Here is a 57,671-nt window from a genome sequence, read left to right on the forward strand (position 1 = left end):
TTATAAGACGATTCATAATAAACGTTAGACAAAGTTAGATTAGTTGCAAACAACACATTGTTTTTAAAGCCTTTATGTTTTGTTCCGATATTGATATCGCCCGCGAAACAAAAAACTTCTCACAACCGGTAAAACTAGGAAAAATTGAATGAAATCACTATTGAAAGCGTCTTTGGCGGCATTGACGCTAGCCATGAGCATTTCCAGTCACGCAGCAGAAAAACCACTCATCGTTGCGACCGATACCGCCTTCGTGCCCTTCGAATTTAAACAAGGCGATAAGTACGTCGGTTTTGATATTGACCTTTGGGATGCCATCGCCAAACAACTCAATGTGAGCTATACCCTGAAGCCGATGGATTTCGGCGGCATCATTCCCGCACTGCAAACCCGCAATGTGGACGTCGCGTTGGCGGGGATCACCATCACCGAAGAGCGCAAAAAAGCAATCGATTTCTCTGACGGTTATTACAACAGCGGTCTGCTGGTTATGGTGAAAGCCGATAATAACGACATCAAGAGCGATAAAGATTTGGACGGGAAAGTCGTCGCAGTGAAAAGCGGCACCGGCTCCGTTGATTACGCGAAAGCCAACATTAAAACCAAAGACCTGCGTCAGTTCCCTAACATTGATAATGCTTACATGGAGTTAGGCACCAACCGCGCCGACGCCGTACTGCACGATACGCCGAATATCCTTTATTTCATTAAAACCGCCGGCAACGGTCAGTTCAAAGCGGTGGGCGAGTCTATCAAGGCGCAGCAATACGGCATCGCTTTCCCGAAAGGCAGCGACCTGCGCGATAAAGTGAATGGCGCGCTGAAAACACTGCAAGAAAACGGCACCTATGCTGAGATCTACAAAAAGTGGTTTGGCGTAGAACCTAAGTAATTGCCGATTTTATCTGGAGATATTCCATGCAGTTTGATTGGAGCGCCATCTGGCCTTCTCTGCCCCTGTTGTTAGAAGGGGCGAAAATGACCCTGCTGATCTCGGTATTGGGTCTGCTCGGTGGTTTGGTTATCGGCGTTGTCGCGGGCTTTGCCCGCGCTTACGGCGGCTGGTTTTCCAGCCGTATCGCGCTGGTATTTATTGAAATAATCCGTGGTACGCCCATCGTTGTACAGGTGATGTTCATCTACTTCGCTTTGCCGATGATTTTTACCTCGGTACGCATTGACCCCTTTACCGCGGCGGTCGTCACCATCATGATCAACTCCGGCGCTTACATCGCGGAGATCACCCGCGGCTCGGTGCTTTCTATCCATAACGGCTTCCGCGAAGCCGGATTGGCGCTGGGATTATCACGATGGGATACGCTGCGTTATGTTATCGCGCCGCTGGCGTTGCGCCGTATGTTGCCGCCTCTGGGTAATCAGTGGATCATCAGTATCAAAGACACGTCATTATTTATTGTCATTGGGGTGGCGGAACTGACCCGTTCCGGTCAGGAAATCATTGCCGGCAATTTCCGCGCGCTGGAAATCTGGAGTGCGGTAGCCGTGATTTATCTGTGTATCACACTGATACTCAGCTTCATCCTACGTCGTCTGGAAAGAAGACTTAAGATTATATGATTGAATTTAAAAATGTTTCCAAACACTTTGGTCAGACGAAAGTTTTACATGACATCGATCTGAAAATTAATCAGGGTGAAGTGGTGGTGATTATCGGCCCGTCGGGTTCCGGTAAATCCACGCTGCTGCGCTGTATCAACAAGCTGGAAGAAATCACCAGCGGCGAGCTGGTTGTCGATGGCCTGAAGGTTAACGATCCCCGCGTTGATGAGCGTCTTATCCGTCAGGAAGCCGGGATGGTGTTCCAGCAGTTTTATCTGTTCCCTCATCTGACCGCGTTGGAAAACGTAGCGTTCGGCCCCATCCGGGTGCGCGGCGCCAGTAAGGCCGAAGCGGAAAAGCTGGCGCACGACCTATTGAGCAAGGTCGGGTTATCCGAACGGGCGCACCACTACCCTTCCGAACTTTCCGGCGGTCAGCAACAGCGCGTCGCTATTGCGCGAGCCCTGGCGGTTAAGCCGAAGCTGATGTTGTTTGATGAACCGACTTCCGCGCTGGATCCCGAATTACGTCATGAAGTGCTGACGGTAATGAAAGATTTGGCGGAAGAAGGAATGACGATGGTCATCGTGACGCACGAAGTGGGCTTTGCGCATCAGGTTGCCTCGCGGCTGATTTTTATCGATAAAGGCCGCATCGCCGAAGATGGCGACCCGGAAACGCTGATCACCAATCCGCCGAGCGAGCGCTTACGCGAGTTCCTGCAACACGTATCTTGATCCTGAACCAAAACGTTGAAGGGAGTTGATGACAAGGTTCGGAACATTGCCATAAGCCCGCCCGGCCTCCACTTCCCAGGGGAGGCCGGGGTTAGGGCCAGAAGGTTTGTCATCAAATTCAAGGGGCGAAAGCCCCTTTCATTTATTGATTAGCGGGGATATTCCCGTTCGATAAAGGCGGCGAAATCCCGGCACATCACATCATCGCCCTGTTCATTATCAGCCAGCACCCGGCTGCCGTCGACCACGCGTATCCGCGCGGATAAGTCAAAATCCGCCGCAGGCTGGGGACGCCGCTGCGCCTGGGCGATCGACGCTTCGGCCAGTTTCCAGGCTTCGTCCACCGTCAGATTACATTCCTGCGCCAGATAGGCGGGATTAAAGCCCTCTCCCGTCAGGCTGCGCAAGGTATCATCATGGCTGACGCTATTGCCCGGCGACCAGTAATGCCGCGCCAGATCGGGGCCAATCGCCGCGTTATCCGTCAGGTAGCCGTCACGCTGCAAAAAGAAATGTCTGGTCTGCTCCACCGCCATTAACGCCAGCAGGTAGCCCTGGTAGGAACAGGCGGACTCCATTGATAATAAATGCGGGATAGCCATCGTCGGCCGGGGACTGCCGCTGATGCCCAGAATACGTTGTTCGGTATCGCGCGCCAGTTTGGTTATCGCCTCTGGCGTGCGCTGCTCGTCATCCCATGAATAGAGTTGCCATTCGAAGTAAGGCACCAGCAGAATATGCCGCTCATTAAACGCGCGCATCGGCTGGCGCGTGCGAATGGCGGCCCGGATCAGATCATCAGGAATTGTCTCGCCCTGCGCGTTTTTCGCATAACGTTTCAGCCAATCGGCATCCGTCAGCAGGCTGTCGCAGAACATGGATTGCGTTTCCGCATAAGCCATGGATGTGGGCGGAAACTCCTGTGAAAAACACGGCGCATTCTGGCGAATATTGGAGAAGTGCGCGGCGTGTCCGCCTTCATGAAACAGCGTATTAATCCCCGTTGCGCCGCTGCCGACCTGATCCGGCTTAGCCAGACTGGTGAAATTGATGCGCGCCGGGATCCATTTCCCCTGGTCAACGAACGGCGGAACCGGCCCGTGCATAAAGCCATTTTCGTACTTGCCTTTGCGCACCAGCAGATCGAGCTGCATTTCCGCGCCGTTAAAGCCGATATGCAGACGCTTAAAGCTGTTTACCCAACGCTCCAGCGAAGCGGCGAAAGGGAAATAGGGATCAAGCTGACGCGTGACATCGCCGGCGCTGGCGTAACGAATATTCCACGGCTCCAACGCCTGCTCGCCTTTCTCGGCGGCCAGTTCTTTTAGACTGCGCGCGTTTGCTTCCCGCGTTTGCTCTTCAAAAGGATCGAGAATGGCGAAAAGCTGCTCCGGCGTCATCCGTTCGGTTTTATTCACCTTGTAATCAAAGTAGTTGCGGTATCCCATCTGGCGGGCAAAGCGGTTGCGCAGGCCGACCAACTCAGGAAAGCCGTTATGCAGCAGCCACTGTTCTAGATCGCGCAACGCCTGCTGCGAGCTCTGCCGGTAGGCTTCCGTGTCATTGGTCGCCTGATTGGTCAGCAGCTCGCCTAATGAGGCGCCGACCCGTTGGCCTTTCGCATCCAGGTGCGTCATTTCATAGGCTTTACGCTTTTCAAACAGCGCGCTTTCCGCCGTGATGATCTCTTCCATCAACGCCTGCGCCTGGGGATCTTCAATCACATTGCAGTCAAAAAAGCGATACCACCCGTTTAACCCATGCAGCAATGCCTGCTGAGCGTCATTTACCGGGCTATTTTCCACCGCGGCGATGTGCCGGCGTAATTCAACCAGCCGCTGCGGCTGGGAAATAAAACGCTTATAGTCGCTTTCGGCACGAGAAAACCGGGCGGAAACATCATCGCTCCCGGTTCCCATATACAGTTGCCAGAACAGGTCTTCTTTGGTTTGGTGAACGGCAAGATAGTCGCGGTTCAGCGCATTAAAATAATCTACACTCTGTTGCATCATATTCCTTCTCTACCCTTTATGGTTGCAGGTGTCTTGCTTCCCTAACCGGGAGCCCCTTGCGGACGCCGCAAGCGCGGGTTCAAACCGGCTTCGGGAAGGCTCAGCCCAACCGTTTTCTAATGGCGGCCACGGCCTGCTCCATCGTCGGCGCTTCACCCGCCGCAACCAGACAACAGGCCAACTGCAGGCGAATCGCATGCGGTATCGCAGTTTCTCCCGCCAGGCATTGCGCCGTCCAGCGCGCCGTTGTTACGGCGTCCTTCGCGATGGGCAATGCGTCCGGGGCAACCGTAATATCCTGGCGCAACTGCAAAATCTGCGTTTTCTGCTGATGAATGAAGTGAATTTCCGGACAGCGTTGAGGAGTGGCATACACTTCGCCTTCCGAGCCGTGCATCAGTAGCGCCCGGCCGTCAATATCCCTGAAAAAAGTATCGACGCGGGAAATATACTCCGGGTGGGATACGCTGGCGATCCTCAAGGCATCGTAGTGCTTAAACGGCGTGGCGACTTTCGCCAGGGTATGGCTGCTGTTACGAACGCCCATACGCCAGCGTAACTGCAATTGCCGATCGATGGCCGGACACAGCAGCGCAACAGGAATGAAAACCGGTTCGCCGGCATCAAGCCGCTGTTGCGCCTGTTCGGCGCTTTCCGCCGCGACGATCCCCAGATGACGTAATATTTCAGCGCTGGTGACGCGGGTCGGATCCTCCATCACGCCGTGAATCACCACGGGAAAATCCAACTTTGCTAAAAGAAGCGCCAACAGCGGCGTTAAATTGGCCTGCCGTCTTGCGCCGTTATAGCTGGGGATCACGATAGGCATCGGACGCCGGGCGGGCGGTTGCAGATGAATGACCTGTTCGTCCATCGCCTGATAAAAACCACGCATTTCCGATTCGGATTCCCCCTTGATGCGAAAGGCGATCAGCAGCCCTCCCAGCTCAAGCTCCGGCACTTCGCCATTCAGCATCAGGCGATACAGCTGATAAGCCGTCTCTTGATCCAAATCGCGGGCATGATTTTTACCGCGTCCGACCTCTTTAATCACTTTAGTGTAGTCCATGCTGCCCCTCATTAACCGCGATTTTCCCCGAACCATACAAACGAAACGCTCCGGGTATCATTGATAGCATAGTCTGCGAAAATAGCATTTTATCACGCGAGTAAACAGCAGCGGCGGCAAGCCGATAGCCAGCTAAAGGCGCAAAGTTCACATTGAGATCGGCAACAGGACTGGGGGGCTTAAGCGTCCTGCGGCATCGCCCGTTCTTCGATCGGGAAAACCGGCAAGGCGGCGAGCAACCGGGCGCCGTAGCCTTTGGTTAGCAGACGGCGGTCGTAAATGACGATTTCACCGAAACATTCGTGGCTGCGGATCAAACGACCGACCTGCTGGATGAGATTGAATGACGCGCTGGGCAAACTCTGCACCGCAAACGGATGGCGTTTCAGGCTTTTCAGCCACTCGCCCTCCGTCAAAATCACCGGGCTATCAATGGGTGGAAAGGCGATTTTATGAATATGCACCTGAGACAATAAATCGCCTTTCAAATCCAACCCTTCGGCAAAGGATTGCAAGCCGATCAGTACGCTGGTCTGTCCCTGCTGCACCCGTTGGCGGTGCAACTCCACCAGCCGATAACGCGGTTTATCCCCCTGCACCAGCAGCATCAGGCGCAAATCGGCGACCTGAGTCAGAAAAAGCTGCATCGCCCGCTGGCTGGCAAATAACATTAACAGGCCATGATGCTTGCCCTGTTGCAGCTCCGAGCGGAAAAAACGCGCCATTTCGGCAATATGCTGCGACTCATTTGCCATCAGCGGTTCATAACGCATCTTCGGGATCACCAACCGCCCTTGCTCACGGTGGTTAAACGGCGAATTCAGCGCGATAAAACGGTCGCCGGCGTCCTCATCCAGGCCGGATAACTCCTGCAAACGAGAGAAACTGTTCAGCGAGCGCAGCGTCGCCGATGTTATCACCACGTGCGGCACATTGTTCCACAACAATTTATCCAGTTGGTCGCACACCCGGATTCCGGCGCAGTGAAGAAACAGGTGCGGTTGCCCATCGCGGATATCGCGGGTAAGCCATTTGGATACCGGCGCATTGGATGATTTGTCCATCGCCGCCAGACGCCACAGTTTGCTTAACGCTTCCAGATAGCCCAACAGCCGGCTCATTTTCAACAGCGCATGATGTAAACGCACCACATCGTGTTTACCCGTTTTCTCGCTGAGATCGTTGAGCATAAACTCCGTTAGCGCGCGCAGACTATCGGTCAGCTTAAATAAGCGGGTACAGCTTGCGCGCATTTCATCCGGCATTTTCCCCATCGGGAAGCGATACTCCGCTTCAACGCTATCCGCCGGCAAAAAAAGTCCGCACATTTGCGAAAATGACCGCGCCGCCTCGCGCACCTCTTCGCAATGGGCGGTCAGCCGTTCGCTGTGCGCCAACCGCGGCGGCGATTTCGGCGCAAACTGCGACATGCACAGTCCGATCTGCTGCACCACCTGCTCCAGTTGCAGGGTAATGGCGTCTGGCGTGATATCGCCGGACATTTCCAGCGTATCGCGCGCCACATCAGGAACGTGATGCCCTTCGTCCAGCACCAGCAGCAGATTTTTCGGATTCGGCAACACCGATTCGCTTTCCATAGCCGCCATCACCAATGCATGATTGGTCACCACTACATCGGCGTTTTCAATTTCACGGCGGGCGACAAAAAACGGACATTCGCGGAAATAATGGCAGTTGTGCCCAAGACAGTTGGCTTTATCGGTGCTGAGTTTGCGCCACAGACCATCGTCGATCGACTCCTGATAGTGATCGCGCAGGCCGTCCCAGGCGTAGCTTTGCAAAGCCTTTTCGATGCGCGCGCATTTCCCCTGCTCTTCACGGCTGGAAGGAACCAGCTCATCATCCAGAAACAGGGTTAAATCGCCCTGCGCATCCACATCCGTCGCCAGCATGGCCAGATTACGCGGACAGACATAGCGCCCGCGGCCAAACGCCGCGGTGAATTTCAACTCAGGGATAAACTTTTGCAGCAGGGGCAAATCCTTGCTGAAGATCTGATCCTGCAACGCCACATTCGCCGTGCTGACAACCAGCGTTTTCGCTTCCGCCCTGCCAACCGCGATGCCGGGAATCAGGTAGGAAAGCGTTTTGCCTACGCCGGTGGGCGCTTCGATGGCTAAATGGCGCGGATAATCGCACGCCAGCGTTTTTGCCACTTCGGCAATCATCTGTCGTTGAGGTATGCGAGGAATAAAATCCGGGATCTGTTGTTGCAGCGCCTTATACCATTGGCCAATCTGCTGTTTTATTGCGGGGGACAGCGCCATGCATTCTCTGTATTCAGTCAATCCGGCGGGTATTGTCCCACAGACTGTCCGTAACGTCAGCCGATATCACCGCACATTCCCCGCTCGACAAAATCCGGACCGGCGGTTAGGGTAAGCCCATATCCTGGCCGCCGATGGTAATTTCGGGCGGTAATACGCCAGCAACCCAAAAGATAAAGGACATATGTCATCCGTTCATAGCGTCGAGCAATCATACTGGTTTTCTCCGCAGCTTCCTTATGTGGAGTGCCGTTCCACCTGGCGCAGCGGCCAGGGCTATAAGACGCATAGTCATGCGCAGTTCTCCATTGGCGCGATCGAACAGGGCTCGACGATCTGTCATTACCGCGGCGAAAAGCGCCGCTTGCAGGCCGGCGATCTGATTTTCATCGATCCTCAGCAGCCTCACAGCTGCAATCCCCCGCCGGGCCAGACCCGCAGCTACCATATGCTGTACCTGGATACGGAATGGTGTCTGAAACAACTGTCCGGCCTATGCGGATTCCCGGTTAACACGCTGTACTGCCGCTGCGTCACGCTGCGCGATCCGGCGCGGTTTGCCGGTTATCTTCGGCTGATCGGTCAACTTCACCGGGGAGAGATCGCCGACGCCCGGCAAACGTTGAACGCGCTGATAACGCCGCTATTGCAGCAATACTGCGTTCCGCTTCAACCGATCGAGGCATCGCCGGAGCCCTCCGCCCTGGCCCGACTGACGGCGCAACATGTGCGCCAGCGTTTGCTAAGCAATTTGCAGGGCGCGCCATCGCTGGAGATATTGGCGCAGGAGCTAAATCTGCGGCGGGAAACCATTGTGCGGCATTTTCGCCGCCATACCGGCATTACGCCCATGGCATTTCTCAATAACGCGCGCGTGGAATATGCCAAGAGTCTGCTGAAAAAAGGCGCGCCGCTGGCCGATGCCGGCTATCAAAGCGGTTTTTGCGATCAGAGCCATTTCCATAAAATCTTCGTGCAATACACGGCGGCCACTCCCGGACAATATCGACAGGCCCGATCAATATTTGACAATAAATAGCGATATCAAATGCCTAGACTGACCTCGGTTATTCTTCGAGGTCATCGCTATTATGCATATCAGTACACTCTTTCCCGATAATTTTCCGGCGCTGGCATTGGCTCACTTTGTTGCGCTACTGAGCCCCGGCCCGGATTTCTTCCTTCTCGCCGCGTATGCGATTCGCTACCGCCTGCGGGGCAGCGCCGGAATTTGCCTGGGTATCGCGCTGGGAAACGGCCTGTATATTTTTCTGGCGATAATCGGCTGGGCGGGCATCCAGCATTCGCCGCGTCTTTTTACCATCATTGAGCTGGGCGGCGCCTGCTATCTACTGTGGATTGGTTATCAATTGCTGAAAAGCCGGGCATCTCATTCGATAGCGCCGGCGCCGCAGGCCGATCCCCGTCCTGCGTTCGAGATGCCAACTGCGCGAGGCATTCCCGCGGGAGCCTCATCGCCGCGTGTCGCTCAATCCTCAGACCTACCTGACCAGCATGACGATGGCTGTCCCGGTTTTCCCCGGCAAATTCTGCTGGGATTAGGCTCCGCATTGCTGAATCCCAAAAATATCCTGTTTTACATCAGTCTGATGACCACGATTCTCGGCCAGCATGTCACCCCCATTCAGCAAATCGTCAGCGGCGTCTGGATGTTTTCCATCGTACTCGGCTGGGATTTGCTGATCGCCGCGCTGATTACGCTGCCGCGGATACAGCAGCGGCTGCAGCGTTATCTGAATCCGATCGAGCGCGGCGCCGGCGTCATTTTGATATTCTTTGGTTTAGTGCTCCTGTTTCACCGCTGAAGGCTTTATAATTCAGCGCAATTAACAGAAGGATAACCTGATGAATTTAAGTAAAGCAGGGATTATCGGGCTATTTGCCCTGTGCGCCCTTGGCGGGATCGGCGGCGTGATGCTGGTCGGTTATATCATCATCGTGCACGGCGGTTAATTTCCTCCGCCGAAGCGCCGCCATTTCGCGCGGCATAAAACTGCGCCCAATAGGCCGGGATCCGCGAAAATGTCAGCTTAAACCAGGAAGTAAAGGCTTCCGGCGAAGCGTCCATTTGCCGCGTAATCTGTTCCAGAGAAAGATACTGAAATCCTTCGGCCTCATCGGGATCGGCGTTCGGAACGTCATCCGTGATGCCGAAATAGACATGCCCGAATTCATGTTCGATCAAACCGTTATCCAGCGGCAGGTGATAGGTCAGCGTAAACATCGGCGTGAGCGGACAACGCAGCCCCATCTCCTGGTACAAACGGCGATGCGCCGCCAGCAGCGAATCTTCGCCGGGAGACGGGTGGCTACAGCAGGTATTGCTCCATAATCCCCCGCTGTGATATTTCCCTTGCGCCCGCTGTTGCAGCAATAACTGGTGCTGCGAATTGAAAATATAAACGGAAATAGCGCGGTGCAACACGCCCTTTTCGTGCGCTTCCTGCTTTTCCATAATGCCTGTCGGCTCGTCGTTTTCATTAACCAGAATGACTTCCGTCAACGGCATATCTCTCCCCTTGCGATCGCCACGGTGAGCGATAAGCCCACCGCCGATAGCTATGCGATAATTCTATAACAAGGTGAAATTCTGACTTTTCACGCGTTGTGAATCCAAGCCGATAAACACCTCAAATTGACCGGGCTCCACCACCTGTTGCATGCGGGCATTGTAGAATTTCAGCGCATCCGGTTCGATGAGGAAATTAACGGTACGCGATTCGCCGGGTTGCAGCATCACTTTCTGGAAGCCGCGCAGTTCTTTCACCGGACGGCTGATAGACGCCACCACATCATGCAAATACAGCTGTACCACCGTTTCGCCCGCCCGATCGCCGGTGTTTTTAACCGTCACGCTGGCCGTTACCGCGCCATTGCGCTTCATCGTCTGGCTGGAGAGGCGAACATCCGAGACGCTGAACGTGGTATAGCTCAGGCCGTAACCAAACGGATAAAGCGGCCCGTTCGCTTCATCGTAATAATGAGAAGTGTACTTACCCGGATTTTCCGGCGTATAGGGACGGCCGGTCGGCAAATGGTTGTAATAGATAGGTATTTGACCGACGGAACGCGGAAAGGACATTGGCAGTTTACCGGATGGGTTATAGTCGCCGAACAGAACATCGGCGATCGCATTACCCCCTTCGGTTCCGCTGAACCAGGTTTCCAGCAGCGCATCCGCCTGTTGATCTTCCCGCACCAGCGCCAAAGGACGGCCGTTCATCAATACCAGCACCAGCGGTTTGCCGGTCGCTTTCAAAGCGGCGATCAACGCTTTCTGGCTCTGCGGCAGATCGATATTGGCGCGGCTTGAGGCTTCATGCGCCATCCCCGCCGCTTCCCCCACCACAGCCACGACGACATCGGCCTGTTTAGCCGCCTGCACCGCTTCGTCAATCATCGCCTGCGGCGAGCGTTTATCTACCTGAACAGCCTCTTCATACAGATTCAGGAAATCGATAATTCCCTGATGATTACTGACATTAGCGCCTTTGGCGTACAACACGCGGGCTTTGCCGCCCACCGCATTTCTAATGCCCTGATAAACCGTGATCGTTTGCTTGGTAACGCCGGCCGCGGACCAGCTCCCCATCGTATCGCGTTTGCTGTCGGCCAATGGCCCGACAACGGCGATCGTCCCCTGCTTTTTCAACGGCAGCGTTTGCAGGCGGTTTTTCAGCAGAACCAGGCTTCTGCGCGCCACGTCGCGCGCTTCCAGCCGGTGTAGGCGGCTTTCCGCATTGGTATCGACGGGATCGGCGCCCGCCGGCCCCAGATGCCGATAGGGATCCTGGAACAGCCCCATGTCATATTTTACGTTCAGCACCTGACGGCAGGCTTCATCGATTTCACGCTCGCTGACTGCTCCGCTTTTTACCAGTTCCGGCAGATAGCGCACGAAATATTCATCGCTCATGCTCATGCCGATACCGGATTTTAACGCCAGGCGAGAGGCATCGCGCGGGTCGCTCGCCACGCCGTGTTTAATCAGTTCCTTAATCGCGCCGTGATCGGTAATGGCGATCCCGGTGAATTTCCACTGATCGCGCAGAATATCTTTCAGCAACCAGCTATTGGCCGTAGCCGGCACGCCATTGATCGAGTTCAGCGCCACCATCACTCCGCCGCTGCCGGCATCGATTGCCGCTTTGTAAGGCGGCATATAATCCTGAAACATACGCTGAGGACTCATATCCACCGTGTTGTAATCACGGCCGCCTTCAACGGCGCCGTAAAGCGCATAGTGTTTTACGCTGGTCATCAAGGAATGACGAGCGGTGACGTCATCCCCTTGAAACGCTTTTACCACCACGCCGGCGATTTTACTGGTTAGCCAGGTGTCTTCGCCAAAACCTTCTGATACTCGCCCCCAACGCGGATCCCGGGTAATGTCGACCATCGGCGCCCAAGTCATATTCAGGCCGTCTTCCGTGGCTTCATAGGCGGAAATACGCCCGCTTAGCGCGATGGCGTCCATATCCCAACTGGACGCCAGCCCCAGCGCGATAGGGAAAATAGTGCGCTGGCCGTGCACCACGTCGTAAGCAAAAAATAGTGGGATTTTCAGGCGGCTAAGCTGCGTAACCTGATCCTGCATAGCGCGGATATCGGGCCGGGTAACGGTATTAAAAATGGCGCCGACCTGACCGTTTCTGATCATTTCACGAATGGCCGCTTTCGGGTTATCCGTCCCGACGCTGATTAATCTGAGCTGTCCGATTTTTTCATTCAGCGTCATTTTCTTCATTAAATCAGTAACAAACGCATCCCGTTGTTGGTGTGACGTTGTAACAGACAAAGGGGACGAGGCTATTTCCTGGGCGAATACCGGGTTACAGGCAAGTCCAATTGCAATAGTCAGTGAAGTAAACCATTTCATTCTTTATATACAGACCCTATCAATCCAGGCATCAGGATCGGTCACTGAAGCACAAGACAGGTTTGAAAAAATCAGTCAGCCATTGCGCCATAAAAACCGGCATGGTGAAAAATAGCGACTCACCTACAGCGCCAACATACTCAAATACACAGCGCGTAATAATAGTGCATTTGTTTACGATTCATTTAATAAAAACTGTAAGAATAATGCGATGCGTTGCGCAGAATAAAAATTCTTCCACCCGCGCGCGGTTGGGCGGGCCGTTCCTCACGGCTATACCTGGCAAGACGAATATTACGTTAGGGTTTTCAGGAAAACATTCATCCACCTGCCGGCGCCGTCCCCGGGCAAATCCAGGCCGGAAGTCGACTGCGATGAGCGATGTATTGAGCGTGGCCCATGCCGGTTATGACGTGGAACATGAGCGGTAATTGGCGGTCTCCGGTGTGGCGCGCAAACGTGCGGCGCCGAATCATCGTCCGAGCGAGCGTGAGATAATCTTGTGCCGCCGCCGGCAGCCTAACGCCGGATAATCTCCGGCGTTATCGTATTAATAAAAAGGCGATCAGGACGCGCTTAGCGCCTTATCCAACGCGCCGACCAGCCAATCGATATCCTGTTCCTGGAAAGCCAGCGGCGGGCGCAGTTTCAATACGTTGCCATGCGGCCCGGCAACCGAGGTCAGTACATGTTCGGCGCGCAGCCGTTCAATTACATCCAGCGCCAATTGTTTATCCGGCGTTTTGGCCTCGCGATCGCTGACCAGCTCAAAACCGATAAACAGCCCGGCTCCGCGCACATCGCCGACGCATTCGTGCCGCTGCGCCAGATAGCCAAGCTCCCGGCGGAGTTTTTCGCCGACAATCAGGCTGTGCCGCTGTAGATTTTCCTCTCTGATCACGTTTAAGACCGCCTGCGCGGCGGCGATGGAAACCGGATTGCCGCCAAAGGTATTAAAGTATGGGATGGCATCGCTGAAAGCCGCCAGCACATCGGCTTTAGCCAACAGCGCGGAGATGGGAATGCCGTTCCCCATCGGTTTGCCCATCGTCACCACGTCCGGCACTACATTGTGCCGGGCAAAGCCCCAGAAACTGTCGCCCGTGCGGGCGAATCCGGGTTGGACCTCATCGGCAATAAAAATACCGCCGTTGGCATGCACCACGTCGATGGCGGGCTGCAGATAGCCGACCGGTCCCGGCAAAACGCCATCGGATGAAAAGATAGAATCAGCCAGAAAACCGGCGAACTTAATGCCGTTGGCGGCCATGTCATCAATCTGCTTCTGTATTTCATTGGCGAACCATAGGCCCAGATCCCGCGCATCCACCCGATAGCGATCGGGCGCGGGCACCAAACGCGTGGTGGCGGCGAGCGGTTGTCCGCTGCCTAACGCGGGCGAAGCGCCGGAGGTCAGTTCGCTGGTGCCGTGGTAGGCTTCCCGGCTGACAATAATCCCGCTGCCGCCGCTGTAAGCCCTTGCTACGCGGATCGCCAGATCGTTAGCCTCGGAGCCGGTGCACATATACATCGCTTTATTGATTTCATCCGGCATCGTCGTCAGCAGATCGGCGGAATAGTCTAAAATACGTTCATGCAAATAGCGGGTGTGAGTATTCAACAGGCTCATCTGCTGATGCACCGCTTCAATCACCGCCGGATGGCAATGCCCGATACTGGCGACGTTGTTGTAAACATCGAGATACTTGTCACCGGCCGCATCCCAAAGATATTGCCCCTTTCCGCGAACCAAATGCACCGGATTGCGATAAAACAAGCGATAGGATTCGCCAAGCAGCTGGTTGCGCTTATCGGTCAGTTTACGAATATCCTCATCCAACGCATCCGCGTGTTCCGCGCGAAAGCTATTGGTATCCATAATGGTTGAACGTATCGCCATGACAACTCCATTATAAACAATAAATTATGGTTAAGGCCGGTTCCATTCCGCCACAAGATTGACGGCATAACTGCATGGAGCGGTTAGAATCTGGGCATCACCATACATCAAAAGCAAGAAAATACACAAATACAAAAAACAGCACAAAGGAAATAATATTGTGTAAAGTATTCCTGACTGCGAGGGCGTTAACGGCCACTGGCAGGATGCAAATGGATGGGACGCGCCTTCCCGTCACAAACAGCGGCCTTTTCTGCTTGCTTTAAGCAAGTTGTGACTATAATGACGCAATGATTTCATACCCCGACAGGAGAGCTGGATGCATCTTTGTCTGGTCCGTTAATCCTGAGAACCGATATTCATGCTAGAAGAAACTCGTTTACATCGTATTCGCGCCCTTTTATCCACATTAAACCGGGTCAGCACCGAGAAAATTATTCAGCACCTTGGCGTATCAAGGGAAACCGTGCGGCGGGATATTCTGAAGCTGGAAGCGATGGGCGCTCTGCGTCGCGTACATGGTGGAATTGTGGCGACGTCGCAGGAACCGGAAGCGCCGTTGTCAGTGCGTAATACGGTACGCGAAAAAGAGAAACAAGCGATCGCCCGCGCGGCGGTGCGGCAATTAAAGGCAGGGCAAACGTTATTTATCGATGCAGGCAGCACCACATCGCTGTTGGCCGACGAACTCTTGTCGATGCCGGGGATGACCGTCATCACCAACAGTCTGAACGTCGCGCTTAAGCTGACGACAACCGAAACCGAGCTGCGCCATGATGTGATTTTACTCGGCGGAAACATGGGGCTATCGGCGCAGGCCACCTGCGGCGATTTAACCATTAGCGAACTTCAGCGTTATCGCGCTGATGTCGCCCTGCTATCCCCCGTGGGGCTCGCCAGTCAGTCCGGCGTCAGCAGCTTTGCCCACCATGAGGCCGCCGTCGCGAGTTTAATGGTTCAACACGCCAATACGCGGATTATTCTGGCGGATCACAGCAAGATCGGGCTAACCAGCCGGGTTATTTACGCCACAATGGCGGAGATAGATATCATCATCACCGATGCGGCCGCCGCCGACAAACCCGACCTGGCATCGCTTCAGGCGCGCTGCCAGCAGACGATCCTCGCCTGATGTCATTCCGGCATGCGCCCTCCCCATGGGCGCGCCATCTACGCATACCTTTAGGATGATCTGCGGCATTTTCCGTGCTAATTATAATGTTCCGTTAATGTTCGAGGCATAAGACATGTATCAGCTGTACATCGCCAATAAAAACTATTCGTCCTGGTCACTGCGTCCGTGGGTATTGTTAAACGCGCTGTCTATCCCGTTTGAGGAAAAACAGGTGACGTTTGTCTCTTCCGGGGCGAACCCGGCGTTTAAGGCGTTTTCCCCTTCCGCGAAAGTTCCCTGTCTGATTGATGGCGACACCACCGTCTGGGATTCTCTGGCGATAACCGAATACCTTGCCGAACAGCACAAGGCGGTATGGCCCGCCGACGCCAAGGCCCGCGCCTGGGCGCGTTGCGCCGCAGCGGAGATGCATTCCGGTTTTACCGCATTGCGTAACGCTTGCCCCATGAGTTGCGGCGTGAAGGTCAAAATGCAGGAAATCTCCCCGGCGCTGAACAACGATATCAAACGCATCAGTGAGCTATGGCTGGAGGGATTAAGTCGTTTTGGCGGTCCGTTTCTGGCGGGGAGCGCATTTTCCGCCGCTGATGCCTTCTTTGCGCCGGTCGTGTTCCGTATCCGGACCTATCAGTTGCCCGTCTCGCCGGAAGTCGCCGCCTACTGTCAACATATGCTGTCCCAACCGGCCATGAAAAACTGGCTGGAGCAGGCGCTGGCGGAACCCTGGATTGAACAAGAGCACGAAGACGATGTACTCAAAGCCGGAGAAGTGATTGAAGATCTAAGAGCCCGCGCTTAACGGAAACCATCGGGGATAGGGCTGACGCCATCCCCGCAAACGATAGCTAGACAGCGTCGTGACTTAACAACAGGTTACGCAGGGGCCACGATTTTAGAGGGATTGCAGACATCAAACGCCCCCAGCTTTTCCTCTAGCTTTGCTTTTCCCTGCGTAAAAAATCTCTCTTACTCCGTATCCGCGCTCGCCAGAGTCTGCGGCTGCCGTGAATCCAGAGCCTTCTGTTTCTTATAGCTTAACGCCACAGCGGGAACCTCGCTGACTTTGCCGGTTTCCATCCATTTCCGCAGACGGTTGGCATCGGCAAAATGCGTATATTTACCAAACGCGTCCAGCACCACCAGCGCCACCGGGCGTTGATTGATGACGGTCCGCATCACCAGGCAGTGCCCGGCCTGATTGGTAAACCCTGTTTTAGTGAGTTGAATATTCCAGTCGGATTTGCCGACCAAATAGTTGGTGTTGCGAAACGGCAAACTGTACGCCGGATGAGAAAACGTCACCGTTTTCTCCTGCGTGGTGCTGAGCTGGCTGAGTAAAGGATACTGTTTGCTGGCGATGAGCAACTTCGTCAGATCGCGCGCGGTCGAAACGTTATTGATGGATAATCCGGTCGGCTCCACATAGCGCGTATGCATCATCCCCAATGCGCGGGCCTTGGCGTTCATGGCGGCAATAAACGCCTTATAGCCGCCGGGATAGTGGTGGGCAAGGCTGGCGGCGGCACGGTTTTCCGACGACATCAGCGCCAGCAGCAGCATATCGCGGCGGCTGATTTCACTATTCAGCCGCACGCGCGAATAAACGCCCTTCATTTCTTCCGTCTGACTGATGTCAACGGAAATGACCTCGTCCAACGGCAGGTTGGCATCCAGCACCACCAGCGCCGTCATCAGTTTGGTCACGGAGGCGATAGGCACCACGACATCCGGATTACTGGAATAGAGGATGTGATCGTCACGCAAATCCACCACCATAGCGCTGCCAGAGGCAATTTCCTGATATGCGGCAACCGCTGATTTAGCCGGCGTTTTCGCCATGACTACCGGGGTAACCAGCATGTTGGTTGACAACAGCAGCATACCAAGTAAAGAAAGCTTATATTTTTTAGCCATTATTCAGCGACTTAAACAGTACTCTGTTAAATAAAAAGAGATGGGCAAGCGCATTATAATTTACCGGCAATTGAGGCGCACTCATGCAGCGGAAAAAGCTTTGTGACAAAGTTTAACAAACACGGCATCCCGCGCGGCCCCTTGGCCCCAAAGATTTTTAGGCGGCCTTCGCAGGCGCGCGATGATGATCGACATTATCCGATAGGGACGCGGGAGCGCCGATTGCAAATAGGCTGGCACGGCAGCGATCTAGACTCGATAGCCGAAGCGCCGATTTGCATCATCGCTGACGCATCTTGGCTTGATTAAAGGGAAACCTTGTGAGTTGCGCGCATCTGATTTAACAGACGAAGCGCGATACCGCTGAATATCCCGCCGGTGATGCCGCCAACGGCGCCGGACAGCGCACAGAATACGGCGCTATCGGCCAACGCGGGAAACCATGCCAACTGGACGGAGAAATAGAAACGCAAACAAAAGGTCAGCAACATTAACACCAGCGGCACGGACGATCCGGCGCGCTCGAAACACTGGATATCGGCTCGGTACACTCCGGCGTTCTTCCCCAACATCCAGCCCAAAGCCAGCCCGATAATCAGGGCCAACACAAAGCCGGCCACGGCGACTTCGGTCATCGTCAGATTATGTAGAATTGAAGATAACCCCCAGCATAGGAAGATGATCGGCAGCACTAACAGACGACGCAGGGACTGCTGCCTTGGTTGACGCGCTTTTATTCCTGCATAGATCAGGTAAGCCAGTAAAATCCATACCCAGGATGGCGTATGGCGAATGATAATGAGATAATTTTCCATAAAATTCATAGACCTTCGTTGAAAGCACAATCGGGGATATTACTCCCCGGTCCTACATCGCGCAATCAAGGTAAGGCCATCATGCCCGCCAAAATCATTAAACCACAGCCGACGATACGGTTAATCCAGGCATAGCCGCGGCGGATCTTGTCCTGCAGTAATGGCGCAGTGAGGAATAGCGCCACCAGGCTGAACCAGACAAAATGCGCCAACGACATAAACACGCCATAGCCCAGTTGAAATAACCATGGCGTTTGCGGATTGACCACCTGCAGGAACGTGCTCAATACAAACAGCGTGGTTTTCGGATTTAACGCATTAGTAAAAAAGCCCTGACGAAAATAACGCCAGCCGCTTATTTCATTATTCATTTTCCCCGCGGCGCTCATTATCGGTTTCGTATTGGTAAAGGTCTTATAACCCAGATAAAGCAAATAAATGGCGCCGATATATTTAATCACCGCATAAAGCTGCGGCGTCTGGCTCATGATCGCGGCAACGCCTAATAAGGTGTACGCCACGTGCAGCAGTACCCCCAGCGCAATGCCGCCTGCCGTCAGTATCCCCGACCTTCTCCGGCCGGTTAAACTGTTGCGCGTCACCATAGCGAAATCGGCCCCCGGACTGATTACCGCCAGACAAGTGATGATCGCTACCGCTAAAAACTCTGCCATATTCCCTTTATCTCCAATTAGTTATTGATAACACCGAGATAAAGTAATAAGTGGAAATGGCATGAAGGAAAATCGATAATAACTCACACTCAATTGTGACGGACGCTCACCAATGACGAAAAAACTGCCGCCGCTCAATCTATTACATACCTTTGACGTTGTCGGAAAACGCCAGAGTATGACTGACGCCGCGCGGGATTTATACATTACCCATGGCGCCGTCAGTAAACAGATTAAAGCGCTGGAAGCGCATCTTGGTTTCCCATTGATTGAACGTCATGGCAGAGGCATCCGCTTAACGATAAAAGGCCGCGAGCTGCACCGCGTATGCAGCGCCGCCGTGGCGCTGGTCACGGAGACCATCGTTAAACTTTCATCGGAGATCCACGCGCCGTTGACCATTTCCTGCGAACCGACGCTCTGCATGCGTTTTCTGATTCCTCGCTTGCCGGCGTTTAAGCAAGCGTATCCAGACATTGACGTTCATCTGCTGGCCGCCGGCGGCGCTATCGATTTACAGCAAAGCCGCATCGATCTCGCCCTGCGGCGGGATGATTTCGTGTTTGATAAAAACTACTTCTCACAGCGAATAATTTCCGAATATACCGCTCCGGTGTGCTCAATACGGCAGGAGCATCGCGAACGATTAAACGCCCATCTTCACACTTCATCCCGTCCCGACGCCTGGAATATCTGGCGGAACCAGATACCGTTGCCGTCCGCCGGGCAGAGGGCGCAAAACCAGTATTTTGAGCATTTCTATCTGACGCTGCAGGCCGCCGAAAGCGGGCTCGGCATCGCTATCGCTTCATTATTTATGGTTGATAAGGAATTAACGGATGGCCGTCTGGAGAAACTCGCCCCCTTCCAGCCGGATGGCAGCCAATACATTCTTCTATCGGCCCGCCCCATCGAAAGCGACGACCGCTATCAGGCATTCTGTAACTGGCTAACGGCAGAAATGGCGGCGGTGGAGCGCCGCTTCGGGCTCGGCCAGTGACAATGGCGACCTTTTTGTCCGCACTGAAGCATGACCGAATGAGTCGAGAAAACCGGTGAGTAACTTTAGCCGCATTTTGCCGCGGGCTAACAGCCATCGCCAGGCAATAACATCACCCGGCAATGACTTTCTGCAACGGCCAGTCTGTAAACGTGGGATTACAGACTGGCGATTCGAAACAAGCTAACCAATTATTTTGCCTGCTCCAGAGCCTGTTTTATGGCGTTAATGACCCCGTTGCTTGACATAGTGGCCCCTGTTACTGCATCCACCTGGTCAGGATCCTGGGTTTCGATCAGCTCCGGCACCACGTTATCAATAACCCCCATCATCAACGCTTCGGTGTCTTCATGTTTGACGACTTCGGCGTTGGTGATTTTGCCACCCTCAACAACCACAGAAACTTCGACTTCCCCTTCTTTACCCTGTGCTTTCCCGGTATAAGTGCCATCTTTATACTCGGCGGCGGCGGCAAAAGAGAACGAAAGCGCTAAAGTGGCCACTACGGCCGGAATTAATTTTTTCATAACTTTCCCATAAGTTAATTACACATAAAAAATGCCATCAAAAACTCACGACAAGCAGCGATCCTGCCAGTAGAACCAATATAACCACTCATCCATCCTGAACAACGAGCCAGGATGGATTTTGGGATCAAGTCCTCAATTGATTATTTGCCTTCTTTTATTTCCTTCACTGCTTCATCGGCGCCGATTCGGCCATAAGTGACGATATCGGCCAGCGAATTGCCGCCTAAACGGTTGGCGCCATGCACCCCGCCCGCAACTTCACCCGCGGCAAACAGGTTCGGGATCACGTTGCCATTCACATCCAGCACCTGGGCTTTGGTATTGATCGCGATCCCCCCCATCGTATGATGGATGCCCGGCGTCACTTCAATAGCGTAATATTTCCCGCTATCCAGAGGGAGCTTCAGGCTATCGCGACCAAACTCGGCGTCTTTATTATCTTTTACATAGCCACTATAGGCGCTGATGGTCTGAGCCAATTGTTTTCCATCAACATTTATCGCTTTAGCCAATTCCTCGACCGTATTTCCTTCGGCCACCAGTTTCTGTTTAAAGTAGGTTTCGATCGTATGATTCTGTTTAGCCAGCGCATCGTTAAAAATCACATAAGCGTGTTTTCCCGGCTGTTGCAGAATATTTTGAGAAACCACGTCGCGAGTCAGCAGTTCATTGGTGAAGCGCTTACCCTGTTCGTTCACCAGAATCGCGCCATCCCCACGCACGCCTTCTGAAATCAGAATCCCCTGGCCGGGAACCGTGGTCGGATGGATCTGGATATATTCCATATCCACCAGTTTGGCGTTCAGCTTCTGCGCCATTTTGATCCCTTCGCCCTGGGCGCCTGGCGCATTGGTGGTTTTAAAGTCCACCAGTTTGGGATCGTACTCTTTGATCATATCGAAGTTGGCGCCGAAACCACCGGCGGTGATCATCACCTTCTTGGCATCAATGGTGAATTCTTTCCCGTTTTTGCCCTTGGCCTTCACGCCGGTTACCGCGCCTTTGTCATCTTGCAGGATTTCCGTCGCAGAGGTATTGGTGCGAAGATCGATATTCAGCGCTTTAACTTTCTTGAGCAACGCCACCGCAATAAAACTGCCGGCCGGTTCTCCGCCCACTGGACGGTGGATCCGGTCAACGCTGGCGCCCCCCGCTCTGGTGACGTCCGACAGTTCCGCACCGTTTTCTTTCAGAAAAAGAATCGAATCCTTCGCATGTTCGGCTAATGTTTTTACCAGCTCGGGATTATTTTTCTGTTTGCCGCCTTTCATCGTGTCCTGATAGAACAGCTCCGGGCTGTCATTAATGCCCTTTGCTTTCTGATATTCCGTGCCGGCGGCATTTAATCCGCCTTCCGCCCGAGCGGTATTGCCCCCGGCAAAAGGCATTTTTTCCAGCAATATCACTTTCGCACCCTGGTTGTGCGCTTCAATGGCTGCCGACATTCCGCCGCCCCCCGCGCCGATAATGACGAGATCGGTACTTTCACAGTGGACCGCGGAGGAAAAAGCCAATGCCAACGCACTCAATAATAAAATTTGTTTTTTCATGATGAATGGACCTATGTATTGTTATATCCAATAAAAACTCAATTTATTGAAATGATTTCCACCATCCTTTCTTACCGTAAAAAAAACGGCTAAAGCTCCTTTTAGATTCAGTAACGGCGGCCTCCTATTTCTATTGAAAAATCTATTTCTATTGATAAAAGCGCTTCTCTTTTAATAAAGCGCCGCTTGCAATATCTGACGTGAATTTAGCCGGCACCGCGTTAATCCCCCCAGAACGCCCTTCATCCTGGAAACACGTAAAAAGCAGCGCCGGCCATGACGAGCAGCCGGGCGGCCATTAAACCGCCCGATTATTTACCTTCGAGGCGGCCACGACGCGAGGCATGGCAAGCGTTGACCTCAGCGCCGCGACCTCCCCGGCGCAGGCTTATGCGCGCGGTATTACTCTCATTTGCCCGCTTTTATCTCTTTAACGGCTTCATCCGCGCCGATACGGCCATAGGTAACGATATCCGCCAACGAGTTGCCGCCCAAACGGTTAGCCCCATGCACCCCGCCGGCCGCTTCCCCGGCGGCAAACAGGTTCGGAATCACTTTGCCGTTCACGTCCAAGACCTGGGCTTTGTTGTTGATGGCGATACCGCCCATGGTGTGGTGAATTCCGGGAGTGATTTCGATGGCATAATACTTGCCGTTATCCAGAGCCAGCTTCATGCTTTCACGGCCGAATTCATCATCTTTGTTGGCTTTAACATAGCCGCTGTAGGCGCTGATGGTCTGCTCCAGTTGTTTGGCATCAACGTTAATGGCTTTGGCCAATTCCTCGACCGTATTCCCTTCGGCAACCAGTTTCTGCTTAAAGTAGGATTGCGTCGCCTGATTCTGCTTGACCAGATCATCATTAAAGATCAGGTAGGCATGGGCGCCGGGTTGTTTCAGGATGCTTTGCGAAACCACGTCGCGAGTCAGCAGTTCGTTTACAAAACGCTTGCCGCCTTCATTAACCATAATCGCGCCGTCGCCGCGTACCGCTTCCGTAATCAAGATGCCTTTACCGGGAACGGTCGAAGGGTGAATCTGGATATATTCCATATCCACCAGTTTGGCGTTCAGCTTGGTCGCCATCTTGATGCCGTCGCCCTGGGAGCCCGGCGCATTCGTGGTCTTAAAGCCGACCAGCTTGGGATCGTATTGTTTGATCATGTCGAAGTTGGCCCCAAACCCGCCTGAGGTGATCATCACTTTCTTGGCATCAATGGTGAATTCCTTCCCGTCTTTGCCTTTAGCTTTCACGCCCGTGACTTCGCCCTTGTCATTTTGAACGATATCGGTAGCGGAAGTGTTGGTACGCAGATCGATATCCAGCGCCTTCACTTTTTTAATCAGCGCGGTCGCAATAAAGCTGCCTGCCGGCTCCCCTCCGGCGGGACGGTGAGTACGGTCAACGCGAGAACCGCCGGTACGCGTCAAATCCGCCAGATCGGCGCCATTCTCTTTCAGAAAGATAACGGAGTCTTTCGCATGTTCCGTCAGCGTTTTCACTACTTCAGGGTTATTAATATTTCTTCCCCCTTTCATGGTGTCTTCATAAAACATTTCCGGGCTATCATTAATGCCCCGGGATTTTTGCAGTTCCGTACCGGCCGCATTTAACCCGGCTTCCGCCCGTGCGGTATTCCCGCCGGCAAAGGGCATTTTTTCCAGCAATATCACTTTCGCGCCCTGATTATGCGCTTCAATGGCTGCCGACATGCCGGCTCCCCCCGCGCCGATAATGACCAAATCGGTAGTTTCGCTATGCACTACCGAGGAAAAAGCTAATGCCAGCGCGCTCAATAGCAGGACTTTTTTCTTCATGATATGAACCTATATTTTGTTATTTCCAATAAGGAAATCCATTTATTGGAACAAGACTGAACATCTTCTTACCGCAGAAAATACCGCAGAGGTTGCTTGATGCTATGTGGAAACAGATTTTTCGCTGATAAAAAGCATTCTTATCCCTATGGAATCCCAAACGACAACATCTATTAAAACTGTCCAACCTTTATATGGCACTGTTTGATACATACAGAAAATTAATCATTTCGCCATCATCGACAAACAGTACTGATTTAAATCCTACTCTAATTTTCATTCAAAAATTTTAACTTGATCATATATTTAGAAATTTTTTGAAATATGCATTTAAAGGAATTTATCAGCGGGATAAGAGACGGAAAGGAAATTTTTCGGCGAGAGATTCCCTTGCCCATAATGCAAGGATAAATGAGTGATGATTGGCAATGAAATAATTTCAGGCAGGCTTAATTTTAACAAGGGAATAACATAAAAAAGACAGAATAGACATATTTATGCCTCATAGTTTTCAAGTACAGGAACGAGGAAATCAACATACCTGTACTTGAAAGATAAAAGGCAATCCTGTGATGATTAAAAACCCAGTAATTGTCGATATGAATGAGTTTCAATATTATCCATTGAAAGCCCAAAGCGAATCGCACATTCAACGCATTGTTCTCTCAGTGGAATTAATTGCGTTTCATCATCCGTCATTACGGATATTTCGACAAAGTGGCCGAGGGATTCAATATAATCCAGCGTAATATGGAAAATATCCAGAAAATAAACGCTGCGCGTTTTTCCTACCTCATAAATCGCTTTATATCCCAACGTTTGCAACATGCTGTCCGTCTTTTCGAACGATTCGACATTAACCGCCTCGCAGCGCTCCGCTCCTGGCCCTTTGACGATCCAAAGTTTGATCCCTGATGGCTCCATACGCCGCAATATCATGCTAATATCTTGTTTATACAAACCATTATGAACATCATCGTAATAAATATCGTACTCTTTATTCTCAAAAATAAAGGCTTCAGGGTGATGACTAAAGAGCGTATCGCGGAACGCCGCGATATCCCGAATACGAAACTTTAATTCAACCTCATATTTCCCTATGAAATGTTCAATCATGTTCTTTCTCCTTACAGGATTGCCTGTAAGCACTATGAGACGCCCGGTTCAACATATCAACTCTCTTTGTCCGAAAGATGTCAGCACATGAAGCCGGACGCTCGCCAGATGCGTTTTAGCCGCTTGAATACAGAATATAGCGGCAATATCAAGGCGAATACGTTCAAGATCGCCGCATACCGATGCGCAACGGCATGCTGACGGAGCATATCGTTTTATCACGCCGGGCCCATCGTCCAGGCGACATCGCCGGGCGCGGTTCATGATGCGGCGCGCCGGCCGTAATAGTAACCGATGCGCCTAAAACCGACAATTACGCCATCCTGTTACGGCTATACGCCACGCGAATGCTCAGACGCGGCGTTTCCATAAATAAATGCAAAGCGTATTGGCTTATTTATCCGCCGCATGATGTTAGCAACATCGCCGGTAAATTAGTGAATTCATACCCAAGCTCAGACACAGTGAAAAAATAGATTTCAATTATCAATAATCTCTCGCCGATTAATTTCGCATATGAGAAACCTTTCAATACCGGGAAATAATCTGTTTGGCCTATCCATAGTGATTTTTATATTGAAACCAATTTTCGATCATCGGATCTCAGGCTATTAAAAGCATTCCCTCGCGGATAGCGCCGGATTGCCGCCATGCTTACGGCCCAGGGAGGAATTAAATGATGATATGGTTAAGGTTGCAAGGACAGTAAATTTCTTCTCATTCTCCTGCGCATCCGGCCAGTATGCGCACCGCTTCGGGACGCCGCCTTCCTTGCGGCTTGGATTATTTAGAATATATGCGCACATCATCAAAACCATGATGATGCATAAACTCACGCAGAATAAGCAATCTGGCGGAGAATGCCGCCTCCAGCGGAATACCTTCCCAAGATGCGGGGCTGCCCAACATTACCCGCTCCAGGCGCTTGAACGTTTGCTCCATATTATCCAGCGGCAATAGCCAGCCATCGCTATCTTCTTTCCCGCCGGAAAGCCGTGCGATAACCGCCAGTTCCGGATCGAAAGAAAACAGCGATGAGCCGACGGGAAGATCGTGGCGAATCGCCATCACTTCGTCTTCAACGGTCATGATCGCCAGTTCCATTTCATCTGGCGTGGGAGGAAGGTGTTTAAAAAAGGCTTCCGCCGTCTTTTTAAAACCCAACTTCAGGTGAAGGATAGATTCCTGCTCCGCCCCGGTTCCACAAGCGACCGTTGTTTGCCGTTCTCCAATGGACAACAGCGTTAGCGGCGCGCGCTGCCCGATACGCCGTCCGATTTGTTCATACTGCCGGCGAATATTGGCGTCATTCTCTAGCGTCACGCCTCTTCACCCCCCTGACAGAATCGGGCGATACCGGCGATATCCGCCGGCGTCGTTCGGCAGCAACCGCCGATCAATTTTGCGCCGGCGGCCCGCCACTCCGGCAAATGGGCCGCCAGGGAGCAGCCGCCCTCACTATGATTGCCCCAGGTTTTGGTAACCGCATCATACTGTTCACCGGAGTTCGGATACACCACCAACGGCAGCGATGTCTCGGCGGAAAGCTGTTTTAATGCGGCGGTGACGTTCTCCAGCGCAATACAATTGATGCCGACGGCGACAACCTGCGCACTGAGATTCAGTAACGGCAGCACATCTTTCAACGGAGTGCCGTCGCTCAGATGCGCGCTATCCCGCAGCGTAAAGGAGAACCACGCCAACGCCTGGGGAAACTCCGCCAGCAATTCGATCAGCGCCTTGATTTCAGCGAACGACGGCATGGTTTCACAGGCCAGAAGATCCACCCCGGCCTCAAGCAGCGCCGCGATTCGCGGACGGTGAAAATCCATCATATCGGAGTGCGGCAGCGCGTAATCGCCGCGATATTCCGAGCCGTCCGCCAGATAAGCGCCGTATGGTCCTACCGATCCGGCAACCAGCAGCGTTCCGGCCTGAGGATGGGTTCGGCGATACTCATCGCGCGCCTGAACCGCAAGCCGCACGCTTTTTTCGATCAGCGCCAGCGACTGGCGTTCGGTCAGTCCGCGGGCTTTAAACCCCTGCGGAGTCGCCTGATAGCTGGCGGTAATGGCGCACTGCGCTCCCGCATTAAAATAGTCGAGATGAACCTGATAAATCAGCGAGGGATTTTCAATCAGCGCCTTTGCCGACCAGAGAGGATCGGTCAGATCACACCCGCGCGCTTCCAGTTCCGTGGCCAATGCCCCATCCAGCACAATCGTTGACCCGCTCGCCAACATCTCAGCCACGGGATTATTACGCAACATCTTCCACTCCCTTCGAAAATTCACGTTTCTGAATCAGTTTAGTGAAATAATAAGCGCCATAACATAAAGCGACAAACGGTATTCCGCACCACAGCGCGATACGCTGTTCAGGATCAAACGCCAGCCCGATACAGGCCAGCAAACAAAGCGAGAAACCGAGAATCGGCGTTAGCGGAAACCAGGGCGCGCGATATTGCAGATGCGAAAGCGGCAAACCGGCGCGCAGGTGACGGCGGCGAAAAACGTAGTGGGACGCGCAGATGCTCAGCCATACCGCCACCACGGCAAACCCTGAAATCGCGGACAACGCCACATATACGGTATCCGGCGCCACCACGCTGGAAAACAGCGCCAGCAGCCCTCCGAGCATACTGATCGAAATGGCGAACAGCGGTATGCCCCGGCGCGTCAGGCGCGCAAAACACTTCGGCAGAGTTCGTTCGTTCGATAGCGACCACAGCATTCGGCCTGACGCATATAGCCCGGAGTTGGCGGCGGAGAGGATTGCGGTAAGAATGACAAAATTAAATATGTCCGCCGCATAAGGAATACCGATTTTTTCGAACACCATCACAAACGGACTTTTGATGATTCCCGCCTGATCCATCGGCAGCATCGCCGCCAGAACCACCACCGTGCCGATAAAGAAAATAACCAGCCGCGCCACCGTGGTACGGATCGCAATGGGGACGACTTTTTGCGGATTTTCCGTTTCACCGGCGGCGATGCCAATTAATTCCGTGCCGGAAAACGCAAAGTTAACCGCCACCATGGTCATCAAGATCGGCAAGCCGCCGTGTGGGAACCAGCCCGATGACGTGATGTTGTGGAAAAACGGCGCCGGCGATCCGTCTTTCAGCGGAATAAAGCCAAACATCGCGCCCGCGCCCAGAATGATAAACGCCAGAATGGTGACCACTTTGATCAGCGAAAACCAGAACTCGCCCTCGGCAAAGAAGCGCGAAGAGATGACATTCAGCAGGAATATCAGCGTGCAGAACAACAGACACCAGATCCAAACCGGCACCTGGGGAAACCAGTATTGCATGCAAAATCCGGCGGCGGTAAGGCTGGAGCCCAGCGCCACCGTCCAGGTCAACCAATACAACCAGGCAACGGTATAGCCCGTGGCCGGGCCGAGGTAACGCGCGGCATAAACATGGAAAGCGCCGGTTTCCGGCATGGCGACGGATAACTCGCCGAGGCTCAGCATCACCAGATACACCACCAGCGCGCCAATCAGGTAGGCCATCAGCGTACCCGCCGCGCCGGTGGTCGAAATGATGTAACCGGTATTGAAAAACAACCCGGTGCCAATAACGCCGCCGAGTGACAGCATAACCAAATGACGCGCTTTCATCGTGCGCTTGAATTGCCCTTCCGGCTTGGCGGTGAGATGCTCCATTATGTCCCTCACGTATAGACGTCTAAACCTCCAGATAGATAGAGCGTTATACCGCTAAACCATCCGAAAAGTAAAGCGACCGGAAGGACGCCGGCGCCGATTAGTCAAAATCTGAGCGAGTAGCCCGTAAAAGGCCGGTTAATCGCGCAGATTACCGATGACGCGGGCGATATCGGCCGAGGTCTTCAACGCCCGGATTTCACTGAACAGCGCCGAAGCCTCGGCGTACTCTTTACGCAGATAGCCCAGCCACTGTTTGATACGGGCGACATGATACAGACCGGTGTCGCCCTGCTTTTCCAACCGGACGTATTTTCGCAGCAGCGCCATCACTTCCGTCCACGGCATACGCGGTTCATTATATTTGATCACCCGGCTCAGGTTCGGCACGTTAAGCGCCCCCCTACCAATCATGATGGCGTCGCATCCGGTGGCCGCCATGCACGCCTGCGCGCTTTGCCAGTCCCAGATTTCGCCGTTGGCGATCACCGGGATGGTCAACCGGCGGCGTATCTCGCCGATAGCCCGCCAGTTAATGCGCTCCGCCTTGTAGCCATCCTCTTTGGTGCGCCCATGAACGGCTATTTCCGTCGCGCCCGCCTGCTGCACCGCATCGGCGATCTCAAACTGCCGGTCGCCGGAATCCCAGCCGAGACGCACTTTCACCGTCACCGGCAGATGCGCCGGCACCGCTTCGCGTATCGCTTTGGCGCCCTGATAAATCAATTCCGGATCTTTGAGCAACGTCGCCCCGCCGCCGCTGCCGTTGACCAGTTTGGACGGACAGCCGCAGTTCAGATCGACGCCGTAGGAGCCCAGTTCGACCGCCCGGCTGGCATTTTCCGCCAGCCAGCGCGGATATTGTCCCAGCAGTTGGACGCGCACCGGCGTACCAGACGGCGTACGGCTGGCATGATGTAATTCCGGGCATAAGCGATAGAAAGACTTAACCGGCAGGCGCTGATCCACCACCCGCAAAAACTCGGTAATACAGAGGTCATAATCATTCACTTCAGTCAGAAGTTCCCGTACCAGGGAGTCGAGAACCCCTTCCATCGGGGCAAGCAGAATACGCATAACGCTACTCGGTTACAAAAGCGGACCAGCCAAAAAGCACGCAATGGTACTGTCCATTGTAAGGGATACGCAACGGAAAAAGCGCGGGGATGAGGTCAAATCCCCATCCCCGCCGTAGAACATGCCTAATGAACCTAGATGGCGTTCAACTTACTTCTTCACATCGACCTGATAGAAAATATGTTTGCCGAAAGGATCGATCTCATATCCCGTCACTTCTTTGCGTACCGGTTCAAAGATCGTCGAATGGGCAATCATCACCGCTGGCGCCTGATCGTGCATGATCTGCTGCGCCTGTTTGTACAGCTCGATACGCTTATTGTGGTCCTGGGAAGTGCGAGCTTCGGTAATAACCTTATCAAACGGGGCATAGCACCATTTCGATGAGTTGGAACCCCCATCGGCGGAGGTACAGCTAAACAACGGCCCGAAGAAGTTGTCCGGATCGCCGGTCGCGGTGGTCCAGCCCATCAACGCGGCCTGGTGCTCACCGCTTTTCACCCGCTTCAGGTACTCACCCCATTCGAAGCTGACGATTTTCGCCTGCACGCCAACTTTCGCCCAATCCGCCTGAATCATTTCCGCCATACGGCGCGCATTCGGGTTGTACGGACGCTGCACCGGCATAGCCCACAGATCAATCGTCGCGCCTTCAGGCAGCCCCGCTTCTTTCAGCAGCGCTTTGGCCTTTTCCGGATCGTAGTCATAATCTTTCAGATCCTGATCGGCGCTCCATACGCCCGGCGGCAGCAGGTTTTTCGCCGCCGTCCCGGTTCCCTGGAACACGGCCTGGATAATGGCGGGCTTATTAATCGCCATAGTCAGCGCCTGGCGGACTTTCACATTATCCAGCGGCGCTTTCTGCGTATTGAAAGCCAGAAAACCGGTATTCAACCCGGCTTTCTGCATCAGGGTAATATCTTTATTTTCCTTCATGCGCGGCAAATCGGCCGGATTCGGGAACGGCATCACCTGACACTCGTTCTTCTCCAGTTTGGCATAACGCACGGAGGCATCCGGCGTAATAGTGAAAATCAGCCGCTCCAGCTTGGCCTTGCCTTGCCAGTATTCCGGGAACGCCTTATATAAAATGCGAGAATCTTTCTGATATTGCGCCAGTTCAAACGGGCCGGTGCCGATCGGATTCATATCCACGCGCTCCGGCGTTCCCGCTTTCAGCATCGCGTCGGCATATTCCGCGGAAAGTATCGAGGCGAAGTACCAGGCTAAATCCGCCAGGAAGGGCGCTTCGGCATGAGACAGCGTAAAGCGCACCGTGTGGTCGTCAATTTTGTCGATGTTTTTGATCAGCGAGCCGAACTCCAGGCTTTCAAAATTGGAGTAATTGCCATTAGAGACATTGTGGTAGGGATGCTGGGGATCTTTCTGCCTCATAAACGAAAAGATAACGTCGTCGGCGCCGAAATCACGCGTGGGTTTGAAATATTTATTGCTTTGAAACTTCACGCCTTTGCGCAAATGGAAGGTATAGGTCGTACCGTCCTCGCTAATGTCCCAGCTTTCCGCCAGACTCGGAATCAGCTCCGTGGTTCCCACTTTGAAATCGACCAGGCGGTTATAAACCGGCACCGCGCTGGCGTCTACGCTGGTGCCCGAGGTATACAACTGCGGGTTAAAGTTTTCTGGTGAACCTTCTGAACAAAATACCAATGTGTTAGCCGAAGCCGCCGAAGCCATCGCTAACGTCAGTGCTGACAGCGTTAACCGCGACACCAAACTTTTCATCCCAAACCTCTCTTTTAATGACTCTATATACCCTGATAAAGAAAAAATCGCTCGTCTGCACAACGGCATCTATAGCAATAAGCATATTGCCTGACTCAAAATAGTAGACAATATAATCAAATAGATATAGGTAGTTAACAAATAACATAATTAGGCTACGATATAAAACACCCCGTGTAATAAACAAATGAAGGATGCGTTATGACTTACAATCTGGCCAGTCAGCTCAGCAAGCGTTTTTACCGCTATCTCGCCGTGACCAGCCAAAGCAACGCGGCATCTTCGGTTTTACCCAGTACGCCGGAACAGCACGACATGGCGAAAATGCTGGCGCAAGAGCTGCGCGAATTCGGTATGAAAGATGTCGTTATTGATGAACATGCCACCGTCACCGCAGTAAAACCGGGCAACTGCCCTTCCGCGCCGCGCATCGGTTTTATTACGCACATAGATACCGTTGACGTCGGGCTATCGCCGCACATCCATCCACAGACCTTACACTTTACCGGCGAAGATCTTTGCCTGAACCGCGAACAGGATATTTGGCTGCGCACGGCGGAACACCCGGAAATTATGCCGTATGTCGGCCAGGATATTATTTTCAGCGACGGCACCAGCGTGCTGGGCGCGGATAATAAAGCCGCCGTCACGGTGGTCATGACGCTGCTGGAGAACCTCGCCAGCGATATGCGGCACGGCGATATCGTGGTCGCATTCGTGCCGGACGAGGAGATCGGGCTGCGCGGAGCCAAAGCGCTGGATCTCAAACGCTTTGACGTGGATTTCGCCTACACGATTGACTGCTGTGAACTGGGTGAAGTGGTGTACGAGAACTTCAACGCCGCCGCCGCCGAAATCCGTTTTACCGGCGTGACCGCCCACCCGATGTCAGCCAAAGGCGTGTTGGTCAACCCGCTGCTGATGGCCCATGATTTTATCAGCCACTTTGACCGTCAACAGACCCCGGAACACACCGACGGGCGTCAAGGCTATATCTGGTTTAACGATCTGGCGGCGAACGCCAACGAGGCCAGGCTGAAGGCTTCGATACGCGATTTCGATCTGGCTTCGTTCGAGCGCCGCAAACAGCAGATTGCCGATACCGCCGCGAAGATCGGCCGTCAGTATCCCACCGGCAACGTCACCTTCACCATTAGCGATACCTACAGCAATATCAGCAACGCGATTACCGACGATCGCCGCGCCATCGACCTGCTGTTCGCCGCGCTGGATAAGCTGGCGATTAAGCCGAAAGTTACGCCCATGCGCGGCGGCACGGACGGCGCGGCGCTTTCCGCGAAGGGATTGCTGACGCCGAATTTCTTTACCGGCGCGCACAACTTCCATTCGCGTTTTGAATTCCTGCCCATCCCGTCGTTTGTAAAATCGTATCAAGTGGCGCTGAATCTGTGTCTGCTGGCCGCCGACGACTCAGCGCAGTAGCGTCCGGCGTAGCGCGGAGGGGGTCATTCCGCGTTCGCTTTTAAAGCTATGGCTAAAGTGGCTGGCGGAACTGAACCCGCAAATCAGCGCAATCTCGGTTATCGCCAGCGAACTGTGACGCAGCATCTCCTCCGCCCGCGCCAGCCGCCGCTTCAGTACGTACTGGTGCGGCGCCATTCCTTCGCTCTGACGAAACATGCGGGCGAAGTGAAACTCGCTCAATCCGGCTTCGGCCGCCAGTTCGTCCAACGTCAAAGGATCGCCAAGCCGGCTTTCCATCATCTCTTTTACCCGGCGCAGCACCGCCGGGGCCAGGCCGCCGCGTACCTTCGGCAGCGTCCACTGTAGCTGGGTATACTGTCTTAGCGTATGTATCAGCAACAAGGTTGCCGCGCTGCTCAGCGCCAGTTGATTGGCCGGATCCGCCCAACTGTAGTTGAGTAAAAACTGCCGGTACAGCGTGGTGATCTGCGCATCGTCGCCGAAAATCCGCTCTTCCGTGCGGATCGAAGCCGGACTGCGATCCCAGGTCTGCTCCGCCAACCGGCGGAAATGGCTGTCGTCATAATAAAGATGGACAAAAGAGAGATCGCCGCGGATATCCCAGGTGGTGACGCTCTGTTTCGGCATCAGACAGAAGCGGTCCGGTCCCCCGCCGTTATGCCATCCATCCGGCGTTTTATGATAACTTTCATAGCCATCGGCAGTGTATAGGCTGAGGGTGTGGTGGTCGCCGTTTTCGAGGGTGACAAGATCGTTGCGGTTAAACCATGACGCCAGACGCACGCCGGAACCCAGTTCAACGGTATCCCGCAGCACCGTTTTATACTGTTGCAGCGAATTGAACGCTTTATACTGATGCATCGCACCTCCCTACCAACAAACCGCAAGATTCTGTTATTAGCCGCAATCCGCTGAAAGCCGAAGCCGGAGCAAAAATCCATACTGGCAGTCATGATAAACACCGGAGTCTGCTAATGAATATTGTGCTCTATATTTCCGTGGTGCTGATCTGGGGAACCACCTGGATTGCCATCAGCATGCAACAGGGCGGCGTTGCCGCCGAAGTTTCCATCTTTTGGCGATTCCTGCTTTCTTCCGTGATTCTGCTGGCCTTTCTCTCGCTGACGAAACGCCTTCGCCCGCTGTCGCGCCGGGCGCACCTGCTGTGTATGCTTCAGGGGCTATGCGTATTCGGCATTAACTTTATCTGTTTTTATCACGCTATCGCCTGGATTTCGAGCGGATTAGAATCGGTCATTTTTTCCATGGCGGTATTATTTAATGCTTTCAATAGCCGGCTGTTCTTCGGTCATCGCCTGACGCGCAACGTGATAATCGCCGCGCCGCTGGGCTTTACCGGCATGGTGGCGCTGTTCTGGCACGACCTGATGAACATGGACGCGCAGCCGCATCTGCTCTGGGGCGCCGCGCTCTGTCTGCTGGGAACTTACGGTTTCTCACTGGGCAATATGATCAGTTCCCAGCATCAAAGGCAGGGACGCGATGTGATGACCACCAACGGCTGGGGCATGTGCTACGGCGCGCTGTGGATGGGAATATTCAGCCTGATTCAGGGCTATGACTTCTCCCCGGAAATCACCACCCGTTATCTTGGTTCACTATTTTATCTGGCGATATTCGGTTCAGTGATTGGTTTTGGGGCTTATTTCAGTCTGGTAGGACGCATCGGCGCCAGTCAGGCCGCCTACGCGACGCTTCTGTTCCCGCTGATCGCACTGTCCATCTCCACGGTATATGAAGACTACCATTGGCAGCCCAATGCCGTTATCGGGTTATTGCTGATTCTGGCGGGCAACGCGGTGATGTTTTACCGACCGCGGCGACGGATGGGAACTGCCGCTCAGGTGAAATGAATTTTCATACCTGATGAATGATAGCCTTGCATACTGCGCCGATCCCCGCCCCGCCTCCCCCTTGCCAGGGAGAGGAATACCCATAAGGATTGAGGCGGTGTCGGCTGCAACCGCTGGGGCGCAAAGCCCCAGCATAAACCTATTTATTTACCCGCCGGTTTGCTGCGGTTTTGCGGACGCGGCGAACGGCGCTGCCCTTCGCTATTGCCCCACGGAGCGGAGCTGTTGCCGCCGGAACGCCGCGGCTGACGGGCGCCGTCGTTGCTCTTACGTTCGCCCTGAGCGCGTGGCGAGCCGGACTGACCGCGCGGCCCGCCGCTGCGGGAACCGCCGCCGCGATTACCCTGACGACCATTAATGATTGGCTCCGCCTTAATTGACGGATCCGGCTCATAGCCCGGAATGGCGATACGCGGGATTTCGCGCTTAAGCAGGCGTTCTATGTCACGCAGCAGCTTATGCTCGTCGACGCAGACCAGCGACAGCGCTTCCCCGGTGGATTCCGCCCGGCCGGTACGGCCGATACGATGCACATAGTCTTCCGGCACATTCGGCAGCTCATAGTTCACCACGTGCGGCAGTTGGTCGATATCCAGACCACGAGCCGCGATATCGGTGGCGACCAGCACGCGAATGGAGCCGTCTTTGAAGTTAGCCAACGCGCGGGTACGCGCGCCCTGGCTTTTGTTGCCATGAATCGCCGCCGCCGTAATGCCGTCTTTTTCCAGCAGTTCGGCCAGATGGTTGGCGCCATGTTTGGTGCGGGTAAACACCAGCACCTGCTGCCAGTTATTTTCGCCAATCAGTTGAGACAGCAGTTCCCGCTTACGGCGCTTATCGACAAAATGAACATGTTGCGTCACCAGCTCCGACGCCGTGTTGCGGCGCGCCACTTCAACCGAGGCCGGATTGCTCAACAGCTTGTTCGCCAGCGTTTTGATTTCATCGGAGAAGGTGGCGGAAAACAGCAGGTTCTGCCGTTTGGCCGGCAGTTTCGCCAATACCCGGCGAATATCATGAATAAAGCCCATATCCAACATGCGATCGGCTTCGTCCAGCACCAGGATTTCAATCTGCGACAGATCGACGGCGTTCTGATGCTCCAGATCGAGCAACCGGCCCGGCGTGGCGACCAGAATATCAACGCCGCCGCGCAGCTTCATCATCTGCGGATTGATGCTAACGCCGCCGAACACCACCAGCGAACGTAAGCGCAGATATTTGCTGTAAGCCTGAACGTTTTCACCGATCTGCGCCGCCAGTTCGCGGGTCGGCGTCAGGATCAGCGCCCGAACCGGACGCCGGCCTTTCGCCGCCGGCGCGCCGCTGCTCAGCAATTGCAGCAGCGGCAATGTGAAACCAGCCGTTTTGCCGGTACCGGTTTGCGCGCTGGCCATGAGGTCACGGCCGGCCAGCACAACGGGAATCGCCTGACGCTGTACAGGCGTAGGTTCGCGATAGCCCTGTTCTTCAACAGCACGCAGAATGTCGGCGCTCAGGCCGAGAGAATCAAATGACATAATAGAAAACAACTCCAGATCCGCCCTGACCGGATAACAACCGGTGTAGTTTTCAGAGGGACGATAAGACGGGTTTGCCGGGCCACCATCAACTCAACAATAACGACGTAAGCAACAACCACGATGAACGGGCACAACTACGGTGCGTAACTGCCGATATTGTATCAGAGATTATAAAGGTTAAGCGATTTTTATTAACAACGCGTTAATTTTACTCGTTGCCCTCCTCCGTATCCCCGCTGTTCCGTTTCGGCCGCAGCAGCGGACAGGCGGCGCAGTATTCACGCGGCTGCGACGCTTTATAGTAAAAGCAGCAGGTACGGCGAAAACGCACCGCTTTTGCCCGCGCCGGCACCCAGGTTTTCGCTCGAAAAAACGCCGTCAGCGGATTGTCATCGCCGCCGAAAACCGCGCCCGGCGCCTGGTTGACCAAATAATCGAAATCCTGCTGAATACGTTGCGATAACGTCGCCGATTCGCCGTCCGCCACAAGCATGCGCCTCTCATACAGGGAAAAAATGCGCACGGCGGTATTTTCCCACAAAATGCGCGGAGATATCCCCGCCGCCGCCGAAAAGCTCCGCCACAGCGGAGTCAGATGCCCGGCGAACAGCCGCTGAAGCTGACGCGTTCGCCACGCCTCGCGCATTGCGCCGTCCGGCGCGGCGGTAATCGACAAATCATATAGCGGCATGCCGGAAATCCAGCGCTGACCATCATGACCATATTCCAGCATGCAGTTGGGCAGCGACATATCCAGCCCTTTATTATACATCGACATGGCATATAAGCTGGAGGCGGTCGTCAGGAAGGCGATGCGTTTACTCAACAAAGACGCGGCGATTTTCAGCGACGGCGCATTAAGCGCCGGCGTCAGGCGCGCCAGTACCGCCCGGCAATGTTGCGGATTAAGCAACGTCTGAGCGTCGCAGGCATCGTGACGTTCCCGCCCGTCGGCAACGGCCAGCCCCAACGCGCCGGACAACATCGCCCACTCTTGCGGGTTAAACGGATGGCGTCGCACGTTCATCGCTATCCGCGCCAGCAGCGTCGCGGCCAAAGGGGATGCACAGCGGCGTGCCGAAAAACGGGTCGGTAATAATCCGGCAGTTCAGGTTAAACACCGTTTTCACCATCTCTTCATTGAGAATGTCGCCGGGTTTCCCCTGCGCATATACCGTCCGGTTATGCACCGCCACCATATGATGCGCATAGCGACAGGCCAGGTTCAGATCGTGCAGCACCATGACGATGGTTTTCTGCTGACGCACATTGAGTTCCCGCAATAGATCCAACACCTCAATCTGATGAGCTAAGTCCAGATAAGTGGTTGGTTCATCCAACAGCACGATATCCGTATCCTGCGCCAGCGTCATGGCGATCCACACCCGCTGGCGTTGACCGCCGGACAGCGAATCCACCGGGCGATGCCGCAAATCCGTCACGCCGGTGCGCTGAAAAGCCTGTACGACTTTCTCCTCATCCTGCGACGACCACTGCTGGAGCCACGACTGATGCGGATATCGCCCCATTTTGACCAGTTGATAGACCGTCAGCCCCTCCGGCGCCACCGGCGTTTGCGGCAGGATCGCCAGCTTTTTCGCCACGCAGGCGGTGGACTGCCGGTGGATGTCAATCCCGCCGACCATCACCGTCCCGCGCTGCGGTTTCAGTAGCCGCGCGAACGATTTCAGCAGCGTACTTTTACCACAGCCGTTGCTGCCCACCAGCACCGAAATCTTGTTGGCGGGCAGCGTGAGATCCAGTGCGTCGATAATAGGTTGCCGATCATAGCCCAACGTCAGCCCCCGGCTTTCAATCGCCGGCGGTTGGGGCGAAAAACGTTCTGTCGCACACATAAATCCGTCTTCTCAGCGGCATTGCCGAATCAGTAAATAGATGAAAAAAGGCGTTCCCAGCGCCGAAACAAACACGCCGGCGGGCAGGTCGAGCGGCAAAAACAGCGTGCGCCCGGCCAGATCGGCGAGCATCACCAGGTTCGCGCCCACCAACGCGGCGACGAGCGCCAGCCCAGGGAACGAGCGTCCTACCAGTCTTTTAGCAATATGAGGCGCCACCAGCCCGACAAACGCCATCGCGCCCGCGTAGGCGATAGCGGCGCCGGCCAGCGCGACGCTGACGGACAACAGGGCCAGCCGCATCGCTTTGACCGGCAATCCCACGCCCAGCGCCAGATCGTCATCCAGTTCGTGAACATTGACGTGCCGGGCCAGTAACACAATAAACGGCAGTATGGCGGCCAGCCATGCCGCCAGCGAGCGCACATCCTGCCACTGCGCGCCGTAAACGCTGCCGGTCAACCAGACATAGGCCGACAGCGTGGTCGTCAGCGGGCTGAATACCAGCATCATGGTGGTGGCCGCGCCGGTAAGCGCCGACAGCCCCACGCCCACCAGCACCAGCCGTATCGGCGAAGCGCCCTGCTTCCAGGCCAATAGCGTGATGAGCAACGCCGTCAGCCATGCCCCGCCGATAGCCGCCAGCGGCATCCAATGCTGGCTGAGCGCGGTGGAAAAAAATGACAGGAACCCTACCGCCGCGGCCGACGCGCCGCTGGTGATACCGAGAATATCCGGCGAAGCCAGAGGGTTGCGCACCAGACTTTGCAACATCAATCCGGACACGGCCAGCGCGCCGCCCACCAGCACCGCCAGTACAATACGCGCCAGCCGCAGTTGATTAACGATAAAATCAATACCGCTATCCGAAGCGGCGAACAGCGCCTGTATCACATCCGGCGCGGAAATCCGTACCTTGCCTTGAGTCAGCGAAAACAGCATCACCGCCAGCGTGATCGCCGCCAGCGCGCCGGCGACCGCCGTCGTGCGCCCGGCGAACTGGCGCGAAAAGCGGCCGACGCGAACGGCATACAGTTTAGCCATGGCGGAGACCTCTTCTGGCGAGGTAAATAAAGAACGGCGCGCCCAACAGCGCCGTCATCGCGCCGACCGGAATTTCCTGCGGCACAATCAAGAGCCTGGCCGCAACGTCGGCCAGCAGCAACAGCGTCGCACCCAGCAGCGCGCAGCCGGGGATCAGCCAGCGGTGATCGGAGGATAACAGGCCGCGCGCCATATGCGGCACGATCAAGCCGATAAATCCGATGCTGCCGGCAATGGCGACCGCGCCGCCGGCCAACGCGATAACGCACAGCGCCATCAGGCTGCGAACCAATACCGTACGCTGCCCCAGCCCTCTGGCAATCTCATCGCCGGCCGCCAGAATATTGATATGCGGCGCCAGCAGCAGCGCGCCCAGCATCGCCAGCGCAAAATAAGGCAGCATGGGCCAGAGCATGGACAGATCGCGCCCGGCCACCGAGCCCGCCAGCCAGAACAGAACGCTGTCCAGCCCTTCCTGATTGATCACCAGCAGCGCCTGTGTAAAGGAGATGAACAGCGCGGTGATGGCCGCGCCGGCCAGCACGATACGCAACTGACTAGTGCGGCCGTTACCCAGGGTGCCGAGAAAATAGACCGTGCCGCCGGCGATCGCCGCCCCCGCGTAGGCCACCCACATCAGCGCGCTCTGGCTGGCAAGCGGCAACAGCGCGGAAAAGCCGACGATAAAAAACATCGCGCCGGCGTTAATGCCAAACAGACCGGGAGAGGCCAGCGGGTTACGCGTCATCGCCTGCATCAGCGCCCCGGCGACGGCCAGGCTGGCGCCGACCACCAGCGCAATCACCGTGCGCGCCAGACGGGTGGTGGTCACCAGAATATGATCGATTTGCTGAGGGTCGTGATGAAACAGCGCCGGCCAGACCACGGAGAAAGGGATCGCCGTCGGTCCGGCCATCAGACTGGCGAACAGCGCCACGCCCAACAGCGCCATCCCGGAAGCCAAAATAGCCATTTTCGCCATTACGCCGCGTCCCCGGCGCCGAGAAGATGGCGTTCAATGTCGTCCAGCACCTTGTTGGCCCCGATAATGCCGCCCGACAGGATCCAGACCACGCTGTCCACCCGATAAACGCGCGCCTGCCGGGGCGCGTTCATCCGCAGCCAGAGCGGATGGGACACCCAATCGCGGTAGTTTTGCTGCACGGAGGGGTTTTCAGGACGAATAAACAGGAAGAACAGATCGGCATCCAACACCGGAATGCTCTCCTTGCTGGTCAGCTTTTGCAATATTCCCTGCGATGCCGCGCCGCGCTGCGGCCAGACGAAACCGATCTCAGAGAGAATGGAGCCGGCGAAGCTGCCGGACAAATAATTGCGCACATGATCGCCGCGAAATTCCATCACCGACACGCTCAGCGGCCAATTCGCGCCGACGCGCGCCATCAGCCGTTCACGCAGTCCGTCCACCCTGCGCCGCCAATCCGTCAGCAGCCGATCGGCCTGCGCCTCCCGGTTTAGCGCCACGCCCATCACCTGAACGGTTTTTTTGAACTCAAACACCTCATCCAGCGCCACCGTAGGCGCAATCTGCGAAAGCAGGCCATAAATTCTCTCATTGCGAAAACGCGATGCGATGATCAGGTCGGGCTTTAGCAGCGCGATATCTTCCAGACTCGGCTGGGTTTCCAAACCGACGTGCGTCACGCCGTTCAGCGCCGGACGCAGATATTTGTAGGTCGGTTTTTCCGTCCAGGAGTCCACTACGCCGATAGGCTTAATTCCCAGAGCGACGGCGGTATCGGTCGCGCCCTGAAATAGCGTTACCACCCGTTGCGGCGTGCCGCTGATCGCGGTTTCTCCCAGGGCGTGATGGATCAGACGCGGGGGCGAGGACGCCTGCGCCCCGCCCGCCAGCAATAACAGCGCTACGATTAGCCGCCGGGACCACCGCCCCCCGGCGAAGCGCATGCGGCGATACCGCATTTCACCCTTAGAAATCAAGAGTGTAACCCAGCGTCAGCGTTCGTCCGCGACCGGAGAAGTAGCGGGTATCGTTGACCAGCGCGCTCTGTGAATAGTAGGTGATGTAATCCTTGTTCAGCAGGTTGGCGACCGCAACATTGACCCGACCGTAAGGAAGTTTGTAGCCCACGGCCGCATCCACCAGCATATAGCCGTCAAAGTCCTTATCGCTGCCGTCAAAGTCGCGATCGAAGGCGTAGTTGAGCTGTACAAACGAACTGAGCTTATCGTTCCAGTTGGCCGACCAACTGGTGATGAGCCGATCCGGCGCAACGTTCAGCCCGTCCAGTTTGGCATCAAGGCTGCCGTTGTCGTCGCTGTCGTATTTGCCCTGGCTGTGCGCGTAAGTCGCCTTGACCTTGTGCTGCTCGTTAATCTGATAACCGGCGCTCATCTCTACGCCCTGAATGCGCGTTTTCTCCCGCTGCGCGATAAAGATACCGTCCGCATTCGGCTCCACGCGGCTGCCCAGTTTCGAGTTGGACTGATAGTAGCTGGCTTCCAGCTCTATGCGATCTTTGGCGAAACGGAACCCGGTTTCGATGTTGTCCGTCACGATCGGTTTCAGATTGCGGAAGTTATCGACATCCTGTCCTGACGTTCTGATGGAACGCAGCGCGCGCCCCACGTCCGGCATACCAAATCCTTCCGAATAGTTGACAAACAGGTTTAACGAATCCAGCGGCGAATAGACCAGACCGACGTTGTACAGCGTTTCGTTGAATTTCGGGCTGCCGCCGTCTACGGTCACGCCGTTGTTGGCCGCCAGCGTCTGGTAGCTATCGACTTTAAGCTTGGCGATTTCATGACGCACGCCGGCATGCAGCACCACCTGTTCCAATAGCTGATATTCCGCCTGCATAAACGGCGAATAGTTGGTGTATTCCACTTCCGGCACATAAGTGCGCCGGGTCAGATAGAGATCCTGCTTGCTTTTATCCAACAGGGTATCGAAGCCGACGGTGATTTTCAGGCTGTCATCCAGCAGGTCGTCTTTGGTCAGCGCCAGCTTGACGCCATATTTGGACGACACCGCCCTGGACTGATCGTACAGCGAACCGACCGGGGCGAGCGCGCCGTCCTGAAAGGTGGCGGAATTATCGGCGCCGAACAGCGCTTCATAGCGCTGGTTGAACAGCAGCGCGGATAGCTTCATCCCCGCCAGATCGTGATTTTCGTAGGTCAAACCGGTCGACCAGACGCTATTGTGCGGCGCTATGCCTTCCGGCGTGCCGCGTATCGAAGTGGTGGGGATCCCCTGCGCCCGATCGCCGTCCACGCTGAGGTAGTTATTCTCACCTTTGATGCGATAGCGGTTAACGCTGAGCTGGACCCGCTGATAGTCGTCCAGCCAGTATCCCACTTTCGCCAGCACGTCATAGGCGCGCGAATCCATCAGATCGCCCTGGGTATTATCCACCCCGACGGGACGGTTTTTCCCGTCCAGATACAGCCCCTGATCTTCATAACCGACGGCAAACAGATAGTCGAGATAATCCTGCCGGCCATCGACGCGATAGGTGGTTTTATAGCTGGCGGTTTCGCCACGGATCTTCTCCGTGGGAATGGTGGTCTGCACGTTGACATGCTGATTGAACGAACCATTTTCGGGGCGGCGGGTAATAATGTTAATCACGCCGCCGGTGGCGCCCAGCCCGTTGGTGGCGTTGGCGCCGTGGATCACTTCGATGCGTTCCACCATGGAAAAATCGATAGTGTGCATTTCCCGCCCGGTTGGGCGCAGCGGGTTAGACTGAGGAATGCCGTCAATCATCACCAATGGCGCGCGCCCGCGGAATGTTTCACCGCTCCCGCTCATTTTTTGCCGGCTGGGGGAGAAAGAAGGTAAAAGATTGCTGAGAATTTGGGAACTGTCGCTGGAAATCAGCATCTGCTGCTCAATTTCCTCTTTGGCGATCACGGTGACTACCTGCGGTGATTTTTTCTGCTCGATGTTGGAGCGGGAAGCCGAAATCACTATCTCATCACTACTGCCGTCCCCTTCCTGCGCGTAAGCCTGAGATAACAGCGCACATGGCATAACAACGAATAAAACACGCATCTGGTTCAATGCCTTTTCCCCTTCCTCTATACACTCAACGGGTAAATGAAAGGGTCTCCGGTTAGCCACTGAACACCAGACACCCCCTGACGTTATTCATAAAAGCGTCGCCCGCCTATACAGGTTGGATTGCCGCTTTCCTTGCGATAAAATCAAACGCTATCCCACTGATTTAGTATGGTTTTACCCTGGTAGTCAATAATGGTAATTATTATCATTGAATATAAAAACTTACAACATTTACATAAAAAATATATTTACATGACGTTTTACTGCGACGGAAAAATGAGGACGGACATGCGGACGGCGGCTATCACTCAATGGCGGATACGCCGTAAAAAGTAATTTTTGTGATCGGGATCGATAAAAATAATAAAAACAGGCCTAAAGTTAATCATATGATTGATTAAATTTGCCGAGTTGGCCTATGCCGCAAAAATCCACCACGTCAAACCGCAGCGATCAAACGCGGCAACAGCTTATCCAGGCCGCGCTGGAGGTGTTTGGCGAATACGGTCCGCAGGCCGCGACCACCCGCGATATCGCCAATCGCGCCGGACAGAACATTGCCGCCATTGCCTATCACTTTCAGTCAAAAGAGGGGCTTTATCTGGCCGTCGCCAGTTGGATGTCCGATTATATTCGTCAGACCTACCGTCCTCTGGTCGAGGAAATCGAAATTTTTATGCGGCTCCCGCTGCAACAGCAGTCGCCGGAACAGCTTATGGAATATATTCGGCGCAGCATCCTGACGCTCAGCCGTCTGCTAACCCGCTCGGAAACGCTGAATCTGAGCCGGATCATGACCCGTGAACAACTTTCTCCGACGGAAGCCTACCCGCTGATCCATCGGCAGGTTATCGAACCCATGCACCGGTTGTTAACGACATTGGTCGCCCGCTATACCGGGATGGATGCAAACCATCCCAAAATCATCGTTCATACCCATGCATTGATTGGCGAGGTACTTTCTTTTCGCGCCACCAGGGAAACCATTCTATTACGTGCGGGCTGGAAAGAGATTGGCAACGAAGAAACGACGCTCATTCAGCAAGTCTTGATGGAACACCTTGAAATTCTCCTTAACGGACTGCGGGACAGTCATGCCCGACAGATAAAGGAATCATTGCGTAATGAATAAGAAAAAACTGGCTTTCGCCCTTGTTATTATCGTCCTGATCGCGGCGGCGATTTATGGCTTCGTCCAATACCGCCAGCAGCAGGAAAAACCGCTGACGCTATACGGCAACGTCGATATTCGCTCAGTAAATCTGGCATTCCGCGTGGGAGGACGGTTAGCCGATCTGAAAGCGGACGAAGGGGACGGCATTCAGCCCGGCCAGCCTCTGGCGATACTGGATAGCGCCCCTTATCAGAATGCTCTGCGCCAGGCGCAGGCCAACGTCGCCAGCGCCAAAGCGCAGTTGGATTTGTTACAGGAAGGCTATCGCCGCGAAGAGATCGAGCAGGTGCGCGCTCAGTTGGTGCAGAGTCAAGCGGCTTATGACTACGCGAACAGTTTCTATCAACGTCAGCAAGGGCTGTGGGCAAGACGGTCAATTTCCGCCGATACCCTGGAAGACGCCAAGACGGCCCGGAATCAGGCTCTGGCTACCTTGCAAGGCGCCAAAGACAAACTGAAACAGTATGAAAGCGGCAACCGTCCACAGGAAATCGCCGCTGCGCAGGCGGCCCTGGCTCAGGCTGAAGCCGTACAGGCCCAGGCCGAACTGGATCTGAAAGATACCGAATTGGTTTCGCCATCCGCCGGCGTCATCCTGACCAGAGCGGTGGAAACCGGCAGCATGCTCAGCTCCGGCAGTACGGTATTTACCCTGTCATTGACCCGTCCCGTCTGGGTTCGCGCCTATATCAGCGAGAAGAATTTAGGCCGCGCCGTGCCGGGCGACAGCATCCTGATTTATACCGATGGCAGGCCCGACAAGCCGTATCACGGCCAAATCGGTTTTGTGTCTCCCAGCGCCGAATTCACGCCGAAAAGCGTTGAAACGGAAGATCTGCGTACCGATCTGGTCTACCGCCTGCGCATCGTGGTGAACGATGCGGACGAGCATCTGCGTCAGGGAATGCCGGTGACGCTGCGTTTTGCCCAGGATGCCGCCGGTCATGAATGATATTTCGGCGCGCATCGAAATAAAGGCGCTGGAAAAACGCTTTCCGGGGCAGAATAAACCCGCGCTCGCCAGTCTTACCGAGCAAATTCGCAGCGGGGCCGTTACCGGATTGGTCGGTCCGGATGGCGCGGGGAAAACCACCCTGCTGCGTATGCTGGCGGGTTTGCTGACCCCCAGCAGCGGCTCCATCCAGGTGACCGGACTGGACCCGATAAAACAGGATCGGCAGCTCCATGCGATCCTCGGCTATATGCCGCAGAAATTCGGCCTGTATGAAGACCTGACGGTAATGGAAAACCTGAATCTGTATGCCGACTTGCGCGGTATTACCGGCGACGTCCGCCAGGAGACGTTTAATCGGCTGCTATCGTTTACCGACCTCACCCGCTTTACCGAACGTTTGGCGGGGAAACTCTCCGGCGGGATGAAGCAAAAGCTGGGATTGGCCTGTACGCTATTGGGGCAACCCAAAGTCCTGCTGCTGGATGAACCGGGCGTCGGGGTCGATCCCATTTCCCGCCGCGAACTCTGGCGCATGGTGCATGAACTGGCCGATGAAGGCATGCTGATCGTGTGGAGCACATCGTATCTGGATGAGGCCGAACAGTGCCGGGACATTCTGTTGCTCAATGAAGGGGAACAGTTGTACCGCGGCGAACCACGGGAGTTGACGGAGAAAATGGCCGGCCGCAGCGTGCTGGTCAGCGCCCATGACGAGAGCCACCGGAAACTGCTGCAACGCGCTCTGCGCCAGCCGCAGGTTAGCGACGGCGTGATTCAGGGGCAGTACGTGCGGCTGATTTTGCAACCGGATGCGGATCGGGCGGCGCTGCTGTCGGCGCTGAATCTGCCGCAAGAGAGCCTGCAGGACACCGCTCCCCGTTTTGAGGATGCGTTCATCGATTTACTGGGCGGCGGCCCGGCCAGCGAATCTTCGCTGGCGAAAATCATGCCGTCGATTGAAATTAACGGTGAAGAAACCGTTATCGAAGCGCGGCAACTGACGAAAAAATTCGGCGATTTCGCCGCCACCGACCATGTCAGCTTTAAGGTTCAGCGCGGGGAAATCTTCGGCCTGCTGGGCCCCAACGGCGCGGGAAAATCCACCACCTTCAAAATGATGTGCGGCTTGCTGGTGCCCACCGGCGGCAAAGCGCTGGTACTGGACATGGATCTGAAAACCAGCTCCGGTAAAGCGCGTCAGCATTTGGGTTATATGGCGCAGAAATTCTCTCTGTACGGCAACCTGACGGTGGAACAGAACCTGCGTTTTTTCTCCGGCGTATATGGTCTAAAGGGCAAAGCGCAGCGCGATAAAATGGCGGAAATGGAAAAAGCGTTTAACTTCCAGCCGATTTATCACCAAACGCCCGATGCCCTGCCGCTGGGATTCAAACAGCGGCTGGCGCTGGCCTGCGCGCTGATGCATGAGCCGGACATCCTGTTTTTGGACGAACCGACCTCCGGCGTCGATCCGCTAACCCGCCGGGAATTCTGGATACATATCAACGGGATGGTAAATAAAGGCGTCACGGTAATGGTAACCACCCACTTTATGGACGAAGCCGAGTATTGCGACCGCATCGGGCTGGTGTATCACGGTAAGCTGATCGCCGCCGGCACGCCGGACGATCTGAAACAGAAGGCCGCCGACGAGCAGACGCCGTCCCCCACCATGGAAGAGGCGTTTATCGCGCTGATCCAGGAATACGACAGGGAGAACACTCATGGATAATCAGCAAGACAGCACCCATTTTTCCTTGCGTCGCCTGCGCGCGCTGTGCCTGAAGGAAACCCGGCAAATCCTGCGCGACCCCAGCAGCGGCTTGATCGCCTTCGTCATCCCGTTATTGCTGCTATTTATCTTCGGCTACGGCATCAATCTCGATTCCAGCCGGCTTCGTGTCGGTATTCTGGTGGAGCAGCAAAGCGAAGACGCTCTGGAGCTGGCCGCCACTTTCGCCGCGTCGCCGTTTATCGCCCCGACGATTAGCGATAACCGACAGCAGCTTATTCAGATGATGCAGGCCGGACGGATCCGCGGGCTGATCGTCATCCCGGTCAATTTCGCCGAACAGATGGCGCGATCCTCTGTAGATGCCCCCATTCAGGTGGTTACCGACGGCTCCGAACCCAACACCGCCAACTTTGTTCAGGCCTATGCCCAAGGGATATGGCTGCTCTGGCAGCAACAACGGGCCAGCGACAGAGGCGAATCGTTTGAACAATTGATCGAGGTGCAGCAGCGTTACTGGTTCAACCCGGCGGCCATCAGCCAGCATTTTATCGTGCCCGGCGCCATCACCATTATTATGACCGTAATCGGCGCCATTCTAACGTCGCTGGTTATCGCCCGCGAATGGGAACGCGGCACCATGGAAGCGCTGTTATCCACCCAGGTGACCCGCACTGAACTGCTGCTGGCGAAACTGATCCCCTACTACGTTCTTGGCATGATCGCGATGGTGCTGTGTATCGTGGTCGCCCGCTTCGTCATGCAGGTGCCTTACCGCGGATCGCTGTTGGCGCTGTTCGGCATCAGCAGCCTGTTCCTCGCCAGTACGCTGGGAATGGGATTATTGATTTCCACCCTGACGAAAAATCAGTTTAATGCGGCAATGATGGCGCTGAACGTCGGCTTTCTACCCGCCGTGATGCTGTCCGGATTTATTTTTGAAATTGACAGTATGCCGGTGCTGGTGCGCGCCGTCTCGTACCTGATCCCCGCCCGTTACTTTGTCAGCACGCTGCAAACGCTGTTTCTGGCGGGCAACATCAGCAGCGTGCTGTTAATTAATCTGCTGTTTCTTATCGCCTCCGCCGTGGTATTCATCGGTCTCACGGCCTGGAAAACCCAACGCCGACTGGACTAGGGAGCCAACATGTTTCATCGCCTATGGACACTTATCGTCAAGGAGCTCCAGTCTCTGCTGCGCGAACCGCAAACGCGCGCCATTCTGATGCTGCCGGTGATTATTCAGGTCGGCCTGTTTCCTTTCGCCGCCACGCTGGACGTGACCAACGCCACGATTGCTATTTACAGTGAAGACAACGGCCAGGCTTCCGTTGAACTGACCCAACGCATCGCCAAAGCCAAAGCCTTCCCCAATGTGCTGTTGTTGCGCGCATCGCAGGAGATACGCCCCACGCTGGACAACCAGCGGGCATTGTTGATCGTCCGTTTTCCGCCGCAGTTTTCCCGCAATATAGCCCGCGGCGAGAGTACGTCGCTTCAGCTTATTCTGGACGGACGACACTCCAACAGCGCCCAGATCGCCGCCGGATACGTGCAGAAGATCGTTCAGGATTATCAGTTGGAACTATCGGCCGACACCCCGAAAATCAATAACAGCGAGTTGGTGGTCCGCCACTGGTATAACCCGAATCTGGATTACAAATGGTTTGTGGTGCCTTCGCTGATTGCCTTGATCACCACCATCGGCGTGCTGATCGTCACCGCGCTTTCGGTCGCCCGCGAACGGGAACAAGGAACGCTGGAACAGCTATTGGTGTCGCCGCTGTCGACCTGGCAGATATTTGTCGGCAAAGCGGTGCCGGCCCTTATCGTCGCCACCTTCCAGGCCACCATTGTGCTGCTGGCCGGGATATTCGCCTACCAGATCCCCTTTGCCGGTTCGCTGCTGCTGTTCTACCCCACCATCCTGATTTACGGCCTGTCGCTGGTTGGATTCGGGCTGTTTATCTCTTCGCTCTGCTCCACCCAGCAGCAGGCGTTTATCGGCGTGTTCGTGTTTCTGATGCCGGCGATCCTGTTGTCCGGCTATGTCTCCCCGGTGGAGAATATGCCGCAGTGGTTACAAAACGCCACCTGGATTAACCCTATCCGCCATTTCACGGAAATCACCAAGCAGATCTACCTGAAAGACGCGGATTTCTCGATTATCTGGCAAAGTCTATGGCCGTTGCTGATCATTATCGTCATCACCGGTTCCGCCGCCTATGCGATTTTCCGAAGAAAGGTTGCGTGACGGCTATCGGCGTGAACGGAATCCTGCTTTTTATAAGCGGAAAAATAGCAACTCCCCGCATGCGGGGAGTGAGTTTGATGGCAAACCTATTGTGATGAGATTGAGATACCCGGAGCGACCACGGGGGTGAGGCGTCCCTGCGGGAACCTCCCCCCGTGTTTCTCCTAATAACAGACTTTGTCATCAGTCTGGATTCCCCGCTCGTGGGGAGTCAGACTGTGAACAACGTTCGACACATTGCCTTCGATACATTGCCATTAAAACCCCCTCCCATCCTTCCCCTTGTCAGGGGGAGGAGCTACGATTAAAAGCGCAGGCGTTGCTCCCTCCCCTGCGAAGGGGAGGGTTGGGGTGGGGTTAGAGCCAGAAGGAAGATCCCCGCCTGCGCGGGGATGACAATGGAAGCGGGAGTTAAGCATCGTGATACGAAAGCGAGCTGTAGCTTTAACGGCGATTGCCGAAAATGCGCAATAGCATCAGGAACAGGTTGATGAAATCCAGATACAGCGTCAGCGCGCCGACAATCGAATATTTGCGGAAGTTATCCCGATCGTCGACCGACAGTTGCTGACCGAGGTTTTTCAATTTCTGGGTGTCATACGCCGTCAGGCCGACGAACACCACCACCCCGATATAGGTCACCGCCCACATCAGCGCCTCGCTTTTCAGCCAGAAATTTACCAGCGAAGCCAGCACGATGCCGATCAGCGCCATGAACAGCATGCTGCCGAGGCCGCTCAAGTCGCGCTTAGTGGTGTAGCCGTACAAGCTCATGGCGCCGAACATTCCGGCGGTAATCACAAAGGTACTGGCGATCGATTCGCCGGAATAGACGATGAAAATGCTGGAGATGGTCAGTCCGGTCAGCGCCGAATAGAGCATAAACAGGCTGGTCGCCACGCCGCCGCTCAAACGCTGCACCATGCCGGAAAGAACAAACACCAGCCCCAGTTGAACGATGATCAGGCCGAAGAAAGTAATCTGGCTGGAGAAAACGAAATTGAGTATCGCCGGGGTGTTCGCGGCATACCACGACACGAACGCCGTAAGTAATAACCCGCAGGTCATCCAGCCATAGACCTGCGCCATATAGGCTTGAAGACCTGTCTGCGCGCGTTCGACAATCGAATCGCCCGAGCGTGGATATCTATCCATGATGCTACCTTTGTTTGCAGTAAGTTATACATAAGAGACGGAGCGTCTCGCCTTCTTTTATCCTAACACATAAACGCCGCTCCGGCCGAAGCCGGACGCCGATGCGCCGCTACCAGCGCCGGGCCGCCTGCCGGTCGCTGTCGCGGGACTCGACCCAGCGCTCCCCGTCCGGCGTGGCCTCGCGTTTCCAGAACGGCGCCCGTGTTTTGAGATAGTCCATAATGAACTGCGCCGCCTCAAAGGCCGCGCTGCGGTGGGCGGCGCTGACGCCGACGAACACAATGTCGTCGCCCGGATAGAGCTCGCCGATCCGGTGAATAACGCTAACGCGCGGCAACGTCCAGCGCCCGCGGGCCAGTTCGATGATTTCAGCCAGCGCTTTTTCCGTCATGCCGGGATAATGCTCCAGCGTCAGCGCGCTGACGCTCCGGTCCAGATTATGATTGCGCACCTTACCGGTAAAGGTCACTACCGCGCCGTCCTCATCGCACTGGGACAGCCACTGATATTCATCGCCGACGTTAAAATTGTCTGCGCTTACGCGAATGCGCGTCTCAACCATGTTCAACCTCCCGTTACCGGCGGGAAAAAAGCCACCTCGTCGCCATCCCGCAGCGGATGTTGCATGTCCACCAGCGACTGGTTAACCGCCGCCAGCAGCTTTCCGGATTCCAACGCCAGCGCCCAGCGATTTCCCCGTTCGCATAACGCCTGCCGCAGATCGTCCACCGTGGCGTATTCCGCTTTCAGCGTCAGGCTCTCGGTGTCGGTCAGTTCGCGTACCTGAGCAAAAAACAGCACGTTGATCATGATGTCTCCGCTTTGAAATCGCCTGATTTGCCGCCGCTTTTCGCCAACAGACGCACCGGGCCAATCACCATATCCTTCTGCACGGCCTTACACATGTCGTAAATCGTCAACGCCGCGACCGACGCCGCCGTCAGCGCTTCCATCTCAACGCCGGTTTTACCGGTCAAACGGCACAGCGATTCAATGCGCACCCGGCTATGTTCGGGCTGGGCCTCAAGTTCAACCGCCACTTTGCTCAGCAACAGCGGATGACAGAGCGGGATCAGTTCCCAAGTGCGTTTTGCCGCCTGGATGCCGGCGATACGCGCGGTGGCGAATACATCCCCTTTGTGATGGCTGCCGTCGATAATCATCGACAGCGTCTGCGGGGCCATTTCAACAAAGGCTTCCGCCCTGGCTTCGCGCACGGTATCGGCTTTGGCGGACACATCCACCATCGAAGCCTCGCCGGCGGCGTTAATATGCGACAGTTGCGACATGATTTCGTTACTTTTTCAGATGGGGATAAAAGTTACAGGGTTTCTGGCGGGCGTCCAGCTGCGGCTGAATAATGTGCTCCCAGGCGGTTTGACAGGCGCGGGTCGACCCCGGCATGGCGAAAATCACCGTCTGATTGGCCAGACCGGCAATCGCGCGCGACTGTATGGTGGCGGTGCCGATGTCCTCATACGACACCATGCGAAACAGCTCGCCAAAGCCTTCGATCTCACGATCGAACAACACGCCGATCGCTTCCGGCGTCACATCGCCGGGGGTAAACCCGGTGCCGCCGTTGATCAGGATCGCCTGAACATCGTCGCTGGCGATCCAGGCCGATACCTGCGCCCTGATCTGATAGCGATTTTCTTTAACAATGCCGCTGGCGACAATATGATGCCCGGCGGACTGCGCGGCCTCGCGCAGATAGTCGCCGGAGGTATCGTCAGCGGCGGTACGCCGATCCGACACGGTAAGCACCGCAATATTAAGCGGAATAAATTCGCTACTGACCTTGCTCATAACTGACTCCTTACGAAATACGTTGAATTCCCGGCCTGGGTTTAACCGCCGATAAACGATAGATTCTGCGTGATGCCGCTGTTCCCTTGATGCAGGAAATGGGTCTGCTTCTTGTACGATAACCCGCCTGAAATACGCATTTTCAGCGCATCAAGCTGATCGTCGTCGGCCATCAAATCACGTAACGGGATCCCCTGCTCGCCAAACAAACAGAGATGAAGATTGCCGATGGCGGAAACACGCAGGCGGTTGCAGCTCTGACAGAAATCTTTCGCGTAGGGCATGATAAGTCCGATCTCGCCCTGATAATCAGCGTGCCGGAACACGCGCGCCGGGCCGTCGCTGCGGCCGCGCGGCTGTTCGCTCCACCCTTGTTGCAACAGTTTCTGAAGAATAACCTCGCCGGAAATGTGATGCTGCTGAAAGAGACGTCCCCCGTCGCCGGTTTCCATCAGTTCGATAAAGCGCAGCTGAATCGGCCGCGCCTTAATCCATTGGAGAAAGGTGTGCAGGCTGGCGTCATTAACGTCGCGCATCAGTACGGTATTCACTTTGACCTTGCTGAAGCCGCACGCGAAAGCCGCATCGATCCCCGCCATCACCTGACGGAACTTATCCTGTCCGGTAATGGCATGAAACTGCCGGGCATCCAGACTATCCACGCTGACATTCACGCTGGTCAGCCCGGCTTCGCGCCAGCGGGAGATATCACGGGCAAGGCGATAGCCATTGGTGGTGACGGCCAAGGTGCGGATCGCCGGATTTTCGCGGATCGCGGCGATGATATCGACAAAATCGCGGCGCAAAGAGGGTTCCCCGCCGGTGAGACGCACTTTCTCCGTGCCTAATTCGGCAAACGCGCGGCTAACGCGACGGATTTCGTCGAGAGACAGAAAGCGGCGTGAGCTATCGCCATTCGGCTTATAACCATCCGGCAGGCAGTAGGTACAACGAAAGTTACAGACATCAGTTATCGACAGACGCAAATAGTAAAATTTGCGCGCGAACGCATCGGTCAGTTGACTAACCATAAACACCTTTCCAAATACGGGAGATGCAGGCATTTCTACCTCGCACCCTGGTGACGCTAAGGTCACGGCCAGGGCGCCCTATGATGCGCAACGCACACACCACTTAGGCGCCAAGGCTAGGAGTTTGATTCCAGTCTATTATTTGACAACTATAGTCAAACAATACAGACGCGGAACCGTGATTTTCGTAACAAAGTCTACCGCCAAACACCGTGCTCCGTCACTTTAAAATACGATATGTACTTTGATATATAACGGTTTTTCTTTATTACCAAGGTACAGAATACGCGAAAATAGTTTGTGGAAACTGTCACAGGTCACACCTGCGAGATGATCTTTCGCCTTTTATAGCGAAATCGGCTACCTTACCGGCGGCAGTTGTCACTTCAGTTCAGTTATAAGGGTTTCTATGTTCAAACGCACGTTGGCCGATCTTGATCGGGTTGTCGCCCTGGGGGGCGGACACGGCTTAGGTCGGGTAATGTCTTCGCTTTCCTCGCTGGGTTCCCGTCTGACCGGGATTGTCACCACCACGGACAACGGCGGCTCGACCGGAAGAATTCGCCGCGCCGAGGGCGGCATAGCCTGGGGCGATACCCGTAACTGCCTGAATCAGTTGATTACCACGCCGAGCGTCGCCTCCGCCATGTTTGAATACCGCTTTAACGGCAGCGGCGAGCTGGCGGGGCATAATCTGGGCAACCTGATGCTAAAGGCGCTCGATAATTTGAGCGTTCGGCCGTTGGAAGCCATTAATCTGCTGCGTAATCTCTTAAAAGTGGACGCCTTCCTCATTCCGATGTCCGAACAGCCGGTTGATTTAATGGCGATAGATGAACAAGGCAATCCCGTCTATGGCGAAGTTGAAGTCGATCAGCTCCCTACCTTACCGCAGGATCTGATGCTGTTCCCCTCCGTCACCGCCCCGCTTGAGGCGCTGGACGCTATTTCCTCGGCCGATCTGATCCTGATCGGCCCCGGCAGCTTTTTGACCAGTCTGATGCCGCCGCTGCTGCTCGACGATCTCAGCCATGCTCTGAGCGGCACCGCCGCGCCTATCATTTATATCGATAATCTTGGCCGCGAGCTCAGCCCAAGCGCCGCCGGCATGACGCTGCAACAGAAACTGGAAATGATGGAGAAGCATATCGGCGCGGGACGCATAAACGTTATTATCATGCCGCCCGGCCCGGCGGCGGCGCCCGACGGCTGCATTCTGATCCAGCAGCCGTTGGAAGCGGCCGACATCGCCTACCGCCACGACAGGAAGTTACTCTACGCCGCCATTGAAAAAGGGTTATCCGCCTTAACGTCAACCGAACAAACGCGCTCGTTCGGAGCTTATTGATTATTAACGTATGGCAATTGGCTATGTTAAACCGAATATTTCACGTCTTATCATTCATCGATTGATTAACGGGTAGTATCTGCGCACTTCGGGTTGTGATTATAAACGCCGCCCGCGGCAAGCAGACGCCCTGCCATTCCCTTTTCATCCTCAATATTTCACGGGTTAGGCGCGGGGAGGATTAATTTCCCCCCGACCTAAGCTGCCCAGTTGATGTTTTTTCCTCATATCCAAAGCCAAATTTCTTATTGGCTAATTATTAGCCTGCTTCATAAACTGACTCTGGTTAAGCATCCTAGTCTTAGGCTGTGAGCAGCTCACAGAATGTATTAAGGATCTCCAGATGGTTACGCTTTCACCAGAAAAAAACGCCGGAGTGTCGCAGGGCGACTCGGCCTGGCTCCGAATTCGCCACGATATTTTGTGTTGCCGGCTATTGCCCGGCGCCATGGTTACCGAACAGATGCTGATGGAGCGTTACCAGATTGGCAAAAGCAGTTGCCGCGTGGCGCTGGCGCGTCTGTGTCATGAGAATTTAACCCAGTCGCGGCCGCGCAAGGGATATCAGATAGCGCCGATCACCGTGCAGGACGTGGAAGAGATTTTCACCATCCGCGCCCAGCTTGAACCGCTGGCCGCCAGACTGGCGGTGGGACGCATAGATCTTGATTTGCTGCGCCGGCTGGAGGCCGCCTGCCGGGAAGAGATCCAGGCGCCGCTGTCGAAGCAGATCGATACCTTTATGAATGCCAATAAACGGTTTCATCTGGCGATCGCGCAAGCCTCCGGCAACAACCATTTGATTCGCACGCTATCGAACCTGATGGATGAAATGTCGCGGCTGGTGGCGCTGGGATTCAACGTGCAGAAAACCAAACCGGAGATCAAGCACGACCATAACGCCATGATCGAAGCCTTCAGTCAGGGAGACAGCAAGCGGGTTGAGTTAATCGCCCGCCGCCATATCGAAACCTTCCAGGTCATGACGCTGGAAAAGGTTTACGCCACCTTGAGCAAAGACGGCGCCGTACTGCCGATCCTGGAACAGAGGCTGCAACTATGACCATGCTGCGACAAACAACGCCGCCGTCTGCGCTGGCGGCGGACACGCCGCCGATACAGACCAAAGGCATCAGTAAAGCGTTCGGCGCATTACAGGTACTGCGCAATATCGACTTAACCCTCCATCAGGGGGAGATCCTGGCGCTGCTCGGCCCTTCCGGCTGCGGCAAAAGTACGCTGCTGAATATTTTATCCGGCCTGCTGCGCGCCGATAGCGGTTCGCTGACCATTCAGGGCGATGACGCGGCGCATTTCCGAAACTGGCAGCGCATTGGCTATCTGTTTCAGGAAGATCGTCTGCTGCCCTGGCGCACGGTACAGCAAAACGTGAACTTCGGTCTGGAGAATCTGCGTCTTAGCCAAGCCGAGCGGCGGCGGCGGGTGGCGGATGCGCTGCATCTGGTCGGACTGGCCGACTTTACCCGCTACTGGCCGTATCAGTTGTCCGGCGGCATGCGAAGCCGGGTGGCGCTGGCGCGCAGCCTGGTGACAGAGCCTGAAATCCTGCTGATGGACGAGCCTTTTTCCAAGCTCGATCCGCAAACCCGCGGCACGATGCATGACGAAATTCTGCGCATCCAGAGCCTGACCGGGATGTCGATTGCGCTGGTTACCCACGATGTGGAAGAGGCGGTGGTGCTGGCCGACCGGGTGGTGATATTTAAACCCCACCCCGGACATATCCACCACATTCAACCTATCGATCTGCCGCGCCCGCGCTTGCCCACCAGCCAAGCGGTCAGCGAGCAGATACGCCTGCTGCGGCTGGAGGTTTGACATGTCACGCGCTCGTTCTCTGTCATCGCTGGTCGCGCAACGTCTGATCCTGCTGGCGCTGTTTATGTTGATATGGTGGCTGGCGGCGCTGCGGATGCCGTCATTCATCCTGCCTGGACCGGAAAAAACCTGGCAGGCGCTGCTGCTGCTGTGGCGCAACGATACGTTGCTGAATGATATCGGCGTGACCCTGTCCCGCGTGGCGATGGGCTTTGCCTTTGCCACCCTGATCGGCACTCCGCTGGGGCTGGCGCTGGGAGCCAGCCGCCGTCTGGCCCGCTTCTTCGAACCGCTGCTGGCGGTGTTTAATAGCGTGTCGTCGGCAATCTGGGCCATTTTCGCCATCATCTGGTTTGGCATTTCCAACGCTACGACGGTATTCGTGGTGTTTATGACCGCCATGCCGCTGATCCTGACCAACGTCTGGCAAGGGGCGCAAACCGTGGAGTCCCAGTATGTCGAGCTGGCGCGCAGCTTCCGCATGAACCGCCGGCAAACGCTGGTGAAAATCTATCTGCCGACCATTCTGCCCTATTTCTTCTCCGGCGCACGGCTGGCTTTCGGCTTCGGCTGGCGCGTATCGCTGGTGGCCGAAACGCTGGGCGCATCGAACGGTATCGGCTACCGCCTGCGTCAGGCGGGCGATCTGGTGCAAACCGATCAGGTGTTCGCCTGGACGGTGCTATTGGTCACTCTCATGCTGCTGCTTGAGGGCGGCATTTTAAAACCCCTGGAACGCCGTTTGTTCCGCTGGAAAAAACTCACACAGGAATAACGCGATGAAACACATCATTACCGCGGCCTTGATGGTCGCCGGGACGCTGTTTGCCCAAAATATCTCCGCGGCGGAAAAAGTACGCATCGGTTACTGGACCAGCGGCGTCAGTCTCGGCTACGGCGCAGTGCTGGAAAGCACCGATTTTCTGGCTCGTCACGGCATCGATGCCGAATTTATTCACTTCCCGGACGTCAATGCGCCGGTAAAAGCGCTGGCTTCCGGCTCCATCGACCTGGCATTCGGCGCGCCGCTGGCGGGTATTCTCAGCACCGCGGCGGAGGGC

General features: G+C 55.1%; 53 protein-coding genes and 1 riboswitch (1 of these 54 running past the window's edge). Of the genes, 21 read left to right on the forward strand and 32 right to left on the reverse strand.

What is annotated here, in order from left to right; translation table 11 throughout:
* Window positions 1–148 precede the first annotated feature (148 nt).
* The 3 genes from glnH to glnQ are packed head-to-tail and all read left to right on the forward strand — an operon-like array spanning window position 149 to window position 2,297.
* Window positions 149–892, forward strand: coding sequence for a glutamine ABC transporter substrate-binding protein GlnH (gene glnH / locus HC231_RS13955; RefSeq protein ID WP_208227224.1), 744 nt, complete (start codon window positions 149–151; stop codon window positions 890–892).
* Window positions 893–918: 26 nt separating this feature from the next.
* Window positions 919–1,578, forward strand: coding sequence for a glutamine ABC transporter permease GlnP (glnP, locus tag HC231_RS13960; protein ID WP_208227225.1), 660 nt, complete (start codon window positions 919–921; stop codon window positions 1,576–1,578).
* Complete coding sequence (glnQ, locus tag HC231_RS13965) at window positions 1,575–2,297, forward strand: glutamine ABC transporter ATP-binding protein GlnQ (protein ID WP_208227226.1); 723 nt, start codon at window positions 1,575–1,577, stop codon at window positions 2,295–2,297. Before glnP ends, glnQ begins: the two co-directional genes overlap by 4 nt.
* A gap of 149 nt (window positions 2,298–2,446) precedes the next feature.
* Here the strand turns inward: glnQ and HC231_RS13970 are convergent, their stop codons facing one another.
* The 3 genes from HC231_RS13970 to dinG all read right to left on the reverse strand — a co-directional run bounded on the left by HC231_RS13970 (window position 2,447) and on the right by dinG (window position 7,666).
* Entirely contained in the window at window positions 2,447–4,306 is a 1,860-nt protein-coding gene (locus HC231_RS13970; protein ID WP_208231339.1) for a M3 family metallopeptidase, read from the reverse strand.
* A 103-nt stretch (window positions 4,307–4,409) separates the two neighbouring features.
* The gene (gene ybiB / locus HC231_RS13975; RefSeq protein ID WP_208227227.1) at window positions 4,410–5,378 is read right to left on the reverse strand and encodes a DNA-binding protein YbiB; all 969 of its coding nucleotides are present in this window, start codon (window positions 5,376–5,378) and stop codon (window positions 4,410–4,412) included.
* Between the two features lie 179 nt (window positions 5,379–5,557).
* On the reverse strand, window positions 5,558–7,666 hold the full coding sequence (gene dinG, locus HC231_RS13980; RefSeq protein WP_208227228.1) for an ATP-dependent DNA helicase DinG: 2,109 nt from the start codon (window positions 7,664–7,666) through the stop codon (window positions 5,558–5,560).
* A 184-nt stretch (window positions 7,667–7,850) separates the two neighbouring features.
* Between dinG and HC231_RS13985 the strand changes: the two genes are divergently transcribed.
* Genes HC231_RS13985 through HC231_RS24005 form a run of 3 tightly spaced genes read left to right on the forward strand, consistent with a single transcriptional unit; the run spans window position 7,851 to window position 9,640 of the window.
* Window positions 7,851–8,705: an AraC family transcriptional regulator gene (locus tag HC231_RS13985; RefSeq protein WP_208227229.1), complete on the forward strand. Its 855-nt coding sequence runs from the start codon at window positions 7,851–7,853 to the stop codon at window positions 8,703–8,705.
* 52 nt (window positions 8,706–8,757) lie between these two features.
* Window positions 8,758–9,492: a LysE family translocator gene (locus HC231_RS13990; RefSeq protein ID WP_208227230.1), complete on the forward strand. Its 735-nt coding sequence runs from the start codon at window positions 8,758–8,760 to the stop codon at window positions 9,490–9,492.
* Window positions 9,493–9,532: 40 nt separating this feature from the next.
* The gene (locus tag HC231_RS24005; RefSeq protein ID WP_246494498.1) at window positions 9,533–9,640 is read left to right on the forward strand and encodes a hypothetical protein; all 108 of its coding nucleotides are present in this window, start codon (window positions 9,533–9,535) and stop codon (window positions 9,638–9,640) included.
* On the opposite strand, the gene idi is transcribed toward HC231_RS24005, so the two are convergent.
* From idi to HC231_RS14005, 3 genes are all read right to left on the reverse strand, one after another.
* Window positions 9,621–10,196: an isopentenyl-diphosphate Delta-isomerase gene (gene idi / locus HC231_RS13995; protein ID WP_208227231.1), complete on the reverse strand. Its 576-nt coding sequence runs from the start codon at window positions 10,194–10,196 to the stop codon at window positions 9,621–9,623. The two genes, HC231_RS24005 and idi, sit on opposite strands and share 20 nt — an antisense overlap.
* Window positions 10,197–10,259: 63 nt before the next feature.
* Complete coding sequence (bglX, locus tag HC231_RS14000) at window positions 10,260–12,566, reverse strand: beta-glucosidase BglX (protein ID WP_208227232.1); 2,307 nt, start codon at window positions 12,564–12,566, stop codon at window positions 10,260–10,262.
* A gap of 565 nt (window positions 12,567–13,131) precedes the next feature.
* Window positions 13,132–14,466 (reverse strand): aspartate aminotransferase family protein, encoded by a 1,335-nt coding sequence (locus HC231_RS14005; RefSeq protein ID WP_208227233.1) that lies wholly within the window; start codon window positions 14,464–14,466, stop codon window positions 13,132–13,134.
* Window positions 14,467–14,827: 361 nt separating this feature from the next.
* On the opposite strand from HC231_RS14005, the gene HC231_RS14010 reads away from it, so the two are divergent.
* Together HC231_RS14010 and HC231_RS14015 are read left to right on the forward strand one after the other, a co-directional pair.
* Entirely contained in the window at window positions 14,828–15,598 is a 771-nt protein-coding gene (locus tag HC231_RS14010) for a DeoR/GlpR family DNA-binding transcription regulator (RefSeq protein ID WP_208227234.1), read from the forward strand.
* Window positions 15,599–15,713: 115 nt separating this feature from the next.
* Window positions 15,714–16,400, forward strand: coding sequence for a glutathione S-transferase family protein (locus HC231_RS14015; protein ID WP_208227235.1), 687 nt, complete (start codon window positions 15,714–15,716; stop codon window positions 16,398–16,400).
* 167 nt (window positions 16,401–16,567) lie between these two features.
* Here the strand turns inward: HC231_RS14015 and pbpG are convergent, their stop codons facing one another.
* The 3 genes from pbpG to HC231_RS14030 form a co-directional block, all read right to left on the reverse strand.
* Window positions 16,568–17,515, reverse strand: a complete 948-nt coding sequence (gene pbpG, locus HC231_RS14020; RefSeq protein ID WP_208227236.1) for a D-alanyl-D-alanine endopeptidase — start codon at window positions 17,513–17,515, stop codon at window positions 16,568–16,570.
* Between the two features lie 305 nt (window positions 17,516–17,820).
* Window positions 17,821–18,330: a DUF6622 family protein gene (locus HC231_RS14025; RefSeq protein WP_208227237.1), complete on the reverse strand. Its 510-nt coding sequence runs from the start codon at window positions 18,328–18,330 to the stop codon at window positions 17,821–17,823.
* Window positions 18,331–18,395: 65 nt separating this feature from the next.
* Entirely contained in the window at window positions 18,396–19,004 is a 609-nt protein-coding gene (locus HC231_RS14030) for a LysE family translocator (RefSeq protein ID WP_208227238.1), read from the reverse strand.
* 112 nt (window positions 19,005–19,116) lie between these two features.
* Here HC231_RS14030 and HC231_RS14035 point away from each other — a divergent pair, with 112 nt between their 5' ends.
* Window positions 19,117–20,004: a LysR substrate-binding domain-containing protein gene (locus tag HC231_RS14035; protein ID WP_208227239.1), complete on the forward strand. Its 888-nt coding sequence runs from the start codon at window positions 19,117–19,119 to the stop codon at window positions 20,002–20,004.
* 191 nt (window positions 20,005–20,195) lie between these two features.
* Here HC231_RS14035 and HC231_RS14040 read toward each other — a convergent pair whose 3' ends face one another.
* The 9 genes from HC231_RS14040 to HC231_RS14080 all read right to left on the reverse strand — a co-directional run bounded on the left by HC231_RS14040 (window position 20,196) and on the right by HC231_RS14080 (window position 31,516).
* Window positions 20,196–20,531, reverse strand: coding sequence for an FMN-binding protein (locus HC231_RS14040; protein ID WP_208227240.1), 336 nt, complete (start codon window positions 20,529–20,531; stop codon window positions 20,196–20,198).
* A gap of 143 nt (window positions 20,532–20,674) precedes the next feature.
* Window positions 20,675–22,084, reverse strand: coding sequence for a flavocytochrome c (locus tag HC231_RS14045; RefSeq protein WP_208227241.1), 1,410 nt, complete (start codon window positions 22,082–22,084; stop codon window positions 20,675–20,677).
* Window positions 22,085–22,492: 408 nt separating this feature from the next.
* Window positions 22,493–23,902 (reverse strand): flavocytochrome c, encoded by a 1,410-nt coding sequence (locus HC231_RS14050; RefSeq protein ID WP_208227242.1) that lies wholly within the window; start codon window positions 23,900–23,902, stop codon window positions 22,493–22,495.
* Window positions 23,903–24,478: 576 nt separating this feature from the next.
* Window positions 24,479–25,018: a class IV adenylate cyclase gene (gene cyaB / locus HC231_RS14055; RefSeq protein WP_208227243.1), complete on the reverse strand. Its 540-nt coding sequence runs from the start codon at window positions 25,016–25,018 to the stop codon at window positions 24,479–24,481.
* 783 nt (window positions 25,019–25,801) lie between these two features.
* Window positions 25,802–26,341, reverse strand: a complete 540-nt coding sequence (locus HC231_RS14060; RefSeq protein WP_208227244.1) for a hypothetical protein — start codon at window positions 26,339–26,341, stop codon at window positions 25,802–25,804.
* Window positions 26,338–27,288 carry a homocysteine S-methyltransferase gene (gene mmuM, locus HC231_RS14065; protein WP_208227245.1) on the reverse strand — a complete coding sequence of 317 codons (951 nt, stop codon included), beginning with the start codon at window positions 27,286–27,288 and terminating at the stop codon, window positions 26,338–26,340. The genes HC231_RS14060 and mmuM overlap by 4 nt, the downstream gene beginning before the upstream one ends.
* Complete coding sequence (mmuP, locus tag HC231_RS14070; protein WP_208227246.1) at window positions 27,278–28,693, reverse strand: S-methylmethionine permease; 1,416 nt, start codon at window positions 28,691–28,693, stop codon at window positions 27,278–27,280. The genes mmuM and mmuP overlap by 11 nt, the downstream gene beginning before the upstream one ends.
* 138 nt (window positions 28,694–28,831) lie before the next feature.
* Entirely contained in the window at window positions 28,832–29,770 is a 939-nt protein-coding gene (gene dusC / locus HC231_RS14075) for a tRNA dihydrouridine(16) synthase DusC (protein ID WP_208227247.1), read from the reverse strand.
* Between the two features lie 150 nt (window positions 29,771–29,920).
* Window positions 29,921–31,516 (reverse strand): ABC transporter substrate-binding protein, encoded by a 1,596-nt coding sequence (locus HC231_RS14080; protein WP_208227248.1) that lies wholly within the window; start codon window positions 31,514–31,516, stop codon window positions 29,921–29,923.
* Window positions 31,517–31,717: 201 nt separating this feature from the next.
* Here HC231_RS14080 and pepT point away from each other — a divergent pair, with 201 nt between their 5' ends.
* Entirely contained in the window at window positions 31,718–32,959 is a 1,242-nt protein-coding gene (pepT, locus tag HC231_RS14085; protein WP_208227249.1) for a peptidase T, read from the forward strand.
* Here the strand turns inward: pepT and HC231_RS14090 are convergent.
* The gene (locus tag HC231_RS14090; protein ID WP_208227250.1) at window positions 32,948–33,823 is read right to left on the reverse strand and encodes a helix-turn-helix domain-containing protein; all 876 of its coding nucleotides are present in this window, start codon (window positions 33,821–33,823) and stop codon (window positions 32,948–32,950) included. The two genes, pepT and HC231_RS14090, sit on opposite strands and share 12 nt — an antisense overlap.
* A 113-nt stretch (window positions 33,824–33,936) precedes the next feature.
* Between HC231_RS14090 and HC231_RS14095 the strand changes: the two genes are divergently transcribed.
* Complete coding sequence (locus HC231_RS14095; RefSeq protein WP_208227251.1) at window positions 33,937–34,836, forward strand: DMT family transporter; 900 nt, start codon at window positions 33,937–33,939, stop codon at window positions 34,834–34,836.
* Between the two features lie 143 nt (window positions 34,837–34,979).
* On the opposite strand, the gene rhlE is transcribed toward HC231_RS14095, so the two are convergent.
* The 7 genes from rhlE to HC231_RS14130 all read right to left on the reverse strand — a co-directional run bounded on the left by rhlE (window position 34,980) and on the right by HC231_RS14130 (window position 43,304).
* Complete coding sequence (gene rhlE, locus HC231_RS14100; protein ID WP_208227252.1) at window positions 34,980–36,356, reverse strand: ATP-dependent RNA helicase RhlE; 1,377 nt, start codon at window positions 36,354–36,356, stop codon at window positions 34,980–34,982.
* A 211-nt stretch (window positions 36,357–36,567) separates the two neighbouring features.
* Window positions 36,568–37,386, reverse strand: coding sequence for an IucA/IucC family C-terminal-domain containing protein (locus HC231_RS14105; RefSeq protein WP_208227253.1), 819 nt, complete (start codon window positions 37,384–37,386; stop codon window positions 36,568–36,570).
* Window positions 37,361–38,215 (reverse strand): ABC transporter ATP-binding protein, encoded by an 855-nt coding sequence (locus tag HC231_RS14110; protein ID WP_208227254.1) that lies wholly within the window; start codon window positions 38,213–38,215, stop codon window positions 37,361–37,363. The genes HC231_RS14105 and HC231_RS14110 overlap by 26 nt, the downstream gene beginning before the upstream one ends.
* Window positions 38,216–38,227: 12 nt before the next feature.
* The gene (locus tag HC231_RS14115; protein ID WP_208227255.1) at window positions 38,228–39,259 is read right to left on the reverse strand and encodes a FecCD family ABC transporter permease; all 1,032 of its coding nucleotides are present in this window, start codon (window positions 39,257–39,259) and stop codon (window positions 38,228–38,230) included.
* Complete coding sequence (locus tag HC231_RS14120; protein ID WP_208227256.1) at window positions 39,252–40,241, reverse strand: FecCD family ABC transporter permease; 990 nt, start codon at window positions 40,239–40,241, stop codon at window positions 39,252–39,254. The genes HC231_RS14115 and HC231_RS14120 overlap by 8 nt, the downstream gene beginning before the upstream one ends.
* Window positions 40,241–41,203: an ABC transporter substrate-binding protein gene (locus tag HC231_RS14125; protein WP_246494501.1), complete on the reverse strand. Its 963-nt coding sequence runs from the start codon at window positions 41,201–41,203 to the stop codon at window positions 40,241–40,243. Before HC231_RS14125 ends, HC231_RS14120 begins: the two co-directional genes overlap by 1 nt.
* A 7-nt stretch (window positions 41,204–41,210) precedes the next feature.
* On the reverse strand, window positions 41,211–43,304 hold the full coding sequence (locus tag HC231_RS14130) for a TonB-dependent receptor (protein ID WP_208227257.1): 2,094 nt from the start codon (window positions 43,302–43,304) through the stop codon (window positions 41,211–41,213).
* 427 nt (window positions 43,305–43,731) lie between these two features.
* Here HC231_RS14130 and HC231_RS14135 point away from each other — a divergent pair, with 427 nt between their 5' ends.
* The 5 genes from HC231_RS14135 to HC231_RS14155 are packed head-to-tail and all read left to right on the forward strand — an operon-like array spanning window position 43,732 to window position 49,428.
* Window positions 43,732–44,445, forward strand: a complete 714-nt coding sequence (locus HC231_RS14135) for a CerR family C-terminal domain-containing protein (protein ID WP_208227258.1) — start codon at window positions 43,732–43,734, stop codon at window positions 44,443–44,445.
* Complete coding sequence (hlyD, locus tag HC231_RS14140) at window positions 44,438–45,439, forward strand: secretion protein HlyD (protein WP_208227259.1); 1,002 nt, start codon at window positions 44,438–44,440, stop codon at window positions 45,437–45,439. The genes HC231_RS14135 and hlyD overlap by 8 nt, the downstream gene beginning before the upstream one ends.
* A complete protein-coding gene (locus HC231_RS14145; protein ID WP_208227260.1) occupies window positions 45,432–47,174 on the forward strand; it encodes an ATP-binding cassette domain-containing protein in 1,743 nt (580 codons plus the stop codon). Before hlyD ends, HC231_RS14145 begins: the two co-directional genes overlap by 8 nt.
* On the forward strand, window positions 47,167–48,312 hold the full coding sequence (locus tag HC231_RS14150) for an ABC transporter permease (RefSeq protein WP_208227261.1): 1,146 nt from the start codon (window positions 47,167–47,169) through the stop codon (window positions 48,310–48,312). The genes HC231_RS14145 and HC231_RS14150 overlap by 8 nt, the downstream gene beginning before the upstream one ends.
* 9 nt (window positions 48,313–48,321) lie before the next feature.
* Window positions 48,322–49,428, forward strand: coding sequence for an ABC transporter permease (locus tag HC231_RS14155; protein ID WP_208227262.1), 1,107 nt, complete (start codon window positions 48,322–48,324; stop codon window positions 49,426–49,428).
* A 444-nt stretch (window positions 49,429–49,872) separates the two neighbouring features.
* Here the strand turns inward: HC231_RS14155 and HC231_RS14160 are convergent, their stop codons facing one another.
* The 6 genes from HC231_RS14160 to moaA form a co-directional block, all read right to left on the reverse strand.
* Window positions 49,873–50,583 carry a Bax inhibitor-1/YccA family protein gene (locus HC231_RS14160; protein WP_208227263.1) on the reverse strand — a complete coding sequence of 237 codons (711 nt, stop codon included), beginning with the start codon at window positions 50,581–50,583 and terminating at the stop codon, window positions 49,873–49,875.
* 109 nt (window positions 50,584–50,692) lie between these two features.
* A complete protein-coding gene (gene moaE / locus HC231_RS14165; RefSeq protein WP_208227264.1) occupies window positions 50,693–51,145 on the reverse strand; it encodes a molybdopterin synthase catalytic subunit MoaE in 453 nt (150 codons plus the stop codon).
* Between the two features lie 2 nt (window positions 51,146–51,147).
* Window positions 51,148–51,393 (reverse strand): molybdopterin synthase sulfur carrier subunit, encoded by a 246-nt coding sequence (moaD, locus tag HC231_RS14170; RefSeq protein ID WP_208227265.1) that lies wholly within the window; start codon window positions 51,391–51,393, stop codon window positions 51,148–51,150.
* Window positions 51,390–51,872 carry a cyclic pyranopterin monophosphate synthase MoaC gene (gene moaC, locus HC231_RS14175; protein WP_208227266.1) on the reverse strand — a complete coding sequence of 161 codons (483 nt, stop codon included), beginning with the start codon at window positions 51,870–51,872 and terminating at the stop codon, window positions 51,390–51,392. The genes moaD and moaC overlap by 4 nt, the downstream gene beginning before the upstream one ends.
* Window positions 51,873–51,879: 7 nt before the next feature.
* Window positions 51,880–52,392: a molybdenum cofactor biosynthesis protein B gene (gene moaB, locus HC231_RS14180; protein WP_208227267.1), complete on the reverse strand. Its 513-nt coding sequence runs from the start codon at window positions 52,390–52,392 to the stop codon at window positions 51,880–51,882.
* 41 nt (window positions 52,393–52,433) lie between these two features.
* Window positions 52,434–53,423 carry a GTP 3',8-cyclase MoaA gene (moaA, locus tag HC231_RS14185; protein ID WP_208227268.1) on the reverse strand — a complete coding sequence of 330 codons (990 nt, stop codon included), beginning with the start codon at window positions 53,421–53,423 and terminating at the stop codon, window positions 52,434–52,436.
* Window positions 53,411–53,558, reverse strand: a riboswitch (molybdenum cofactor riboswitch). (Overlaps the previous gene by 13 nt.)
* A gap of 274 nt (window positions 53,559–53,832) precedes the next feature.
* On the opposite strand from moaA, the gene HC231_RS14190 reads away from it, so the two are divergent.
* The 5 genes from HC231_RS14190 to HC231_RS14210 all read left to right on the forward strand — a co-directional run.
* Window positions 53,833–54,771, forward strand: a complete 939-nt coding sequence (locus HC231_RS14190) for a gluconeogenesis factor YvcK family protein (protein ID WP_208227269.1) — start codon at window positions 53,833–53,835, stop codon at window positions 54,769–54,771.
* A gap of 343 nt (window positions 54,772–55,114) precedes the next feature.
* A complete protein-coding gene (locus HC231_RS14195; protein WP_208227270.1) occupies window positions 55,115–55,834 on the forward strand; it encodes a GntR family transcriptional regulator in 720 nt (239 codons plus the stop codon).
* The gene (locus HC231_RS14200; protein ID WP_208227271.1) at window positions 55,831–56,610 is read left to right on the forward strand and encodes an ABC transporter ATP-binding protein; all 780 of its coding nucleotides are present in this window, start codon (window positions 55,831–55,833) and stop codon (window positions 56,608–56,610) included. Before HC231_RS14195 ends, HC231_RS14200 begins: the two co-directional genes overlap by 4 nt.
* Before the next feature lies 1 nt (window position 56,611).
* Window positions 56,612–57,385, forward strand: a complete 774-nt coding sequence (locus HC231_RS14205) for an ABC transporter permease (RefSeq protein WP_208227272.1) — start codon at window positions 56,612–56,614, stop codon at window positions 57,383–57,385.
* A gap of 4 nt (window positions 57,386–57,389) precedes the next feature.
* On the forward strand, window positions 57,390–57,671 hold the 5' end (the start) of the coding sequence (locus HC231_RS14210) for an ABC transporter substrate-binding protein (protein WP_208227273.1). It continues 711 nt past the right edge of the window; the window shows 282 of its 993 coding nt (coding positions 1–282); its start codon is at window positions 57,390–57,392; the stop codon falls past the right edge of the window.

Origin of the sequence: Brenneria izadpanahii (assembly GCF_017569925.1) — a bacterium.
In the GTDB taxonomy this organism is placed as follows: Bacteria; Pseudomonadota; Gammaproteobacteria; order Enterobacterales; family Enterobacteriaceae; genus Brenneria; species Brenneria izadpanahii.

Excerpts from the sequence above, each read along its gene's own strand:
- moaC (WP_208227266.1), bottom strand. The coding sequence starts at position 51,872 with ATGTCGCAACTGTCGCATATTAACGCCGCCGGCGAGGCTTCGATGGTG.
- mmuM (WP_208227245.1), bottom strand. The coding sequence starts at position 27,288 with ATGTTGCGTAATAATCCCGTGGCTGAGATGTTGGCGAGCGGGTCAACG.
- HC231_RS14040 (WP_208227240.1), bottom strand. The coding sequence starts at position 20,531 with ATGAAAAAATTAATTCCGGCCGTAGTGGCCACTTTAGCGCTTTCGTTC.
- HC231_RS13990 (WP_208227230.1), top strand. The coding sequence starts at position 8,758 with ATGCATATCAGTACACTCTTTCCCGATAATTTTCCGGCGCTGGCATTG.
- HC231_RS14025 (WP_208227237.1), bottom strand. The coding sequence starts at position 18,330 with ATGGAAAATTATCTCATTATCATTCGCCATACGCCATCCTGGGTATGG.
- HC231_RS14010 (WP_208227234.1), top strand. The coding sequence starts at position 14,828 with ATGCTAGAAGAAACTCGTTTACATCGTATTCGCGCCCTTTTATCCACA.
- HC231_RS14095 (WP_208227251.1), top strand. The coding sequence starts at position 33,937 with ATGAATATTGTGCTCTATATTTCCGTGGTGCTGATCTGGGGAACCACC.
- moaB (WP_208227267.1), bottom strand. The coding sequence starts at position 52,392 with ATGAGCAAGGTCAGTAGCGAATTTATTCCGCTTAATATTGCGGTGCTT.
- HC231_RS14050 (WP_208227242.1), bottom strand. The coding sequence starts at position 23,902 with ATGAAGAAAAAAGTCCTGCTATTGAGCGCGCTGGCATTAGCTTTTTCC.
- HC231_RS14090 (WP_208227250.1), bottom strand. The coding sequence starts at position 33,823 with ATGCATCAGTATAAAGCGTTCAATTCGCTGCAACAGTATAAAACGGTG.
- HC231_RS14155 (WP_208227262.1), top strand. The coding sequence starts at position 48,322 with ATGTTTCATCGCCTATGGACACTTATCGTCAAGGAGCTCCAGTCTCTG.
- rhlE (WP_208227252.1), bottom strand. The coding sequence starts at position 36,356 with ATGTCATTTGATTCTCTCGGCCTGAGCGCCGACATTCTGCGTGCTGTT.
- HC231_RS14160 (WP_208227263.1), bottom strand. The coding sequence starts at position 50,583 with ATGGATAGATATCCACGCTCGGGCGATTCGATTGTCGAACGCGCGCAG.
- HC231_RS14135 (WP_208227258.1), top strand. The coding sequence starts at position 43,732 with ATGCCGCAAAAATCCACCACGTCAAACCGCAGCGATCAAACGCGGCAA.
- ybiB (WP_208227227.1), bottom strand. The coding sequence starts at position 5,378 with ATGGACTACACTAAAGTGATTAAAGAGGTCGGACGCGGTAAAAATCAT.
- HC231_RS14030 (WP_208227238.1), bottom strand. The coding sequence starts at position 19,004 with ATGGCAGAGTTTTTAGCGGTAGCGATCATCACTTGTCTGGCGGTAATC.
- moaD (WP_208227265.1), bottom strand. The coding sequence starts at position 51,393 with ATGATCAACGTGCTGTTTTTTGCTCAGGTACGCGAACTGACCGACACC.
- dusC (WP_208227247.1), bottom strand. The coding sequence starts at position 29,770 with ATGCGTATTCTGCTTGCCCCGATGGAAGGGGTTCTCGACTCCCTGGTA.
- glnP (WP_208227225.1), top strand. The coding sequence starts at position 919 with ATGCAGTTTGATTGGAGCGCCATCTGGCCTTCTCTGCCCCTGTTGTTA.
- HC231_RS14195 (WP_208227270.1), top strand. The coding sequence starts at position 55,115 with ATGGTTACGCTTTCACCAGAAAAAAACGCCGGAGTGTCGCAGGGCGAC.
- HC231_RS24005 (WP_246494498.1), top strand. The coding sequence starts at position 9,533 with ATGAATTTAAGTAAAGCAGGGATTATCGGGCTATTTGCCCTGTGCGCC.
- HC231_RS14190 (WP_208227269.1), top strand. The coding sequence starts at position 53,833 with ATGTTCAAACGCACGTTGGCCGATCTTGATCGGGTTGTCGCCCTGGGG.
- glnH (WP_208227224.1), top strand. The coding sequence starts at position 149 with ATGAAATCACTATTGAAAGCGTCTTTGGCGGCATTGACGCTAGCCATG.
- HC231_RS14015 (WP_208227235.1), top strand. The coding sequence starts at position 15,714 with ATGTATCAGCTGTACATCGCCAATAAAAACTATTCGTCCTGGTCACTG.
- HC231_RS13985 (WP_208227229.1), top strand. The coding sequence starts at position 7,851 with ATGTCATCCGTTCATAGCGTCGAGCAATCATACTGGTTTTCTCCGCAG.
- idi (WP_208227231.1), bottom strand. The coding sequence starts at position 10,196 with ATGCCGTTGACGGAAGTCATTCTGGTTAATGAAAACGACGAGCCGACA.
- HC231_RS14150 (WP_208227261.1), top strand. The coding sequence starts at position 47,167 with ATGGATAATCAGCAAGACAGCACCCATTTTTCCTTGCGTCGCCTGCGC.
- dinG (WP_208227228.1), bottom strand. The coding sequence starts at position 7,666 with ATGGCGCTGTCCCCCGCAATAAAACAGCAGATTGGCCAATGGTATAAG.
- bglX (WP_208227232.1), bottom strand. The coding sequence starts at position 12,566 with ATGAAATGGTTTACTTCACTGACTATTGCAATTGGACTTGCCTGTAAC.
- HC231_RS14130 (WP_208227257.1), bottom strand. The coding sequence starts at position 43,304 with ATGCGTGTTTTATTCGTTGTTATGCCATGTGCGCTGTTATCTCAGGCT.
- HC231_RS14125 (WP_246494501.1), bottom strand. The coding sequence starts at position 41,203 with ATGCGGTATCGCCGCATGCGCTTCGCCGGGGGGCGGTGGTCCCGGCGG.
- HC231_RS14110 (WP_208227254.1), bottom strand. The coding sequence starts at position 38,215 with ATGTGTGCGACAGAACGTTTTTCGCCCCAACCGCCGGCGATTGAAAGC.
- HC231_RS14105 (WP_208227253.1), bottom strand. The coding sequence starts at position 37,386 with ATGAACGTGCGACGCCATCCGTTTAACCCGCAAGAGTGGGCGATGTTG.
- pbpG (WP_208227236.1), bottom strand. The coding sequence starts at position 17,515 with ATGGCTAAAAAATATAAGCTTTCTTTACTTGGTATGCTGCTGTTGTCA.
- pepT (WP_208227249.1), top strand. The coding sequence starts at position 31,718 with ATGACTTACAATCTGGCCAGTCAGCTCAGCAAGCGTTTTTACCGCTAT.
- hlyD (WP_208227259.1), top strand. The coding sequence starts at position 44,438 with ATGAATAAGAAAAAACTGGCTTTCGCCCTTGTTATTATCGTCCTGATC.
- HC231_RS14205 (WP_208227272.1), top strand. The coding sequence starts at position 56,612 with ATGTCACGCGCTCGTTCTCTGTCATCGCTGGTCGCGCAACGTCTGATC.
- moaA (WP_208227268.1), bottom strand. The coding sequence starts at position 53,423 with ATGGTTAGTCAACTGACCGATGCGTTCGCGCGCAAATTTTACTATTTG.
- HC231_RS14005 (WP_208227233.1), bottom strand. The coding sequence starts at position 14,466 with ATGGCGATACGTTCAACCATTATGGATACCAATAGCTTTCGCGCGGAA.
- HC231_RS13970 (WP_208231339.1), bottom strand. The coding sequence starts at position 4,306 with ATGCAACAGAGTGTAGATTATTTTAATGCGCTGAACCGCGACTATCTT.
- HC231_RS14145 (WP_208227260.1), top strand. The coding sequence starts at position 45,432 with ATGAATGATATTTCGGCGCGCATCGAAATAAAGGCGCTGGAAAAACGC.
- cyaB (WP_208227243.1), bottom strand. The coding sequence starts at position 25,018 with ATGATTGAACATTTCATAGGGAAATATGAGGTTGAATTAAAGTTTCGT.
- HC231_RS14120 (WP_208227256.1), bottom strand. The coding sequence starts at position 40,241 with ATGGCGAAAATGGCTATTTTGGCTTCCGGGATGGCGCTGTTGGGCGTG.
- glnQ (WP_208227226.1), top strand. The coding sequence starts at position 1,575 with ATGATTGAATTTAAAAATGTTTCCAAACACTTTGGTCAGACGAAAGTT.
- HC231_RS14035 (WP_208227239.1), top strand. The coding sequence starts at position 19,117 with ATGACGAAAAAACTGCCGCCGCTCAATCTATTACATACCTTTGACGTT.
- HC231_RS14115 (WP_208227255.1), bottom strand. The coding sequence starts at position 39,259 with ATGGCTAAACTGTATGCCGTTCGCGTCGGCCGCTTTTCGCGCCAGTTC.
- moaE (WP_208227264.1), bottom strand. The coding sequence starts at position 51,145 with ATGGTTGAGACGCGCATTCGCGTAAGCGCAGACAATTTTAACGTCGGC.
- mmuP (WP_208227246.1), bottom strand. The coding sequence starts at position 28,693 with ATGGAGCATCTCACCGCCAAGCCGGAAGGGCAATTCAAGCGCACGATG.
- HC231_RS14045 (WP_208227241.1), bottom strand. The coding sequence starts at position 22,084 with ATGAAAAAACAAATTTTATTATTGAGTGCGTTGGCATTGGCTTTTTCC.
- HC231_RS14080 (WP_208227248.1), bottom strand. The coding sequence starts at position 31,516 with ATGAAAAGTTTGGTGTCGCGGTTAACGCTGTCAGCACTGACGTTAGCG.
- HC231_RS14200 (WP_208227271.1), top strand. The coding sequence starts at position 55,831 with ATGACCATGCTGCGACAAACAACGCCGCCGTCTGCGCTGGCGGCGGAC.